The organism is Pedobacter sp. NEAU-ZC8, from assembly GCF_059278965.1.
In genome coordinates this window covers 57,672-115,342 of the sequence record NZ_JCAJXC010000012.1, presented here as the reverse complement: position 1 = coordinate 115,342, position 57,671 = coordinate 57,672, and the positions used below count along the sequence as shown (strand labels likewise).

Here is a 57,671-nt window from a genome sequence, read left to right as displayed (position 1 = left end):
CGATCAACAGGATCCTGAACCGTGTAAAATCCCCGTTCAAGCACCCGGAGTAAACCCTTAAGCCTTACAAGCCTGCTGCGCCTGCTGAAGCCACCTCATGGTCCTGCTCCACAGAACCGCCGGAGACGCCTATTGCACCGATGATCCTGCCTGAAGCATCCTTGAGCAGCACGCCACCTGGAAAGGTGATCAATCCACCGTTGGAATGCTCAATGCCGTACAAAGGACCGCCAGGCTGAGACAGCTTACCAATTTCGCCAGTGTTCATATCGAAGAACCTGGCGGTCTTGGCTTTTCTGATCGAAATATCAACGGAGCCTAACCAAGCATTGTCCATCCGGTGGAAGGCCACCAGGTTTGCACCCTCATCAACGATGGCAATGTTCATCGGCACCCCGATTTCTGTCGCCTTTGCTTTTGCTGCTATAGACAGTTGTTCCGCTTGTTCTAGTGTTATGCTCATAGTCTTGTACTTGTAAAGGTTAATACCTTCCCTAATTTACAATATCTGTCAAAAATAACAAGATTACCGTACTTGATTTTCAAGAAATTAACCTCGGACTACCAGGGACAGCTTGCCGGTTCCGGAAAATACTCCTCACTGATGTATTTTAAGGTAGGGCCGTCTTCGGCAATCAAGGCATACTTAGCGATACGCGCGCCGGCTTCCTGCACCGTGCTTGTACCCTGGTGTGCCGTAAAATCGGTCTGCGTATAACCGGGGCATACCATGTTCACCTTGAAAGCCGTATCGCGGAGTTCATAAGCCAGATTGATGGTGTACATGTTCAAAGCCGCTTTGCTGGATTGATAAATCACCAGCTTATTGTGGTAAGAGGCGCTCTCTGGATCTCCGGCAAGGCTCAATGATGCCATGGCCGTCGTCAAATTCACCATGCGCGGCGCCGGAGCATTGCGCAGCAGATCAATGAAAGCTTGTGTAACCCGGACCACGCCAAATACGTTCGTGTCGTAAACCGCCTTAAACTGCTCCACGCTCGTTTCCAGGGCCGACTGCTCAAAGCCTCCCGAGATCCCTGCATTGTTCACCAGGATATCCAGGGCCTTCAGTTTAGCACCAATGGTGGCCCGTGCGGCATCCACCGAAACCTGATCGGTAACATCCAGTTGGATGGCCTCCACATTGTTAATCCCTTCGGCCTGAAGCTGCGCGACTGCAGTAGCACCCTTCGCGATATCCCGGCAGGCCAGATAAACATAAATCCCTTGTTGGGCGAGAATCTTTGAAACTTCCAGGCCTATACCTTTGTTGGCGCCTGTAACTAATGCTGACTTCATATTGTATAAATTTGATGTCCCGAAATTAGCGTTCAGCGCGAGGGGAGAATAGGACGGATCTCCCTATTTAGGGGACAAATCCTGTGTCTCCTTCAAATAGGAGCGGACCGTCTTGCCACTGTGCTTCCGGAACAACCTGGAGAAATAGCCCGGATCACTGAAGCCAAGGGAATAGGCCAGTTCCTTCACTGACATATCTGCATACTGGAGTCTACGCTGCGCTTCCAGCATGATCCTGCTGGTGATCCATTCCTTGGGCGAAAGACCCGAGAATTCCTTCACCACGCTGTATAAATTCCCAGGCGTCATATTCAGCTGTGCTGCAATTTCATGTACCTCATGCTGTTCTACCAGCTGCTGTTCCACGGCCATTTTAAAAGCGGTAAATTTAGATAACTTGGGATTTACAGGCCGGAAGCTGTCGCTTTGCTCAAAATAAGCGCTGTTGAACTCTGTCAACAAGGTATTCAGATGCGCCAGGATAATGTCCACATCCTGAGGACGTCCTGTGCTGTGCAACAGCTGAAACAGACTGGAAAACAGCGATTTTACCCGGGCTTTAGCAGCGGCATTAAAGCGGATGATGTTTGTGTTCAGGGGGTTCAACAGGAAGGGAAAACGGTTTGGAAGCAGGGCTAAGGTATCCTCATCAAAGCCGAGCTTGTAATTCTCATGCTGGCCTTTTGCAATGGGGTTGCAGAAAACCTGGTTGGGTATGCCAAAGACCATCTCGCTGGCGGCAAGGGTAACATCTTCCAGATCGATCGTGTACGTTTCCCTGCCCTGATCAACAAACACAAAATAGTAGAACGACAGGCGATGCGGCTGCAGCAATTGTTGTAAAGCAGTTGCGGGCAGTGCGACCTTGCAGTTTTCATTGAGCGTGATCGGCAGCCTGTGGTGATGTTTGATCTTATTCAATAATCCTTTGGTGTCTTGCAGGTGATTCATGGCCATGTTTATTGATCAAACAAAACTAGACATTTGGAAGTTGTTTACGCAGATTTGATTTGAACAGGAATAGATCAGGCTGCCATTGCTTTGCAGCTTTAAAAGGCATAGTTTTGCATAGCTCACTTATACACACATCTTAATGGCAGAACCGACGCCGCCGCACACTTACATTCATGGAAAAGGAGAAATGAGCTGCCGCATCCGGTCGTTCAAATGGGAAACCACCGTATTGGGCCCCATTAATACCTGGCCGGACCCTTTGCTGATCGCGGTTAACCTACTGCTGGATTCCAGTTTTCCAATGCTCATCTGGTGGGGACCTGATCTCATTCAATTTTATAATGATGCCTATCTTAAGATTCTAGGAACAGACGCATCTAGCAGACATCTGAATGTAATTGGAAAAAAAGGCGAAGACTGCTGGCCGGAAACCTGGCAAAAAGTTAAGGGCTTAATTGAGCGTGTGTTAAGTTCTGGGGAGTCTGAGTTCGTGGAAGATGAGCTGGTGCCGATCTACAGAAACGGGAAGATGGACAATGTTTACTGGACCTATGCCTATAATCCCCTGCGGAACAGGCTTGGTATTCCGGAAGGTATTATGGTGGTCTGCACCGAAACAACACTTACCCAGGAGCGGCTGCAGCAGAACGAACAGCAGCTGCAGCGGGTGCTCGACCACATGGCCGAAGGCGTGGGGATCGTTGACCTTAGCGGCCGCATCATCTATTCCAATCCGATGGCACACCAGATCCTCGATACAGACGGGGCGCGCTTTCCCGAGCGGAGCAGCAATTCTCCGGAATGGTACAATACCCACCTGGATGGCACGAAAATGGCGGATGCTGAGCACCCGACCATGATCGCCATATCGACCGGCAACCCGGTGTTCAACTACGAGTTCGCCATAGAACGTCCCGGGCTGGAACGCATGTACCTGACTATGAATGCCGCGCCGATCACGGATGCGGAAGGCCGGATCACCGGTGCCGTAGGCATGTTCAGCGACATCACCCAGCGCAAGCACACCGAAACGGAACTGCTGGCCTCGGAAAGGCGCTATCGTACGCTCTTCAATTCCATCGACGAGTCCTTTATGCTGATCGAGATGATCTTTGATGATTCCGGCAAGGCGCAGGACTACTGGATCCGTCAGATCAATCCGGCATTCAGCAGGCAAACCGGACTTAGCGCGGATGCCTGTAACCAAACAGCCCGGACGCTCATGCCCGAGCTGGAGGATCAGTGGATCGAAACCTACGGCCAGGTCGTGTTAACCGGAAAATCCATCCGCTTTGAAGACTATAACGATACCACTAAACACTGGTACCGGGTATTTGCCTCTCCGGTGGGCGATGGTTCACCCTACGTCGTTGTTGTTTTTGATGATATTACCGGGAAGAAAGCTTTGGAGCAGCGCAAGGATGATTTCATCAGCATCGCCAGTCATGAGCTGAAAACACCCGTTACGTCCCTTAAGGCATCCTTGCAACTGCTGGACCGTATGAAACACCAGCCCCATGCCACAAACCTCCCGCGCATGATCGAACAGGCCAACCGGAGCGTGAATAAAGTCACGATGCTCATTGATACCCTGCTGAATGCGACCAGGATGAGTGAAGGACAGCTTGGTCTGCAGCTGAAGCACTTCAATGCCCTGGAACTGTTGAAAGCCTCCTGCAATCATATTCAGGCCAGCAGTCACGAGTTTGTGTTTGAAGCCGAGCCGGAACTGCAGCTCTTTGCCGACGAACACCGCTTGGAGCAGGTACTCGTTAATCTTGTCAACAATGCGGTAAAGTATGCCCCGGGCTCCACGGAGATCGTCCTAAAAGCGGAGCAGCAGGGCTCAAGGGTCATCCTTTCTGTTCGGGACCTTGGCCCCGGCATTGTCTCGGAAAAGCTGCCGCACCTTTTTGACCGGCATTACCGTGCAGATTTCTCTGGTATGCAATATTCCGGTTTAGGTTTAGGGCTCTACATCAGTGCGGAGATCGTAAAGCGGCATGGTGGTGAGATCGGGGTGGAGAGCAGCCCCGGTCTGGGCAGCACCTTCTGGTTCAGCTTACCTGTGCTTGATGCTTAAGGCTTAGCAACTTTAATTTTTATTTCTTTTCCAGCTTCCAGTCCACTTACGCCGCCGCCAACATACTTGATGGTGTATCCTCCTTCCGCAAGCGTAAAGTTTGTCGCCAGGTTAAATTCCGTACGCACGCTGTCATGTGCAGGCACTTCGATGTAGGCCTCTGCGGGTGGCGGCATTACGCGACGCGCCATGGCGCCTTTAAATTCCGCTTCAGTACCCTTTTCATCCATAACTTCCAGGTATTTGCCCAAACGGGGTTCAAAAGGCGTTTCCCATCTTACAAAACGTTGTACACTGTCGGCATGATTCACAACAGTGAAGCTCAAGGTTACCGAATCTGCAGGGAAAGTGCCTGCGCTTGCAGCGAGACGGGCCTCTAGTTTTCCTGAAGGAACAGCTTCAGTTGCGGTATCAGCAGTGTTTAAACCAGCTTTGCGGTTCTGGCAACCGGTAGCGGCAGCAAGGCAGAGTAAAAGAATAGCGGAATTGCGAATCATATTTTTTTCCGGTAAATGTAAGCTTTAGTCTGATGATTTCAGCGCCTTCTAAAAACCTACTCGTAAGGTATGCGGATGTAAAAGGTCGTCCCCACCTGCTCCTTGCTTTCAAACCAGATTTCCCCATGGTGCCATTCGACAATGGTTTTCACGATCGACATGCCCAGTCCATGCGAGGGCTCCCCATGCAGGCCCGGCCGTCTTGCAGCAGAGTATTTCTCGAACAGGGTAGATTGATAAACTTCCGGGATGCCGATGCCATTGTCGGACAGCTTAAACAAAACGGAGTCTTGCTCTTCTTCTATAGAAATCTCCATTCGTCCACTTTCCTCCGTAAATTTAATGGCGTTTGCGACCAGATTATTGATGGCCTGCAGCAATTTAGATTCATCTACCTGAATCAAAATGGTATCGCTGGAGGACGAGAAAATGAAGGTCCGGCTGGTTATTTCATCCGAGGCCTGGTACTGCTCCACCATAGCTTTCAAGGCAGCCACAATGTCGGTACGGCGCTTCACCAGTTCGGCCTCTGCCGTTTCCAGGAACTCCTGTGTGAGCAGATTACGAACCATGGCGATACTGCTTTTGCTGATCTTTTCAATCGAATTGATAAAGCGGCTCATTTCCTGGTTCTCCTGGTTAATGAACTTCCGGTTGATGATGGCAGAGAGATTCTGTATGGTGCCCAGGGGTCCGAGTATATCGTGCGACAGGATATTCAACAGCGAGTTCTTTTTATTCGAAAACTTATTCAGCGTATCATTATGGGCTTTGTAGGCGGTAAAGTCCTCCATAATTCCGGTAATGACCTGACGCTTGTCTGCCGTTTTAGTATTAAAAGCCTCCACGCGGACACTTCTGATACTTTGGTCAGCCAGGATCAGGCGAAATTCAAGGGTTTTCTTTTTATTGCTTTTCAGCAGATTACGATAGTTCTGCCTGACAAAGGCTTCATCATCCGGATGGATCAAGAGGCTGATCACAGGTTCCGCGATAGCATTATCTTCAACCTGGACATACTGCCTGAAGGAAGGATTACAGTAGTCAAATTTCTTAGATTCGACATCAAAAGAAAAGATACCATGCTTAGATAGCTCCGCTAAAGCAAGGCAGGAATTTGCGGCTTTATCCATCATGGTCGTTGATAAACGTTTTTATCCCTCAGGCCGCTTAGATAGCCAAGTTATAGATATTAAACAAGAATCCACAGGTAATTCTACTTTATTGGCTCTGCCGGTTCGGGTATTTGCAGCAAGCTAAACAGGCACATGTCCGCTTGTCTAAGCTGTTGAAGCTGACTAATTTAGCAGTGTAATCCCAAGTGTGATGACAGATCTTGAATTTACCGTTTTATCCCAGAATGAAAAGATCAGGGTGCTCTCCACTGCTTCTTTTATTGCCACAAATGATCAGATTCCAACCTTGCTTTTTCTGGTGGAGGATTTCTTTGTGGAAGCTTTTTACGATGTGCGGGGCAATGTCCTCAGCACCATAACCTACTCCTCCAGTGCTATTTTACCGGAAGTCTTTCTGGATCTGATCGCACTGAATGATCTCCGGGATCTCTGATTGAAGTAGTACAAATGCAAGCGCCTGGCTTCTGCAGAAAGAGGAAAGCCTGCGCAAGGGTTCTTTAAATTACAGGTAAAATCATGATCTTTGGCTAAATAGTCATCATCCTGATTCTATGAGAGAAATATACCTGGCCTTTAAGAACTTCCTGGATTACCGCTTTAACCTGCATGAAGATGCGGAAGATAACGAGCTTACCATTGAAGCGATCAAGAAAAATGTGGAGTTCCGTGGTGCCAACCTCTGGACACTGATCTTCGCCATCTTCATCGCTTCCATCGGACTGAACGTCAATTCCACTGCGGTAATTATCGGAGCCATGCTGGTTTCACCATTGATGGGTCCGATCATGGGTGTAGGCTTGGGGATTGGTATCAACGATTTCGACCTGGTAAAAAAGGGCCTGCGGAACCTTGGTATTGCAACCATCATCAGTATCGCCACTTCTTTCTTGTATTTCTGGATCACGCCCTTACATCAGGCATCTTCAGAACTGCTGGCGCGGACATCACCTTCCATCTGGGATGTATTTATTGCGGGGCTGGGTGGACTGGCCGGTATTGTAGCCGCAACCCGTAAAGAGAAAAGCAATGCCATTCCAGGTGTGGCCATTGCGACGGCATTGATGCCGCCCTTGTGTACAGCCGGCTTCGGCATCGCCTCCGGGAACATCTATTTCTTTCTTGGCGCCCTGTACCTCTATTTCATCAACAGCATATTCATCTGTGTGGCAACCTTCGTGATCGTGCGCTTCCTGCATTTTCCCAAAAAAGCATTTCAGGACAAAGCCTATGAGCGGAAAGTAAGACGATACATCTGGCTGATCGTGCTGGTGACCACGGCACCGAGTGTGTACCTGGCTTACCGCATTGTAGACAAAAGTATTTTCGAGAACAACGCTGAAGCCTTTGTGCAGCGGGAGCTAAACTTTAAGCGCACACAGGTGATTTCCAAAACCTACAAGTACAGCAATAGTCAGGGGCACGAGATCGACCTGCTGCTGCTCGGTACCGAACTTAGCAAAACACAGTTGGATTCGCTAAAAGCCAAACTGCCTGAATATAAGCTGGGCCGCACGGAACTTAACATCCGGCAAGGCTTGAACGCCAAGAATGAGATCGATCTCTCGCAGATCAAAGCAAGCATCCTGGAAACGGTGTACCAGAACAACCCGGCAGAACGTAAGAACGCTTCCACGTACACCAGGATCGACCAGCCCATTCCAGATCTGAAACGGGAGCTCAGATCCTTGTATCCACAGCTTAGCGAGTACAGCATCTCCCATGTTGAAGTGCACAAGGTAGACACCACGAAAGTGGACACGATAACGATGCTCATCGCCAGTTTCAGCAAACCTTTGTCTGCAGCAGAACAGCGCCGCATGAATACCTGGCTAAAGAACCGGCTTCAGGTGGATTCCCTAAGGGTGATTGCGCAGGCTGACTAAAGCAATGCGGCTTCAATTAACCGATTGCCTGCTTGCCTCTACTGCTAAAACTCAGGACCATGTAACCCAGAAACCCGGAAAGTACCGAGCCCACAAGGATCGAGAACTTGGCTTCCTGAACGAGCATTGGATCGGAAAAGGATAGGATGGAAATGAAAATGGACATGGTAAAACCAATACCGCCCAATAGTCCAAGTCCGAGCATATGGATCCATCTGGATTGTTCGGGAAGTTCACTGATCTTCAGTTTCACACCCAGCCAGGCAATCAACATGATGCCTATAGGCTTTCCGACAACCAGTCCGAGTACAATACCCATTCCCAGGCCTGTAAACAGCCCTTCTACCATACCTTCTTCAAAACGGATATTGGTATTTGCCAGGGCAAAGATGGGGATGATGAGGAAGTTTACCGGTACGGTCAGGGCGTGTTCCAGCTTTTCCAATGGAGATTCGGTATCATCGGCGGTAGTGGGTAAAGTAAGCGCCGTTAATACGCCTGCAATGGTGGCATGGATACCCGAATGATGTACGAAATACCAGATGAATACCCCTGGGATGAGGTAAAAAGCAAGGTTTTTGATGCCGAAGCGGTTAAACAGAAACAATAAACCGAGTATTGCAGCAGCATAAACCAGGTTCATGTAATGCAGCTCGGAGGAGTAAAATATCGCGATCACCAGGATGGCGAGCAAATCATCAACGATGGCCAATGCCGCCAGGAAAATTTTTAATGATACGGGAACTTTGTCGCTCAGCAGTGCAAGAATAGCCAATGCAAAGGCGATGTCTGTTGCCATTGGGATACCCCAGCCGTGCATGGTAGGCTTTCCGCCGTTAAAAAAAGTATAGATCAGGGCTGGCACGATGGCACCGCCAATGGCGCAGATGATCGGGAGAATAGCTTTTTTAGGAGAGGAGAGTTCCCCTTCCACCACCTCACGTTTAATTTCGAGCCCCACCAGCAGAAAAAAGATGGCCATTAAACCATCGTTGATCCACAAGGCCAGGGAGTAACGCAGGTGTATCGACTCGGTTTCGAAGCCAATTGGCGTTTCAAGTAAGTTGTCGAATCCCGGACCAAAAGAGGTGTTTGCGATGATAAGAGACAAAAGCAAACAGGCAAAAAGAATAATTCCGCTCGTAGAAGTTGAACTGAAAAAATTTTTGAAGGAATTTAAATTAAAGGAAGTACTCATACTTTCAAAGTTAATAATTCATTTTGTTTTGCCTATAAATGCCTTCAGAAAGGGTTGCGGGCCTTGTTCAAAGGATGGCGGAAATCTTTTTTAGCTGTTCCCTGCCTTGGGTTATGGCAACCGCATAGGTGCTGAAATCTATGGAGGCAATCTGATCGCTGGGTATCGCGATCATTTCTCCTTCTTCGGCATCAGCCATCTCGATAACCAGATAGGGAAGGGTCCAGTCTGCGGTGTCGACTAGAAAATCGGCAGTTTCACCCAGAAAACCCTCAGCGTTATAAACCTTGTAGTCGCGCACGTGGCGGTAACTTCTCAGGTGTTTGTCGGCACCGGTATCTTCTTCCACCTCCGTTTTGATGGTTCTTGTTACCTTTACCATGCCTGTGGTCGGATAACCCATGCCGGCACTGCCGTAGTTCGGCCAGGCATAATAGTCATTTAACTTTTTCTCCATTTGCTTGGACACGGGGAGATTGGTGTCGATGCTTGGACTGCTCCGAACCTGATCTTTGGTCATCTTTACCTTGAGCAGACGGTTCTCCCAGGCTACACCCTGTATGGCATGCGGGGAGATCAGCACTTTGCGGCCGAAAAACCAGTTGCCAGTCTCCACCACCAGGTAGCGGATGTTCCAGTGTTGATCGTCGAAGTAGAAGTCTTTGACGCTTCCGATTTCCCCGTCTTCGGTCGCGAGCGAAAAGCCCGTCAGTAAGTGTGTACTTTCCAGCATAAAATTGATCTTTTTAATAGAACACCCAAATAGATTTTTGGTTTAGCGTCAAAGAGTTCCAGCAATGGCCTGGCTAAGCACTTCGATAAATCCAGGCTCCCGCAAGATCCGGTAATGCCCGGCAGCATTGAATGCCCGGGTCTCCAGCTCCGGATGCTGCTGCAGGAATAGCTTCAGCTGTGCATAGGGCAGCATCTCGTCCTGTTCATCATAAAACACCAGGTGTTTCGTCGCGGGCAGTTCCGCGTAGAGCGACTTCATGTCGAAATAACTTACCGGGAGTTTGTAGTAGTCATGGAAATCCTGGAACCAGCGCAGCTGGTCCGCCGGATTGACCCCTGCATGGTTCATCATGCCGGTAAAGTTATCCCCAAGTTCAATCACTGGTGTGATGCTGATCAGCAGTTTAGGTTGTGCTTCATAGCTTTTCAGCGCAACCACATTCGCCATGGCACCGAGGGAATGCCCGATCAGGACCTCCGGCAACCCATACTTCTCTATGATGGCCTCCAGGGGTTTCGCATACAACATCAGATTGCTGAGTTCCCCTTCGGAATTCCCGTTCCCTAAGGCATCAAAGGCAATGATCTGTACATCTTCGAGCTGCAGCAGCGCGGTAATGATCTCCGTAAAGTCGGCCGCTTTTGAGCTCCAGCCATGTGTCAGGTAGATCTTCCTGCTGCCCTCACCCCAGCTGTACCCCTGAAAGCTAAGGGCCTTCATGGCGAAGTAAGGGTCCTCCACTGGCATGGAGAATCGGCTGGCCTTTGCCATCAGTTCCTCCTGGTGTGGACGGTTCGGTAGGCGGATCGGAAAAGAAATGTAGTTCCACAAAGCTGTCATAAGCGCCTGTGGATCCTCCGTTTTTCTAACGTCCTGCAATCGTTGTTTATAGGTCTTCATTCAATATCCTTAAGCTTGGTAGTATTTTCCTTTATTCGGGGACTTAAATCCCCTGGACGATACCTTTGCTGTCAAAAGTACAACAAATCTTAAATCTGCTACCGAAAGCGATATTCAGTATCTTGCAGGCACAGTTACAGCACATGAATCAGCAATCGATACATCAGCAAATCGAAAAAACCTTTCCGCAGTTCGAACCCGCATTGATGCAGGTACTTGCCGAACGATCCAGCATAAAGACCTTTGCAGCGGGAGCCTCGCTTATGGAAACCGGGCAGCACATGCGTTCTACCATGCTTGTGGTGGAGGGCTTGGTAAAACTCTACCGGGAAGCTGCCGAGGGTGGGGAGTTTTTCATGTACTACATTCAGCCCGGCAGTGCCTGTGCACTTTCCATGATCTGCTCCAGCAGGCAGCAGACTAGTGAGGTTAAGGCGAAAGCCGTGGAGCAGACCACGGTGCTGGCCGTTCCGACCAGTTTGATGGACGAGCTGATGAAGCAATATAAAACCTGGTACTACTTTGTACTGGATACCTACCGGTCGAGGTTTGAAGAATTGCTGGTGGTGATTGATCATATTGCTTTTAAGTCCATGGACGAAAGGCTTGCCGCCTACCTCGAGAAACTTCGGCAGGATTTGAACAGCCCTACGCTGACGGTTACGCATGCTGAAATTGCCAATGACCTGAACTCCTCGCGGGAGGTGATCTCCCGATTGCTCAAAAAAATGGAACAGCAAGGGAAGCTTGTTTTGCATCGCAATTACATAGAATACCTGCCATAATTCGCTGTGTGACTGAAGTCACCGTTCTTCATCCTAAAAGGTTCCATATTTGTAGCACAAACAAAATGGAAAACCTAACGATACAGATCTTATGCTGGAATTTTTAAAACAACCATGGCCCTGGTGGACCTCCGGTGCGGCGATTGCTTTCATCATGGTGCTGCTGCTTTACTTCGGAAAGTTCTTTGGCGTGTCTTCCAACCTCAGAACGATCTGCACGATTGCAGGTGCGGGTAAAAAGGTAAAATTCTTCGACTTTGACTGGAAAGCACAGCGCTGGAACCTGCTCTTTATTTTTGGTGCCCTGCTCGGCGGACTGATCTCCGCTACGCTATTGAAAAATGATGCGCCACTGGCGCTCTCTGCTGCAACGATCGAAGACCTGGAGGCGATCGGTATCGCGTTCGACGGCAAGCTCAATCCCTCGCAGCTATTTAGCCTGGAAGCGGTGCTTTCTGTTAAAGGACTGCTGCTTTTACTGACCGGCGGCATACTGGTCGGATTTGGTTCCCGCTATGCCGGGGGCTGTACTTCCGGACATGCGATCTCCGGCCTGACGAACATGCAATTACCTTCCCTGATCGCTGTCATCGGCTTTTTCATCGGTGGACTGTTGATGACCCACCTGATCCTGCCACAACTTTTCTAAAATTAACTTTCCAATGAAATCATTAAAATTCATACTTGCCGGCATCCTGTTCGGCATCATCATGAGCAAGTCGGAAGCGATTTCCTGGTACCGCATTCAGGAGATGTTCCGCTTCCAGTCCTTCCACATGTACGGCTTTATCGGTACCGCAGTGGCTTTAGGGTCATTAGCGGTTTACCTGATCAAGAAGTTCAACATCAAAGATTATACGGGGCAGCCCATCATCTTCAGGGATAAAGACAAAAGTTATCCAAGGTACCTCATTGGTGGAACAATCTTTGGGCTGGGTTGGGCACTGAGCGGTGCTTGTCCGGGGCCGATGTTTGTGAACGTCGGTTATGGTTACCTGGCGATGCTGCTGGTGATCTTTGGCGCGCTGCTAGGCACTTATCTGTACGGCCTGATTAAAAACAAACTCCCGCATTAATCCTTCAACATAAAACCAGAATTATGGAAATTAAACAGTTTGAAGACCAGAACCTTTCCCATTACAGCTACGCCATTATGAGTAAGGCAAGTGCTGAAATGGTGCTGATCGATCCTGCAAGGGATCCGGAACCTTATTATGCTTTTGCTGCGGCAAACCATGCCAAGATCATTGGCGTGATCGAAACGCACCCCCATGCAGATTTTGTAAGCAGTCACCTGCAGATCCAGCAGGAGACCGGCGCGAAGATCTTCGCCAGTAAAGTCATGAACCCGGACTTTAGCATCATCCCATTTGACGAGGATGCGGTGCTCGAATTCGGAGGCGTCAAGCTGAAGTCGCTGAATACACCGGGCCATTCGCCTGACAGCATTTCCATTGTACTGGAACATGAGGGTAAAGACCGGGCCGTATTTACCGGAGACACGCTGTTTATCGGGGATTGTGGAAGACCCGATCTGCGGGAGCAAGGGGAGGACCTGGAAAACAAAAGGGAGGCACTTGCAAAAAAGATGTATCACTCGCTGCGGGACAAGCTGATGACGCTGGGGGATGATGTAATACTCTACCCGGCGCATGGCGCAGGAACGCTATGCGGCAAGGCACTAAGCAAGGCCGGTAGCAGTACCATCGGGGCGGAAAAAGCCACAAACTGGTCCTTGCAGGCGATGTCTGAAACGGACTTTGTCTCGGCACTAACGGAAGATCAGCCTTTTATTCCGAGGTATTTCCCTTATGATGTGGACCTGAACAAAGCGGGAGCGCCGAATCTGCGGGAAAGTCTGCAGGCGATTCCAGTACTGGAAAAAATTGATGATGCAGAGAAGGCGGCAGGTTTAGATGCAAGCATCCTGGTCGTTGATGCCAGGCCGGGTGCCGCGTTTAAAGCGAAACATCTGGAACACTCGATCAACATCATGGATGGGGAGAAATTTGAAACCTGGCTGGGCGCTTTACTGGAACCAGGACAGCCTTTCTACCTTGCAGCGGCTGATGAACAAGCGTTACGCAGCTTAATTGCCAGAACGGCCAAGATCGGTTATGAAGCCTTCTTGAAGGCGGCCTTTGTATTGGATTTCGGCGCGGCACAATCCGGGTTGCTGGATCTGGGAGCTTTCAAAGGTCATCCCTCGGACTATACCATTGTAGATATCCGGAATGCCTCCGAATCCAAAGCGGAACCGGTGTTTGAAGGGGCGCTAAATATCCCATTGCCGGAGCTGCAATCCAGGTTTAAGGAGATCCCGGAAGACAAACCTGTGGTGGTACATTGTGCAGGGGGGTACCGGAGTGCTGCAGGCAGCAGCATACTGGAAGAAGCATTGGATACCCAGGTCTTTGACCTGGGTGATCATATCAAGTCATTCATGAAGTAGCTGCTATAATGCAGCTACTTTTTCTTCCCATTTGCTTTTGGCCAGGAAGGCTTTATAATCCTGGATATGCAGCATGTCGTAGATGGCTTGTTTTTTATCCTTGCTTTGCTCATAATAAGCTTTACAGATCTGGTAGCCGATCCAGTAACCCTGATCCGGCAGGTTATCTGGTGTGGAATTTTTGGAGTTGGCGATCCAGTTGTCGTAGCGGTCGTAGTACATATCAGGTTTGAACTTGTTCCAGATCTGTTTTTCCTTACCTTTTGTCCAATCGAAGAGCACTTTATTGGCAGTATTGCCGCTGATCAGCTCGCCGATGAAATCACCCATACCTTCCATGATCACGTAACTTAAGGTCGTGGTATCTTTTTTCATGCCGTCCTGCTGGTAATGAACCAGTTCATGTGCGAGCAGGTTTGGCAGCAGCTCGATGTTGTTCAGGCGGGTACGTTTCTGAAAACTCAGTTCATCGACCGGGACGCTAGGATCGCCAGCGACCTGGTTCACGCCAAGCAATAATCCAAGGTCGGTGACGGTTCCGCCGCTGGTGAAAGCACCGATGAGAAAGTACACGTCTGGAAATTTAGATGGGGCATACAGGGATTTCATTTTCAGGTAAGAAGCCAGAAATGCCGGTTTGTAGGTATCCGTTTTGTAGGTGTTGTTGCGGATGGCCGCATACAGCTTAGGCGCCGAGCGAATGTGATCAATGAAGAAGTCGATGCTGCTCACTTTGGCGCCCATGTAATCCTCCATGCCTTTACTGGCGCGGTCGAAGTAGAACTTCTTCATGATCTGCTTGAAATGTGCGGTATCCTTTACGGCCTGGTCATAGGCCTCCCAGAAATGATGGATGTCTGTGGTCAGGAAACCAGCTTTTCTCGGGTCATCATTCAAGACCTTCTTACGTGCTGGTACACGGCCGATGAGCGCGCTCCATTCCGGTTTGTTTTGCAGGGCTTTAAGATCTGTATCCGCAAGCATATTGGCTTTGTTGTTGTAACCGGCTTCAATCGCCTTGTTCAAAATAAGCATGGCGGAGTCGGTTTTACCCTGAAGACTGAGGCAGCAGGCCATGTTGTAGTACGCGGAAGCCTTTTTGGACTTGAAGTCGGCTTGTTCGGCAACAATGCCATAATAGGGGCTGGCCAGGGCAAATTCCTTAGCCCGGTAAAGGCTGTCGGATAGCTTTGCAGCACGTTCGAGTGCTGAGGACTGTTGGCTAAAGGCTGGGCTAAACAAAGCCATAGCGGCAAGCGCAAGCGGGAGCGTTTTAAGTAGTGTTTTATTCATAAATGTTAGAAAATTCCTCCTTAAGACGTTCAACTGAAAACATCGTTACAGGAGAATTTAACAAAATGAACGTGGCCATGCTGGTGTATAGCTGGAGCAGAAGAACAGCGAAACCTGTATAATGCAGGCAGGGATAACTTTCAGCATGTCCTGCAATATCCTGCGGCAAGCAGCTGTAGCAGCTTCGGAGCTAGCGCAGACCTGACCCACATCAAACGCACATCAAACGCACATCAAACGCACATCAAACGCACATCAAGCGTACACCGCTGTGTGTCTGATGTGTCTCAGCTCTTTGTCAGACCTGTCCTAGAACAGTATTTGCAGCGAATGCCCTAAATCTTTAGGTTTTCGCAGGTATAAAACAAACAAATCTGCCGGGTCGCCTTGTTTAAATAAAACAGCAAGTGCAAGCCAGCATGAGAAAGAAAACAATTGCTATGGAAAATAAAGACACAGAAAAGCCCAGGGTAGCGGATCACCTGGCAAACGAACGAACTTTTTTAGCCTGGGTCAGGACCAGCATCGGCGTCATGGGCTTTGGTTTTGTGGTGGTGAAGTTCTCTTTGTTCACCAGAGAGATCAGTGCAGCCCTGGGTGCGACGCGGAAGATGCCTGAGCCCGGCTATTCACACCTGATCGGGATCATGCTCGTGGCCTTAGGTGGCCTGATCATCGTATTCTCGTACTTCCGCTATTTGATGACGCAGAAACAGCTGGACCGGGGCGTGTACTACCATTCAGACTTCTTTGCCAAGCTGACAACACTATCAATCTTTATCGTCTGCATTGCTTTGCTGGTCTATCTTTTAGAAACACGATAAGGGGAAAAAAGAAAGGGGGAATGACCTTGATGATCATTACCCCTTAATCTAAATTAACGCTCTCAATAACTAAAGCGTTAGAAAAGCCTGAATATTGTATGGCGATTAAAAATTATTTTTCTACCCCTGGTACAGTCGGTGTATCTTTCTTTTTCCGGAAGATCGGGAAGGTCATCGGACTTCGAGCCGGACGCTGATCGCCAAGCAAGATCCCCCATTGTTTAAACTGTGAAGTGTGGTCAAAGATGATCTTCATTACGGCAATGATCGGCATGGACAGGAACATCCCGGAGATGCCCGCGATGCTGCCACCGATGATCACTCCGAGGATGGCCATGAGCGCATTGATCTTGATCTTGGAGCCCACGATGCGCGGCATCAGGATGTTGTTATCCAGGAACTGCACCCCAGCAATGACCAGCAATACGGTAATTACAGGTGTAAGCTCGGTAGAAGAAGTCAGCGTCAGGACCACACCAATGACGTTGCCCAGCAATGCACCTACATAAGGGATCAGGTTCAGGATGGCGAAGATCACACCGATGAGCAGGGCATGTTTAATACCGAAAAGCATGAGTAAACCGCCAAGCAGGATGGTCATATAGGTCACCTGGATCAGTAAGCCCACGAGGTAGTTTTTGATGATTGCCTCTGTTTCGTAGATGGTCTCTTTTACTTTTGGATGATCCTCCTGCTGGAACCACATGAAGATAAATCGCAAGAGGATACCTTTGTAGAACAGCATCAGGTAGATGTAGATCGGCAGTAAACCTACAAATACGAAGATTGAAGAAAGTGTTACCGCAGCACCACTGGCCATGCCACCGGCATAGGTCATCAGGTCATCGCTCTTTTTAGAGAGGAAGTCCATCTGTTCTTTGGTGGAGATGTGTGTAATACCGCCGATCCAGTCGCTAAGGGATTTGACGTGCAGGGCAACATTTTGTTTGATCTGCGGGAAGTCTTTGATCAGGATGCCCATTTGGTTGACGAAGAAGAAACCTATGGCACCAACAACGACCACCAGCACGAGCAGGCAGAGTACGATGGCTATGGTTTCTGGAATTTTAATTCTTCGGAAGAAGCGGAAGATGGGCAGCAGTACCAGGCTTATGAAGAAAGCCATAAGGATCGGCATGATGATGTCTTTTCCAACCACCAGGACGGCAATCACGAGTACTAAACCCAATAATTCAATGGAACGTTTTACCGTTAGGGGCAAATCCTTCATAAATGTTTTGCTTATTTCTTGGTTAACATAATCAGCTATGAAATGTTTCGGTAAATTTGGCGATTATAAACGAGAAGAAAGCTATATGACATCAGAACACACGATCGTTGCATTATCTACGCCCACAGGCATTGGCGCCATAGGGGTGATCCGTTTATCGGGCAAGGATGCGATCCAGATTGCGAACTCCGTATTTGCCGGTAAGGATCTGACCAAACAGGAGAGCCATACGCTGCATTTCGGTTTGATCAAGGATGGCGATAGTGTGATCGATGAAGTGGTGGTCAGTCTTTTTGTGGCGCCTAAATCTTATACGAAGGAGAATGTGGTGGAAATCTCCTGCCATGGTTCCAATTTCATTATTCAGCAGATCATTTCTTTGTTAATCCGGAAGGGTGCGCATGCAGCAAAACCTGGGGAATTTACCTTACGTGCTTTCTTGAATGGTTCATTGGATCTGTCCCAGGCAGAAGCCGTTGCTGATCTGATTGCTTCAGATTCCCAGGCCGCGCACCAGGTGGCGATGAATCAGCTGCGTGGTGGTTTCAGCAATGAGTTGAACGAACTGCGCGAGCAGCTAATCCATTTTGCTTCCATGATTGAACTGGAACTGGACTTTGCGGAGGAAGATGTAGAGTTTGCGAACCGTGATCAACTGCGGGCATTGATCAACCGGATCAAACTGGTGATCAGCAAGCTGATCCGCTCTTTTGAACTGGGGAACGTGATTAAGCAGGGAATTAATACGGTTATTGCAGGTCGTCCTAATGCGGGTAAATCAACTTTGCTGAATGCTTTGTTAAATGAGGAGCGTGCAATTGTAAGTTCTATTGCAGGTACGACCAGGGATACAATAGAGGAACTGCTAAACATCAATGGTATCAACTTCAGGTTGATAGATACCGCAGGTATTCGTGAGGCCCAGGATGCGATAGAAGTGATCGGGGTAGAGAAGACCATGGAGAAGATCAGCCAATCTGCTTTACTGGTTTACCTGTTCGATGCTGCGGAGCTATCTGTTTCAGAGATCTTGTCAGATATTTCGCGTTTGCAAAAGCCGGGTGTTCCTTTTGTAGCGGTAGCAAACAAGATGGATCTTGTTGACCAGGATTCTCTTTCTTTGGCTTTGCCTGATGGCGTGCAGTTCATTTCGATTTCAGCGAAGGAAAAAAGTCATATAGAAGATTTGAAGAATTTGTTGTACGAAGTAGCTGTAGGGGACCAGCTGTCGGAGAGCCATACCATGGTGACGAACATTCGCCACTTGGAGGCTTTGCAGCGGACCCAAAAAGCACTGGCTCAGGTAGAGCAAGGATTGGTAAATCCAGTGACCTCAGATTTTTTGGCGATGGATATCAAGCAGGCATTACATTATCTTGGCGAAATTACGGGTCAGGTCACCACGGATGATTTGTTGGAGAATATTTTTAGTAAGTTTTGTATTGGGAAGTAACCAGGTTTGATGATAATAATAGTTGGTCTAGTTTTTCTCTCAATAAGCGATTTAGCATGGGGTTTTACAAATTATGATGATAATTAGGATTTGAAAGCAGATCAGGTTAGATACAGGATACTGAAGCAACAACTACCGGAGTTAAATAGGCGCGGCAATTCTTTGAATTATGTAGATCCGGAAAGAGGTGAAGCAGTAGTTGTATATATCGGTGATTAAGGGCCAAGCGTATGGCTTGAAGATCTGCCAGTCGTATCGGTGATACTGGGCCGCCAATTACAGGATTGTTTCTTTACTTTTCTCAAGGATTCCCCTGATAAACCTATACGATGCGCACCGTGGACAAGCCTGTCTAATATTGCATCAGCAATAAGTCCCCCACCAATAACTTTGTACCATGTACTTACTGGCAGCTGGGAGGCAATGATTGTTGCCTTCTTGTTGTGCCGGTCTTCAATAATCTCCATCAGCAGGTCTCTTTTCGGCTTATCCAGGTTCTGCAACCCAAATTCATCAAGTATCAACAGGTCTTGTTTTCATTACGTGCAATTTCTCTACATAAAGAGTTATCAGCCCCTGCGCCATGCAATCCGGTAAAGAGTTTGGAAGTATTGTAATAGACTGATAAATGCACTTAACATTCTTGATTCAAATTTTCTATATTTAGCAATCTATCCTTATTACGCTTTCTCATGGGTGCAAGCTATTTTAATTTTGAGCCGATATCCTGCGTTTTCATTTTCACAAAGGAAAACATTGCAGTTGAAAAATATTCTAAAACGCCTGACCAATGAATTCTATTGCATTCATTGACACTGAGATTGACCCGCGATCTTTAAAGATTCTTGATATTGGCGGCCTTAGGGCAGATGGTTGTACTTTTCATAAAGCCTCGGTTCCTGACTTTATTCAGTTCCTTGATGGAACCCGGTACATTTGCGGCCATAATGTAATCCACCATGACATCAAATATATCGGTCGGGAACTTAATGAAGCTAAGATTTCCGTTCACAATGCCATCGATACTTTATTTCTCTCACCACTTCTATTCCCCTCGAAACCCTATCATGCGCTTCTGAAAGATGATAAACTTCAAACAGAGGATGCAAATAACCCCTTAAACGACGCAATTAAAGCGAAGGATTTATTCTATGACGAGTTAGCTGCTTTTCGGCATTTAGACAATGACCTCAAGCAAGTCTATTACGCATTACTAAATGACAAGAGAGAGTTCCGGTCGTTCTTTCTGTTTTTAGGCTATGTGACTGAGACAGACAATTTAGAGCAATTGATCACACAGCGATTCGGAAATGAAATTTGTTCTGACGTTGACCTGCGAAGCATTATTGTGGAACATCCAGTAGCATTAGCTTATTGTTTGTCCCTGCTCAATTCTTTTATTGTCCACAAAAAAACGTACTCTATTACACCTCCTTGGGTGCTAAAGAATTATCCTGAAGTGGAACGTATCATGTTTCGCCTGCGAAACAAACCATGCTTGAGGGGATGTATATATTGCGATCAAGCCTTGGATGTACATAAAGCACTCAAACGTTTCTTTGGTTTTGATGCGTATAGAACCTATGGTGCTGAACCATTACAAGAAAAAGCGGTAAAGGCTGCTGTAAACAATAAGTCTATCCTTGCCGTTTTTCCGACCGGGGGAGGGAAGTCCATTACTTTTCAGGTTCCTGCATTGATTGCTGGTGAAAATACCAGGGGATTAACAGTGGTTATTTCTCCGCTTCAATCATTGATGAAAGATCAGGTGGATAACCTGGAAAAAGCAGGTATAACAGAGGCGGTCACCATTAACGGTTTGCTCGACCCTATTGAACGATCTAAGTCTGTTGAGCGGGTTGAAGACGGCTCTGCAACCATTCTTTATATTTCACCCGAATCTCTTCGCTCAAGGACAATCGAACGATTACTGCTGGGAAGAAAAATTGTGCGTTTTGTGATAGATGAGGCACACTGTTTTTCTTCCTGGGGTCAGGATTTTAGGGTAGACTATCTCTATATTGGTGATTTTATCAAATCCCTTCAGGAAAAGAAAAATCTGGAGGATGGAATTCCGGTATCCTGCTTTACCGCCACAGCCAAGCAGAAAGTGATCGAAGATATTCGTGCTTATTTTAAAGAAAAGCTTTCCCTTGAACTGGAAATGTTTACTTCAAAGGCTTCGCGTACAAACCTCCATTATAACGTTTTCGAAAAGGACAATGAAGAAGAAAAGTATCAGGCGGTCAGAGACTTAATAGAAGAAAAAAACTGCCCCACCATCATCTATGTGTCCAGAACGAGAAAGGCTTTCTCCCTTGCGGAAAGACTAACTAAAGATGGCTTTAATGCCAGGCCCTACCATGGCAAAATGGAGGCGAAGGAAAAAACTGCTAACCAAAATGCCTTTATCGCAGGGGATGTACCTATCATCGTGGCGACCTCTGCTTTCGGAATGGGTGTCGACAAGAAGGACGTCGGAATGGTGATACATTTTGAGATTTCGGACTCCCTGGAGAACTATGTTCAGGAAGCGGGCAGAGCGGGACGGGATGAGAAAATGTTGGCGGATTGTTTTGTCTTGTTCAATGAGGAGGATCTAAGCAAGCACTTCATTCTATTGAATCAAAGTAAGCTCTCCATAAAAGAGATTCAGCAGGTATGGAAAGCAATAAAGGATATTACAAGGTTCCGGTCCAGCGTATCTAATTCTGCATTGGAGATTGCACGGAAAGCGGGCTGGGATGATGGTGTAGCGGAAATAGAGACCAGGGTAACTACGGCCATTGCTGCACTGGAGGATGCAGGCTATGTTAAACGGGGGCAAAATATGCCGAGGGTGTTTGCAAACAGTATTCTGTCCAACAATGCTCAGGAGGCAATCGATAAAATTCATGCATCGGCACGTTTCGACGATAGGCAAAAGGAAAAAGCTGTCCGAATTATAAAGAAACTCTTTTCGAGTAAAAGCAGAAAGCAAACAAACGAGGAGTCGGCAGAATCGCGCATTGATTACATCAGTGATCATCTTGGAATGCGAAGGGAAGATGTGATCAGAATCGTGACGCTTCTGCGTGATGAAAAGATCTTAGCAGACGCAAAGGACCTTACTGCCTTCATCAGGAGAAGCGAAAACAGAAATAGGTCACTCAGCATTCTTGAAGCCTTTAGTAAGGTTGAAAACTTTCTACTAAACTATCTTCAGGAAGAGGAAAAGATCCTGCATATCAAGGAGCTGAATCAGGATGCAGAGGCACAAGGTTTGGAAGAGGTTAGCACTAACCGGATAAAAACCGTCATTAACTTCTGGGCCATCAAGAACCTAGTTAAACGGCGGAACTTTGAACACCAGAAAAATCACCTTGCGATGCTTTCCCTGCACCCGGGTGAAATACTAAAGGAGAAACTAGAGAAGCGGCATCAGCTGGCTAAGTTCCTGGTAGAATATCTCTATGAGAAAAGCCGGCGCATTACTTCCGAAGATGATAAAGATAAGGAAGAAGTTCTGGTCGAGTTTTCCGTGTTAGAACTGAAAGCTGCATACGAAGGAGAACTGAGCCTCTTTGCATTAAAGATTTCCTTAGAGGATGTAGAAGATGCTCTTTTTTATCTTTCAAAAATTGAGGCAATCAAAATTGAAGGTGGTTTTTTGGTAGTTTATAACCGCCTGAGTATCGAGCGCCTGGAACAGGATAACAAGGTGCGTTACAAGGTAGAGGATTATAAAAAGCTGAATCAGTTTTACGAAAGCAAGATCCAGCAGATCCATATTGTTGGAGAGTATGCTAAGAAAATGATCACTGACTACAAAAACGCCTTGCAGTTTGTGGAAGATTATTTTCAGCTAAACTACCAGTCGTTCCTCAACAAATATTTCCAAGGCAGTCGCCAGAATGAAATACGGCGGAACGTTACACCCGCTAAATTCCGGCAGTTGTTTGGAGAGCTATCACCCACCCAGTTGAAGATTATCAATGATAACAATTCCAGGTACATCGTGGTAGCTGCAGGACCTGGCAGCGGCAAGACCAGAGTCCTGGTACACAAGCTAGCTTCATTGCTTTTGATGGAAGATGTGAAGCATGAGCAGTTATTGATGCTTACCTTTTCTCGGGCGGCGGTTACAGAATTTAAAAAGCGTTTACTGAAGCTTATTGGTAATGCTGCCAATTACATTGAGATAAAGACCTTTCATTCCTACTGCTTCGATTTACTGGGTAAGGTTGGCAGTCTGGAAAAGTCAGATTTGATATTGAAGAAGACGATCGAAAAGATCAGGAACCAGGATGTGGAAGCAAGTCGCATCACAAAAACAGTTTTAGTGATCGATGAAGCTCAGGATATGGATGAGGACGAGTTCCATCTGGTTAAGGCCTTGATGGAGCATAATGAGGAGATGAGGGTAATTGCTGTAGGAGATGATGATCAGAATATCTATGAATTCAGAGGTGCAAGTTCCCAGTTTTTTGAACGATTCCTCCGTAGCAACCACTCCGTTAAATACGAGTTGGTTGAAAATTACAGAAGCAAAAGCAACCTTATAGAATTTACAAATCAGTTTGTCTGCAGCATACAGCATCGCATGAAAGAGACGCCGGTAATTGCAAAACAAATGGATCCTGGGATGATAAAGGTGGTTCGTTACTATGGAGGCAATCTCATTACGCCTTTGATTCGCGACATAACAGGAGCTGATCTAAGAGGTACAACTTGTGTTCTAACCAAAACAAATGAGGAAGCGATGCAAATCACCGGATTGCTGCTGAAGTATAACATTCCTGCCAAATTGATCCAGTCGAACGACAGCTTCAGCCTTTACAATCTGCTGGAGGTTCGGTTCTTTCTACAGTCCTTAAATCTAGATGAGAATACCTACATTATTCCGGATCATGACTGGGAAAACGCAAAGCGGTTGCTAGTCAGGCGGTATCACAGCAGCACTAAACTGGAGATTTGCAAAAATATCATTCGAGATTTTGAAGCGACTAACCCGAAGCGAAAGTACAAAACAGACCTGGAGATTTTTATCCGCGAATCAAGATTGGAAGACTTTTACAATGAGAACGGTGAGGCAATCTTTGTCTCCACCATTCACAAAGCTAAGGGTAAAGAATTCGACGAGGTGTTCCTAATGCTCGAGAATTTCGATGATTCAACCGACGCAGCAAAACGGCAGCTTTATGTTGCAATGACCCGTGCCAAACAAAGCCTCCGAATTCATTCCACCGGCCGTTTCCTTGATAAACTTACTGCCAATAATCTCGAAAGAATGGATGACAGGGAGGGCTACTTGCCTCCCTCGCAGCTGACTATGCAGCTAAACTATAAAGATATCTGGTTGGACTTCTTTATAAACAGGCAAGATCTTGTTTCTCAGCTCATGAGTGGGGAGCGTTTGACCGTGCGTAGTGGTGAATGTTTGAACTCGAGCGGACAATGCGTTCTGAGATTCTCACAAAAGTTTTTGAAGCAAATAGAGGCTTTGAAAGAGAAGAATTACGTTCTCCAAAGTGCCAGGGTAAATTTTATCGTTTATTGGCTGAAGGAAGGAGCGGAGAATGAGGTCAAAATTGTTTTGCCTGAGTTGGAGTTCGGGAAAGTGAATTGAATAATCCACCAGAATATCTAACATTTCTTTTCTGTCGACAGCCATATTCTACGGAGTATTTTGGTTATAAAATCTGCTTGTTGGATTGGCCCGTTATAGACCGATATTATGCACTTTGCGCACCTTGTAACCGAAAATCTAGTTTTAATATCAAAATAGTTTCGGCACTTTATATCCGGCGTGAATATTGTATTTTTACATTTCATCAGCTGCTTACCAGTATGTCAATTTTAGAGTTTGAAACTAAGCGTGAAAAATATTTGATTACCATCAGGAACCTGAGGAAACGTAATTTCAGCAAAGGACTACCATTTCTTCTACTTTCAGAAACGCTGCCAGAAGGACAGGTCTATAAAGAGTTTGCTGATGGTCGGATTGAAATACAGGAAGTTGCATCTGCTGGGAAGGAGTTTCGTACGCGTGTAGTTAAAGTTTTTAAAGGAACGCAGGCAGACGGCATCCGTAAGCAATATGGATTACTCTAAACCAACGCTCTTAGTTATCTCAGGACCAAATGGTGCTGGCAAGTCAACTCATATCCAAACCATGTTACCTGATCCATTTCAAGGAATACTTTCGTTTGATAGGGATAAGACGCGAATATTTTTTGAACTGGAGTTACAGACGGCGGGCGTTCTTGAGATAGAAATAGTCCCGAGTGCTACTCGCATGATGGAAGAAAAGCTTTTTGAGGAAATGAAAGAGGCTATTACACATCAGGAAAACTTTGTATTGGAAACGCCATTGTCGCATCCAGATTACTGGAAATACATAGATATGTTTGAGTCTGCTGGATATCAGGTACAGCTCAATTATCTTTGTTTGGACAAGATAGGGGATTGTATTGGTAGGGTTGAACAAAGAGTTATTGAAGGTGGGCATTCTGTCAGGCCAGATACAATTAAAAGTGTTTATAACGACAATTTAATGCATATCAACAGCCAATACCAAACTTTTACAAGGATAGAACTCTATGATGGAATGGTAGTACCAACATTGCTTTGTAGTTTGGATAATAATATCATTGAATATGTGTCTTCTAAAGCATTAACGAAAACGTGGATCAAAAATGGACTGCCATCATTGTACATGCAGCTCAAAAGTTTCAAGACTAAATAGCTGATCCTTTGAATTCGATATTTAGGAAAAGAGCTAGCAAAACTGGTTTTGTGTTAGTGATGGTGCCAAGCTTTTTACAAGTCTAGAAAGTTCCCTTTCCTAATTTATTAATACATTTACCTATAACTTAGATTTTACTTCTCCTTCTATGGCCCGTTTTGTTCAAGGCGACGCTCTCAATGCTTCGCTCATTAATTTAATTAAGAATGCTGATGAGTTTTTATATTTGATTTCTCCATATATAAAGCTTCACTCAAGAATTGAAGATCAATTGAAACTCAAAAAGGGGATTCCACAATTGCAAATTGTCGTTGTGTTTGGAAAGGCAGAAGAGGGTCAAACCAGTAGAATTTCCGAGAGCGACTTGGCGCTTCTTAAGGATTTCCCTAATATCGAAATCAGGTACAAGAAAAATTTACACGCTAAATACTACGCGAGTGAAGATGGCGCTCTAATTACTTCTCTAAACTTGTACGACTTTTCCCAGAATAACAATATAGAAGCAGGCGTATGGATGGAAACGCGAAAAAGCATAATTGGGAAACTCACCAATTGGAACGAAGACTTGGCGCCTGACAAAGAAGCCTTTGAATTCTTTAAAGATGTGATTGCGACCAGTGATTTGCTTTTTAAAAATGAACCTAGCTTTGACGATGGCTTTGGAATGAGTCATAGCTACCTTAAATCGAAGACTACCGTTGATAATATTGATGGTTTTTTTAGACGGCCGCAGGTGAACGTTTCGGACGTCGCTGGATTTAAATCTTTCGATAGAAGACCTAAGTCTCAAGCGTACCTTCAGCCGAAGCCGCATACAGGATTTTGTATAAGGACCGGAAAAGAAATTAAATTCGACGTTGAGAAGCCATTTTCTCCCGAAGCCTACAAAAGCTGGTCACGATATGAAGACTCGCTGTACAAGGAAAAATATTGCCATTTTTCTGGCGAAGCTTCTAATGGACAAACATCGTTTGCACATCCTGTCTTGAAGAAAAACTGGCGTAAGGCTAAGGATTCATTCAAGTTCTAGCTAGGCTGGCAAGTTGAAGGACGCGAAAGAAGACCTTTCCGTACCTGGAGTTTTTTATCACGGTAAGGTATGATGAGAAGGAATGAGCTGAGCTTTTAAGCGTGATAAGGTGGAAAGCCTCTGTGCTTCCAAAATTGAATAAACTACATACAATACCATGAAGCTAAATGTCACTAGAGAAGCAATATTAGGAGCAATTGACTTAATAGATAAAAATTATAAGCTGTCGAAAGGGAGGTATTCTAGCACGTATGATCTCTTTTATAACGGAAAAACGTATCCGCCTATACTTGTTTTATCAGAGGCAAATAAACTGGTAGGCGGTAAGGAATTGAAACATAATGATTTTAAAAATGTGCAGGAAGCATTTAAGGTGCTTAACAGCCTAGGATTTGAAGTGAGAGCTAAAGAAAGTATGGCCTTGAGGGATATGCTTATCCGATTTTCAAAAATCTATGAGGAAGATCGGAAACAAAAATATAGCAAAAGCTTAGAAAGCTATCAAATTATTTGCGAAGAAATTCCAGCAATACTAAGACGAAAGCTTCAGAAGTTCGAGCTACGTATACAAGGCTCTATTGGGAAAGGTAACTTTGCGAATTATCCTTGGATAGCGATTTTTAATCCTCAAGCCAGCACTGGTGCGACGAATGGCTACTACGTTGTGTTGCTTATCTCTGATGATTTAGAGCGTGTATATCTAACGCTGAATCAAGGTTCGACCCTACAAAGCAAAGAGGATCAACTAAGAAATACAAATCATGTTTTCGACGTTTTAAAGGAGCTTCCTGGTTTTACCAAAGGGAGGCTTCCGGAGAATGGCCTGGTAAGAAGGTTTGCGAATGAGGCCGGCAATAAAACAGGTAAGAAGTACGAAAATACAAACTTGTTTTATCGAGAATATTCAATTAATAATTTTCATGAAAATGACTTTTATGAACACCTAATTATATTGTTGAATGCGTATGAAAAATGTGTTCTTAGATTCGACAAAGAAGAAAGCATGAATAAACAAGGAATAAAACTTTCTACCGACGTACTTACGCAGGATTTCCTTGCAGCCAAGTTAAATTATTCACGGAAGTTTACCCAGCGCTTTGTCGCCTCACTTTTGACCAAACCATTTCTCTTGCTTAGCGGCTTATCGGGTTCTGGTAAAACAAAGATTGCACAAGGCTTTGTACAATGGATTTCAGAAGGGTCTAATCAATACAAAGTTGTTCCTGTGGGAGCCGACTGGACGAACAGAGAACCGCTATTAGGGTATCCAAATGGTCTAGATCCAGACCTATATACAACACCAGACAATGGTGTTCTGCAGTTGATTATAGAAGCAAATCAGAATTCAGCTTTGCCTTACTTCCTGATCTTAGACGAAATGAACTTGAGTCATGTGGAGCGCTATTTTGCAGATTTCTTAAGTGTTATGGAAAGCAAGGATACCATCAAACTCTATACTGGTAAAGAAAGAAAAAGTGCTGATAATCAAATTGTCCCATTTGAACTTAGCTGGCCCAGTAATCTGTTTATAATTGGTACCGTGAATATAGATGAAACAACTTATATGTTTAGTCCTAAGGTTTTGGACCGGGCGAACGTCATAGAATTTCGGTTGACTAGTGAAGACCTTAATACTTATTTGGCAAGCCCTTCTAAGCCAAAGCTTGAGACGTTAGTTGGCAAGGGTTCGTTGATGGCGGCGAACTTTCTTGAAATGGCTAGTAGTACCGACTTGATTATCCTTGGGGAAACTTCTAATGTGCTATCTGCCTTTTTCATCGAATTGAGGGCGGTCGGTGCTGAATTCGGTTACCGTACAGCTAATGAGATTGTCACCCTAATTACTAGGTTGGATAAACTAGATCCAAACTTAAGTAAAGACGAGAAAATCGATATCTCCGTGATGCAAAAACTCCTTCCAAAACTACATGGGTCTAGAACCAAAATTGTTAAGGTGCTTGAATCCATACTAAAGCTCTGTTTGGTCAATGGCAATTCCTTCAAAATCGAAGATCTGTACGCGAGAAAATTTGAAGATACTGAGATACGCTACCCTATCTCTTTTGAAAAACTCTCCAGGATGTACGCAAATGTGATTGCAAACGGCTTTACGAGTTACGCAGAAGCTTAGACAATGGTAACTGAATCATTAATCATTTCATTAGAACATTTAGAAGTAGGATTAACACTCGAGATAATTCCCGACAAAGGTTCCCATTGTAGAATTGTTAGTGCTTTAGAAGCCATTGAACACGGAGAATGCATTTACCAGATTTTCGAAGGCCATTCATATGAATATGAGTTTGTTGGTAGTGAAAAATACATGCTCTCTGCCATTGTAGACGGGATAGTAGTACCATCGAGGCGAAATACCGCCCGTGGCAGGATCTTTCCGAATATCTACGTCGGCACGTTAAAGCTGCTGGTAACTGATACGCTTAATCATCTTGAAGTTGATGAACTGAGCCTGGAAGTCATCGCAACTAAATTTGATCAGTCTGTAGATAATAGCTACCGGTCTAATTATCGCAGAATGCTAGAAGACATAACGGATAAGTGCTCGGAGTTGCTGATGCAAACCAATGCTCCAGTTTACCAAAACTTTGAAATAGATTACGGCAAGGAAAGTAAGACAATATATCAACGGTTTGCTTTCGTAAAGTCAATTTTGTATACCGACGAATTTGAAGGTGCCATTCTTAAAATATTTAGCAATCCTTCAACAATATGGGAGCAAGAGCACATACAAACAGATATTGGTAGATTAAAGCGGCTTGATAATCAAAGCATAAAGCAGCTAGCAAGTGGCCGTGTTCGAGTACCTGTCCCAAGATCTACTACCATTCATAAATTAGGTATCACGTCGGTTAGTGAGAAAATACAAACATCCCGCAAAATTGAATCTGTTGATAACGCTGAAAATAGGTTTATAAAGCACACTTTAAGTACATTTCTACAATTCACGGAGTCGTGTTTGAATATTTTTGAGAAAACTAAAATGGATCGGCCTACAATTGAGGCTGGGCAAATGGTTGCTAAATTAACAAGGTTTTTGGGACATCCATTTTTCAAGACCATTCAGCCTCCTAGGACCTTGAAATTGAATAGTCCAGTATTACAAAAAAGGGCTGGTTACCGCGAAGTTTTAAGTAGATGGCTTCAATTCGATCTTGCATCTAAACTGGTTTGGAAAGGAGGGGACGACGTATATGAGGCGGGTAAAAAAGACATTGCAACACTCTATGAATATTGGCTGTTCTTCGTCTTATACGATCTCGTTTATGACAAGTTTGCTGTTCAAGCTATGGGATCCAGAGCAAATCCTTACGGTGATCTTATTGAGTTGACTGCCGATGGCCTGAATTTGAAATTAAAGTCCGGAAACTATCAAGTTATTCAGGGTTCCTGCGAACGTTACCATAGAAGTCTATCTTTTAAGTTTACCTATAATCGATCGTTTAAGGGAAATACCAGCTATGCTGGTCAAAAAGCCGGCAGTTGGACCACAACGTTACGTCCAGATTATACCCTATCGTTCTGGCCAGCGGTTTTCTCAGAATCAGAAGCTGAAATGGAAGACGCAATAGTTCACATTCATTTCGACGCAAAATACAAGATCCAGGATTTTAATAGAGAAATCCTTCGTCCGGAAGATAGCAATGAGGAAGCCTTGAACATCATTGCTCAGGAGGAACGGAAGGGTACCTTTAAGAATGTTGATTTATTGAAAATGCATGCTTACAAAGATGCTATCCGTAGGACTGGTGGCGCATACATTCTGTACCCTGGGGATAGATCAACCCAATTTAGAGGCTTCCATGAAATCATTCCCGGATTAGGTGCCTTTACAATAAATCCATCTTTAACAAATACCGGAGTAGGTGAACTTTCGTCATTCCTGGATAAAGTGATTGAGAATTTACTCGACCGTACGAGTCAGAGGGAACGCATCGTAAACAAAAACCATCAAATACTGAAAGATAGAGGTTCAGCTTATGAATCTTCACATATTAGATTGCCACAGCAATTTGATAAACATAAGCTGGACCTTGACGAGACTTACGTGCTCGTTGGATATCTAAAATCTGAACGTCATACAAACTGGTGTATTAGTAACGGGCTCTATAATTTCCGGATGAATGATGCGAATGGATCACTGGTCTTAAGCAAAGAGATGGTAAGCGCAAGCTACCTGCTACTTAGAGAATATGGTCAGACATACGCCGACAAGCTGTTTCGAATAGTGGGCAATGGACCAAAGGTATATTCAAAAAGCAAGTTGATTGAGCTTGGGTATACATCTCCTTCAAAAGAGGAATACCTCGTATTTGAGATTGAACCTGTTGTTGAACCGGAGCTTCTAAGCATAAAATGGAACTATAAGGAACTGGAGGAGTTTAAAGCATTGATGGATGGTAAAGGTTCTATTTATGAGAAAACAGGGAAGCCCTTAATTACATCTTTTAAGAGGTTAGTTCGGGTAGGGGTGGAAAGCGGCTAGACAAGGCTCTGTCCATCGTGGCGATGACATTAGTCCTACAACCTACTTACTACAAATGATGCTAATTTTATGCTATCTGTTCCATTCGGAAACGTTCCTCATTAGTATATTAGCACTTCAGATACTTCAGAAACAATATGATTAATTTAGAAATTAACTGCTTCTCGTCAGAGACAATCGATCAAAGCATTGATGATATCGCTGATAAATTGTTCAAAGATTTTAAACTCCAGGTGAATGAAAGCTTCTATCGGCTAATAGATCTGGAATTTTATTACTATGCAGAAGGGCTTCACGAGGACGTCTATGCACATCAGCACCAGGCACAGCTTGAAAGTGCTAAGTGGTATTTCCATGGATCTGGCATAGATATTACCTTCGGCAATGGAAAGCATTTCGGAGGCATCCTCATTCGTGCAATAGCCAAGGTTTCCCCCGAAGGAGAGAAAAGCAAATATTTCATTGAAAAGGAAATTCACGGCCCTTTAAACGTGAAGACTGAAATTTGCAAAAATTTAAAGGGGGTTTTTGAAGATGCGGATAATGTCTTCCGCTTAGTTGATATTAGTAGAGATAAACACGGTGCTTTAATGATAGAACCCGAATACATTATCAATACTCGTCGCATCGGCTTAAATCCGGATAAAGAAATCACAGATAAGTTCTTTTCCAAAAAGCACCGGTTCGTTATTTTTCCAAACCTTAAGCTAAAAAACAAGACTCAAATTGCGTTTGATATGAAAGCGAAGTATCCGGACTTAGACGATGCTGCAATCAATAAGGCAATGGGTTCAAAATTCCTTTAGTGATTACAGACGCACAGACCAATACTCTTTTTCTTGCTGATGTTCTTCCTCAAAAATTTCCTGGCTTCTACTCGGAATTGGAAGTTCTATTGAAAAGACTTCAGGTCAATTTTAAATTTCTACCACATTCAAAGGATATTTGGGCTGTAGACTATATGCCGGTACAAATTGATCAGGATGAATTCGTGCAGTTCATATATAATCCGGATTATCTTCAACCCAGGAAGTGGCATAAAACGATATCAGATGCTGCACAGATTGCTGAAAGCTTGAGCATTCAAACTAGGAACTCCAGAATTATACTCGACGGGGGAAATGTTGTGAATGCAAACAACAAGGTGATCTTGTGCGATAAGATCTTAAAGGAGAATAGGTCATTTTCGAGCCTCGAATTGATTTCTGAATTGAAGAGCACTTTTCGTGTGGACGAGGTATTTTTGATACCCCAACAACCTGGTGACTTTATCGGGCATGCTGATGGGATGATTCGGTTTGTTGATGACAATACGGTTTTGATCAATAACTACTCCCGAGAGAAACCAACTTATCAAAATGCTGTAAAGACTGCGTTGAAAGCTACCGGCCTAAATTGTATTACCCTACCGTACAATCCATACCAAAACAGGACGACCACGCAGGCAAGCGGCATTTACATCAACTATCTACAAATGGAAAAGGTTATTGTGATGCCAATCTACGGAATAAAGGAAGATCATGAAGCATTTAGGGTGATGGAGGCTATGTTTCCGTATTCTATTATTGCAACAATTGACTGCAATGATATTGCAGATCATGGTGGCGTGCTGAATTGTATTAGTTGGAACATATATGTGCCAGGGGATGAGGTACTTTTAGGCACAGCAGATTGATGCAGTGCCATTAATAATTTCGACACGACTTAAAGCGTCTAAGCCTTTCCGTCCCCATTTAATTCTTTTTCCGTAGAAATACGGTGAGAAAATGTCAAGTTGATTCTCATCAATGTAAAATATTATTTCTAGATTTGAGAACGTACAACCCTAAATGTATGACGCTTTCACATTCTCCTGCATCAAATGCAGAATTCTATAATATGGCTAATTGCGAGATTCCCCTTGGGTCATTCTCTGCCATTTTCAATTCTTTTCGTTTTGACAGTTCTCAGCATTTGCTTTTAAAAGAACCTTATTCTATGAAGCTGTTAATAACCGAAAGAACTGTGTTGAAAATTGATGCTTCATTCCATTTTTAGGTTTTAGCTTTTTACCAAATCACAACAGAAACAAAGAATTAACTGGCACTTAGCAGGTGTAATGGTGACATGTTGATTAAAGAATTATTTAAAGCACTTTAGAACATACTAATATCAATCCCATGGCAGAGCAAGAGGAAATCGATCAGCAAGTATTGCACAATAACAAAGAAATTTTCGCACGGTTTGAAGCGGAACTTAAGTCGGCAAAAATCGAGATTCTAGCCGCTGTCGCTTGGTTTACAGATGAGGAACTATTTAATATTCTTCTGGGAAAGTTGAAGGAGGGGGTTCTTGTTGAAGTTATCATTGCTGATAATTCTGAAAACGAAAAGCTTGATTTTTCAATCTTGACGGATCGTGGGGCAAGCGTCCTTAAAATAAAAAATGTAGGCTATGGGATAATGCACCAAAAGTTCTGCGTCATTGACAAACGACGGGCATTACACGGATCCTATAACTGGTCAGTAAATGCGAAAAATAACAACCATGAAAGCATCATTGTCACTGATCACAAAGATACTGTACAAAGTTTAATCAGCAATTTTGAAAATATGAAGGAAAGGGCTGCGACAATAGCAGCTGGGGGTGACCCTAATGCCGTCGAACAACCCTTTACTGCTTCAAGTCGGGACAAAAGAGAAGACAGCCAGGTGGTTAAATCTGACTATGAGAAGGTGCTCGACTCTATGATCGCTGCGGAGGTTAGTTCATTCAATAGGGAGGGATTGCGAAAGCAAGGCTATGATCGGGCTCAGGCCAATAATGGGGATCATCAAGTATTATACAAAGCTTTAGACACCCTGTATAATGGGTTTATAAATGATATCGATGTCATTGAAGATAAAAAGAGACGGCTACTTGCTAAGATTGACGAACAAAGGGCAAAGGCAGAAGCCCAACTTAAAGAGAAAAGCGACCTGCAGCTAGAATCAATTACGCAGGAGTGCGAAATCACTCAAAATAATTTAAATAACAAGATTGTTGGTTTAAGATCAGAAATCTTGATTACGCAATCTGCTATTTCTGATTTGAAAGAAAATCGGGTACCTGCGTTGAAAAGTAAAATTGAGGTAATCGAAAATGTCATTAAGGAATCACTGCTGGAGTTTGTAAAGCCTGGAATCAAATGGTTCGAGGTTGTTTTTACATCTACTTTCGGAATTGCTTTATTCCTGTATGTCTTAATGTTCTACTCCTCAGCAGCCTATATCCTGCTTTATAGTGAGGAGGACGCCATTATCACTCAAAAAACTTCTGCAGATCCGATAGCGCCGCAAGTATTCGACCCGAATGCGATAAGTAAAGCATACGACCATGGCGGCATGGCAGTGCTCTTTGTCTTATTATTTGTGTTTGTGCCGCTTGCATTTGCCATTATGAAAAGGCTTCTTCCAACAGATTATAAGCCCTGGTTGAAAAGAACGTTGAGTTACGTAGGAATAGCATCAGTAGATACTTTTATAGCAATAAAGGTAGCCCGTTCCATTCAGGAAATAAAAAACTTGACTGAACTTGATCCTGTTCAGTGGCGTCTAACAGATGTTTTTACAGATATTAATTTTTATCTGGTGTTTGTTATGGGGGCGGCGGGCCTGATACTTTTTGACCTATGCTTTGAGAAAATCCATCTCTTTTTTGAGGAGCGCAATCCTGATGTTGCAAGACAGAGAAACAAACTTTTTATCTCACAGAAAAAGGAAGAGATCGCCGCCATTGTGCAGGAACTTACTGAGGTGAATTCAGAAGTACGACAAAGAGAGCAGGAAATCATTAACAAAACAGGTCAAATTACAACTGCGGAAAACGAGCTTGGAAAGCTCCCGTTAAAGAAAGCTTCACAACTTGAGAATCGTAAAACGGACTTGAGAAATAAACTTCAAGTAATACAAACAACAACAGATATCTATAAAAGCCACATTGAAAATGATAATGTACCAGTTTCAATAGATGCTTTGAAAGACAGGATCAATGTTTTCCTGGAAGGATGGAATGATTTCCTCCATATGGAATATTCGATTAATAAAGCGACTGAAAAATCAGCAGTTGCGACGGAAGTAGCAGTAGCTTGGGAACAAAGGAAGTTAAATAACAGCAGTATTGACGCTAGAGTTAAAGTAAAATAATGAATAAATCACTACCAATTGTTCTCCTATTTGTATTTAGTTTATTGGGTTGCTCAAGTGACGGACAAAGAGATAAAGAAGCGGCCGAGAAAGAGAAAGTTGCCGATTATACAACAAACCATTTTAATGTAACCATTGCTTCAGATTTATCAAACAGGATCAATACAAAGCTTTACCCTAAAGCAATTGCTGATTCTGTAATTGTAAACTTAGTTGTTGATAACGTCTACCCACGGATACTGAAACATAAGCGATCAATGAATCAACTTGATCAATTTAGAGTCGATTTTATCAATAAGCAACAAATTACTGCTTATAATATCAATACTGATAAACTTCAATTAGACTTCGCTCGCTTTGGGAATAAACAACAAGAACGGATCGGATATCTAAAGAAGGGCTTTGGAGTTGACAAAGATGGTTTTAAGAAGGAATTCGCAAGAACTTACGCCAGTGCTCTAACAAAAACCTATGGTTCTGACATATACACATATTTACAACAAGGCATTGATGAGGCTGTGGTAAACACACATACAAGCACGGGAAAAACTGGAAATAAGAGCTTCAAAAACCAATATAGGAATACCCTTATTTTAATTACGGATGGATACATAGAGGCAGGTATATTTGGCCAAGGCTATGATTTAAGTGGGAAGAAGATAGCAGCATTCAGGAAGTCTTTCTTGAACTCAGGAGAGAAAGATCTTTTAACGTTCTACAATAGAAATCCGCAGCATCATATTAAGGCGCTTAATAATCCGTTGTTAAAAGACCTGGAAGTGCTGGTACTTGAGCTTTACGACCGGTCAGAAGGTAAAAGCGGTGCTACTGTTCATCCAACAGATTTTGAAATCATAAGGATATTCTGGAATGATTGGCTTAAGAGATCTGGTGCAAAGCGTGTGGAACTTAGGCCCAAGTTTTCGAATAAGCAAGAGGCGGGTAAAGTTATAATGGAATTTTTAGGGGTTTGAAGTTGAGTTGCTTCTGACGGTGTCCTTATGAATTGGCTTGGAAAGAAAATATCCGATTTAATTAACTATGGGGTGGAATATGTTATACTTTGAACTTAAGGTATTACAACCGTGTGCCGTCTGTTTTAAAGCGGAAACCTTCTTTTTCACTAAGTAGTTATGAAGCCTCCATAAATCTTGTGCTTCCAACGATTAAAATTGTTATCTTTCGAAATTGATTAAAGCCCTGAAGCTGCAAAGCTTCTCGTGTTCTTATCAGACGATTATATTATTTACGCTCAATTCATGAACAACATCATTGATTAACTACGTCATCTTATTGGACTTAATGCAAAGATCATTAAATCCATTAACAATCGTTTCAGAGTCAAAAACAAGTCGACAATATTCGTGGGCTATCCATCAGGAGGTAATTAGTTTATGCCACAATACTTCAAAACGTAATCATGGATGCCGTTAACAGGTTTAGTTAGCTAAACGAGATAAAAGATACTGTAGAAGTGCCTTGACTAGGGAGGATTTAACCGGTGGCGTTTCGACTTAAAAGCCATTTTTATTTTGTAAATGAGGAGTCCATAAAGCTTTTATATAGTCAAATAAGATGGATAAAAATGTGCATATACATTCAATACAATTATTCATTAGTGCAGGGCTGAGAACATTAAATTAATTGTTTGCGAACAGTACTATATGGAAAACGGGGAAGCTGAAAACCGATAAGAGTAAGCTCAAATTTAATTTTCTAATTAACATGTCTAAATTTTATTGTCAGTGCTGTGGAACAGACCGCTCAAGTGTTTCTAGCCTTACAAGTTCTACTTGTAGTAAAAACCCAAATGGAAAGTACCATTTACTCTACGAAGGAGCAGAAAAATCAAAGTATACCTGTAAATATTGTGGAACAGACCGTTCAAGTTTATCCAGTTTGACCGGATCAACATGTAATAAAAATCCCAGCGGAAAGTACCATACACCCATGCTTTAGACTTATACATTTAAAAAAAAAAGTCCAATAATAATTTGCAGTCGAGATTTGTGTTGGGTTTGATTGATAAATGAGATTTTCGTTAATATTCGAGCAACATCAAGGACACTCAGCACATTTCAATGACCAATTGAGTAATACATAAATCTGAATTTTAATAAATAAATTAATGAAGTTTCGAGATAGCATTATAGATTTAGTTTCTAAAAGTAATCTACAGCATCAAAATGTTTACACCAACAAAGGGTCGGGTCTTGAGAGTATAGATAAGGCGCTATTATTTAAAATAAGAAAGTTGCATAACCTTCCTAAAGAGGCAGAAATATTTCGCGCTTATAGTGCCCAGCAATTTAAACCGGGTTCTTTTTTTGAAGCTGAAAGAACCTTTTATCATAGTGTTCTTGTATTAGAATCGGGTTTATCAATTATTAAGATAGAAGAAACTACCGGTTGGGCGAAGGCAGAAGATCTGATTATAGATTTGTTGTGGAGTGACTTCGATAGCTTGGAAGTGATCAAAGAAAACTTGAAAGATGATGAAGGTAAACCGATTACGGTGCGAAGCATTCGGTTTTATTTTTCAGAAGAAAGTAACTTTTTAGATGTTCCATTAGAGCTGTTCGGAAAGTTATCTACTAAGGCTGAAGCTGCGGATGTTTCAAACTTGATACTCGAAATACTTCAGGCCTATGCAGCGGACGTTTCTAAAAGTGATCAAAAATCTTCTGAAATTCTCGAAGATATATCTAATAAAATCAATGCTTCTGAGTACAAGCTGGCTTTAGATACCATAAACAAACACTTTGATTGGGAATTGCTACTAAAATCCAAAGAAAGAATATTCTTTGATTTAGCTGACTTCAAAGTTAATGCATTAGAAGGACTGCAGTTGTATGATGACGCGGTAAATGTTGTAAATGAAGCCATCAAACGTTGCGATTCCGCGCCGGATCCCGAAAGTTGTAAGTCTCACTTTTATGGGCTAAGAGGTAAATTAAACGAACAGCTAAACAAATACAATGTTGCTATTCAAGATTTTGAATATGCATTACTCAGCTCACCTGAGTTAAGTGAAAAGACTGCATTTAAGAAGAGTCAGCAATCCGCGTATAACATGCTAAAGACCAATTTTTCTCAGATAAGCTTTGATCATCGCAGAACTATCCTGATACATGATGAGGTTAAATCAACAGAGTTAAATGACTTCCTTGTATTAGATAGGAGCAACTTGCCTCATGAAATTGTCTTTCCAATCGGGCATCCAAAGGTAAACGAAGTTTATGTCGCACATCCATATATGCACAATGTTTATACGCCATATGCAACATATGATGCTTCTGTTTTTGATATTAAATTTGAGGAATTTTCTTATTTCCTCCAATGTTTAGGCGCTAAGTCGCTGAGGATAGAAGTCCTGAAAGGTAAAGACTTAAAGACAACGAATAGTCGTGATGTTAAACTAGAGGCATCGGCTGAATTTGGTAAAAAGGCAGTTAAGAATAACTTAGATGTAGCGTTGGAATTAAGCGGTAATCAGGAAGAAAATACAAGATCGGTGACATCAAGGACAAGAACTCAGGTTTATAGTCCTACTAAAAAACCATACGTCCCAAAGGATTTAGTATGGTATGCAAATGAACCATCATGGCAACGTTTGTATCAACAAAGGGTAAATGGTAATATTTTGCTACATGAAGATCTCATAAGTTCCAAGAACTCTCATTCTATTAGCAAGGCTGACGAGAGAAAGTTAAGAGTAGCATATAAAAACTTTTTTACTAACATAAACGTCAACGCTGAAGAGTTAGTTGAGAATACATTTGGCGAAACTGAGTCTATAGAGTGGAAAGTAACTGTCGAATTTGAATCGATCGAGAATCTGAACGATATTCATTCGGATCCTACTAATGACAGAATTGCACTGAGCAATAATACATTAGATGAATACCTAGATGAGGTCAAATTTATGTTAGAAGATGATGGTAAGATAGATGATAAGGAACGTTCAATTCTCGAGAGAATGAGGATGAAAATGGGAATTGATAAAGAGGTGGCTATCTCATTAGAGAACGATTTTTTGTCATCATCCGGCTTGAGTGACGATGAAAGGGAATATCTGGAAGAATATTGTGAACTGCTCCAGGAGGGACCTATCGAGGAAAAGGAGCGGAGGGTTTTGGTCCGCTTTGCTAGTAGATTAGGTTTATCCGATGAGCAAGTACTAAAACTAGAAAGCCTTAACTACTAGTAGTGGCTTAGTAAATTGTGTCCTGCGGGGTGTTTTTTAACACCCCATAGGGCTACAGTATAATTTCAATTTGATTGTGTTTCATTCCAAATCAATTGTGTATGAGTAAGAATTTACAACTCCTGATTTCCATTCTGTGCATTGTTATTTACCGAGAACATTATTCCGTTGAAGTTTATCTCGCTGTGATTGGTTGAAATATCATACCTGAGGCCTGCAAGTTTTGCGCCTTAGAAAGTGTAACATTAAAATACGGTTGGTGTCTTCCCTTTCTCATGAAATTGTTTAAGACTTCGGCTCCAAAGGTGATTCCCGAATTTGACTACGATATCCAAGCGCGCACAAGGTTCGGGGAGAAGGTGCTATAAACTGATTTAAAGCAGTGCCAATTTTAGCTCGCGTGTTGGAGGAACATTCGATTTGGTAAGCACGAATACTATCGGAAATATTGCCCGTGACGCTTTTATAAGTGAGATTTTATAATATAACTATGGTTCAAATCTCCTGTTCGAGCAGCCAGATAAAAAGAGATCTGCGCAGACCAGCATCTAAATCTTTACACAAGAAATGTAGAGGTGCATACACTCGTCGGTTTGTTAATATTAGACTACAAGAGTAGGGGAAAAAGCAGAGCATTAATTTTTGTATGCTGGCTGCCGAGCAGACATAGATTGTCTACCTAGAACCTTTATTTTGTACACAAGAAAACCAAATATGTCGAAAAGAGAAGCGCTTACCAGGTACAGTATCATTATTCAAACGCTCCGGAAGTCACCAGCTAGTTTCAAGGAAATTGCAGCAGTATTAGCTCGTGAATCAGAAATACAGGAGTATAACTTCAACATATCTAAGAGGACATTTGATCGAGATATTGAAGAGATCTTAAGCTTGTATAGGATAGAAATTTTGTACGACTATTCAAAAAGAGCATACAAAATTGTAGAACTGGAGGACAAAGGTTTCAACAACAGAATGCTGGAAGCTTTTGACACCTTTAATGCACTTAATCGAACATCTTCAGTTGCCAGGTACATTCATTTCGAAAAGAGAAGACCCCATGGAACAGAACATTTCTATGGTATTCTTCACGCTATTCAAAATACATTGATGATCAAGTACGGATATCATAAATTTTGGAGTGATGATTTCTCTACCAGGATGATCTCACCCTATGGACTAAAGGAATTTAGGGGTCGATGGTACGTGATCGGCAAAGATGAGCATGATGGATCCGTTAAGACCTTTGGCTTAGACCGAATTTCTAATCTCGAGACTACTAAGAAGCGGTTCACTTTTCCAGAAGATTTTGACCTTGATGCCGTATATCAACATTCCTTTGGAATCATCGCCCCATTTAATGGTGTTATGGAGACTGTAATACTTTCCTTTGAACCAAAGCAAGGCAAGTATTTGAAAAGTTTCCCCCTGCATAGTAGTCAGAAAATTATTATCGATAACGAGGAGGAACTTAGGCTAAGTGTCGAGGTGTATGCTACCCATGATCTGGTTATGGAAATACTGTCCCATGGAAACCGCATAAAGGTTTTAGCTCCTGCAGGATTAATCTTGGAGGTTCAGCAAAATGCACTGGCTGCTTCACCGCAAGCTTAATCTTTTACTGAGAATAATGATGAACTGGGGAAACCCAAATGAGTATCTAGGAAAGTTATGGCTTATAAAATGTTTTTGGATGATGTAAGATCCGTTGACTTGGTGTACCCTGGTGAAGATGGACGCTTTGTAGTTGTTCGCTCTTTCACCGCGTTTGTTGGCCATATTCAAAAGTATGGGTTGCCTGAATTCATCAGTTTTGATAATGATCTAGGAGAAGACGAACACGGGAACTTATTGCCAGACGGCTATGCTTGCGCCAAATGGATGGTCTATGAACAAGCCTATGATTTGAGAAAATTTGACTTTAGAGTACATTCGGCTAACCCAGTAGCAAAGGTGCAGATCGAGTCGCTCTTTAGTAACTACATACGCTTCTTAAATGAAGAATCTAAACCTTAACACATACTAATACTTGACGCGCTACTGAATAGTTGATGTCACCTCTATTACATACCACTATAAACAATAATTAACCATAATGACTATAAATGATAATGAACAGGGCATTGAAGTTCTTCCAAGCCGACAAGAATTAATGAACGTCACTAACCGACCAAAAGTTACAAAGGACGAAAAAAATGAGACTCCCTATGCCAAGCCAGCTTTTGACTACATCTTCTTAAACGCCCTCTTAATAAAATCGCTGACTATTCCAGAATATCAGAGGCCATATCGCTGGCAGCCAAAGCATGTTCTGCAGCTTTTGGAAGATATTCATCGTAATTCGCAGGAGAAGAAAGTTTATAGGATTGGCACAACGATTCTCCACCGAAACAAAGAGACGTTCGATATTGTGGATGGACAACAAAGGCTGGTTACCATCAGCCTAATCTTTCATTATTTGCGAGAATGCGGTCATGAAATGATCGAATCTCCTTTGCTTAAAAGTGAATTTAATCACAGAGATTCAAGAACTAACATCCTAAGTAACTACGCGACAATCAAGGCTTTTTTTTCCTCAAAGGGGGGGATTAATGCTAAGCAATTTGGCGACTACATGCTTCATAGTTGTCAGTTTGTAGAGATTGTATTGACGGACCTATCAGAAGCTTTTCAGCTATTCGACTCTCAAAATGCTAGAGGTCGGTCCTTGCAACCATATGACCTCTTAAAGGCTTTCCATCTAAGAGAAATGAAAGATGAAACAGAAGCTGAGCGTCGAACCTGTGTGAGCGCCTGGGAAGATGCTGTGTCCAGAGGTCAGCTAAATAACCTGGGGAAATATATCTTCAAAATCCGTAAATGGGTGCGCGGCGGAAAGCCTGGAGAATTTAACAAAGAAGACATCGGAGAGTTTAAAGGCGTGAATTTCGATGATGCTGTAAGTCTTCCGTATATGCAGGCCTTAATCATGAGTGATGCCTTGCTTGCTGATATGGCGCGAAGTCCGGTTTACAAGACTTTCGGAAATCCTTGTCATTTTCCATTTCAACTTACCCAACCGATCGTAAATGGAAGGCTTTTCTTCAAACTTGTTGAGCATTATAATAAACAATACAACATCCTTTTCGAGGAAAAAAGTAAGGTTAAGAGTTTCTTCGAGCGTCATTGTAAATATGATGGGCACCACCGGATTGGTGATCGTTATGTAGCGGAACTATTTAAAGCACTGATCATTCTCTACCATGATAGATTTGGGGCAAGCCGTCTGGATGAAGCACTTCCAGTGCTTTATAAATGGTCCTACCGCCTTCGTTTAAACAAAAAACGAGTTTTTTATAGCTCAATTGACGGCCATGTCAGTGCTGATAATATTTTTAAAGTGATGGCCTCAAGTTATTATCCGCAACGGATTATAAACCATTCTATTAATATTGGTGAAATAAATTACGATGTACAAGCCATTAAAAACGTCCTTAATCTAAAATAATATGTCTGAACAAAATACACAACCTTCGTCCCTAAACATCTCAGCTTTATTAAGCAACCAAAAATATATAGTGCCACTATATCAGCGAAACTATGCGTGGGAACGAGCAGAGATTATACAGTTATTGATCGATATCCAGCAATCTTCAAAGGACAGCAAAACACAATATTACATTGGTACGCTGATCGTGGACAACCGTAAAGATGGGACGATGGAAATCATAGATGGACAGCAACGGTTTAGTACACTTACAGTAATCAATGCGGTGTTAAAAGCTTTGAATAAAAGCAGTAAAATCATAGACAACCCAGTTATTGATTTCGATGCCAGGTTAGAAGTGAAAGAATACCTGCAGATGCTTTACAGTGATTACGACAAGGCTAAACATTATAACGATGCTAATCTTGAAGTGGCTAAGTTCAAAAAGGCCGTGGACTACGTAGAAGAATATATTATAAATATAAAGACTGATCAGGAGTGTACAGATTTCTCCAACTTCTTCTATGATAATGTAAGAATTATTAGAATTGATGTTCCAACGGGAACAGATATCAATCACTACTTCGAAATCATGAACAATCGGGGTGAACAGCTTGAAAAACATGAGATTCTAAAAGCGAAATTTATCTCTGAGCTTAACACTATCCAACCCGAATTGAAAAAGCGCTTTGCTGAAATATGGGATGCTTGTTCTCAGATGGACAGGCATGTCGTGTCGATTTTGAGTGCGGAGTTACGAAAAGCATACTTCAATGCGGATTATACTTTGGAGAAGAAAAATTTTTTGAATGATCAACTTACATCAACTCCAGAAACTACTGGCGCTACAAGTGAAATCTTTGTGTTGGAAGACCTACTAAAGTTAGGAGACCCAAACTCTGATAGATCAAAAAGTTCGCATGAAGTGCAAGGGAAATATCCTGCAATCATCGATTTCCCAAACTTCCTGCTCCAGGTACTTAGTCTTCAGCCGGATAAGGATCATTCTGTTACAGTTTCCCTGGACGATAAGAAACTGCTAGACGCATTTGGATATACCAATAAAGGGGCAGCGTTTCCTGACCCTGTAACATTCATAAATTCGTTGCTTTATTACAGGCTTTTATTCGACCGTTACATCATAAAAAGGGAAGAAAGCAATGATGATTGGTCATGGGACCTCTCCCGACCAAAGAACTCCAATGATAAAGATCTCACATTTGTTAATACGTTTTCTAAAACTGATTCGGAAAATGAAGATGATGCGACGAATAATGACCTTATTATGCTTCAATCCATGTTTCATGTTACATATCCGGGTAATGGGTCAAAAACATGGATGCAACATATACTGCGGTTCGTGTCTGAAAACAACGGTCTAGTATCCGCAACTGATTTAAAGCAAGAGATGCTTGAGCTTGCGAGAAAGAGGCTGTTAGAGGGGAAAGACTGGACGCATTCTGGAGTTCGTACGCCTCGGTTAGTTTTCAACTATTTGGATTATTTGCTTTGGTCAAAGCAGGAGAGCCTGCAACTTTCGCAGAATGGGAAGAATAAGTTTAAGAAATTTAGGTTTATTCAAAATAACTCTGTGGAACACCTGCTTCCACGCAAACACTTTGAAGGCTCTATAGACGTAAACGATCCCGTATATCAGTTCCGGCAGGAAGTATTGGATTACTTCGGAAATTTGTGTCTGATAAGTCAAAGCAGTAACTCTCGATATAACAATTTTAACTATGCAGCTAAGAGGGAGCTTTTCAATGAAGGCAAATCTATTGAAAGCCTCAAACAAGTACTAATGTTTGAAAATGAGGATTGGAACTACGAGGTAATCAAAAAGCACGGTGAGCAAATGATTTTATTGGTCGAAAATGCAATAGAACAGCCCACGGTCACCACTTTCTAATTTCACATATTTATCGCGGTGTGCCACGTACACCAGCATGCCATGGCTTCAACCAACCTGCGTCATGAAATGTGATCGGTTTACAATGCTTGACGTAGGTCTGCCAATCCGTAATAAAGTTTAAATTTAGCTTGAGAATTGATCAATGCTTATTTCTTAGAGAACTCACGCTCGACTTCAAAGTGCAAGAGCTAAAATAAACAGTTCTTCGTACATCCCCATTTCAATGCGGTTTACTTCCCAATCTTTGTATTGTAGCAGAAACTACAGAAAATCGAAAACATCAATATGGTAGAGGACATACACGATTACTACGAAGAACGCTTAGACAAGATTTTTGGTCAGGGAAGCACTTGGCCACACCGCACATTCAGAACGATCTTAGATCCATATTCTAATGAATGGGAGGGCACCTCAATGGACCGTAAAATAGAAATTCTGGATAAAGTCGTCGAAGCAGGGGAGAGCCTGGAAATGCTGATATTTAATTACAAATGCCGGTACATCGAAAAGAACCGAAAAGATATTGCAGGTTGTGTAGATACTGCCCTCGCCAGAATACTGGAATATCAATTAAGAAAATCACACTAGTAACATCGTTTATTTTTTTCTGTGATAGGTATATTATGAAAATTATCGCAATCGGAGATATTCACGGCAGAAACTTTTGGCAAAATTATATTCTAGAACCTACAGACCAGCTCATATTCGTTGGTGATTACTTTGATCCCTATGATATCTGGATTAGACCCGAGGATGAAATTGCCAACTTCAAGGACATTGTAAGCATAAAGCGAGACAATCCAGACCTGGTTACGCTTTTAATCGGAAATCATGACTATCACTACTTCAGTGGTGTGCAGCAACAGTACAGCAGGTATAATGAGTCTTCAGCGGCGGCCATCAGGGAAGCACTGGAGGAGGCAATTGATCTTTTGCAGATCTGCTGCGTTTACAAGGACATCGTATTCAATCATGCAGGTTTAACCAAAACCTGGTGCACTAACAATCAGATTGACTTTGCAAACTTGGAACATAGCCTTAACCAGAAGTTTGTTGAAGATAGACTTGCCTCTGGTTTCTTAGACGGTATTGGCGACGAGAATGGAAGTGATGTGCGGCAGTCACCATTATGGGTGCGGCCTGATCAACTGCTTGCCGATAAAATTGAGGGCTATAAACAAGTGGTAGGACATACCAGACAATCCACTCAGGTCTTTAAGAATAATGTCGCCTTTATTGATGTGGCTGGCGCTGCACTCATCATTGAAGAATTAGAGACCGTCGATTGGAGTTGAAATACTAACCTCATGTCGATAAACGCCGGAACTGAACACCGCATGTTCAATCATGTGGCTCCCAGATGACTGTTCGTCAGTATCGGTTTGCAGTAAATACTTTTGATGTAAAAACTTAAAGCAAGATTAAATATGCCTGTAGGAAAAAAAAGAAAAAAGGAAAGGGAGCTCATTCGACTAAGAACTGGTTTATTAGGCCAGGCCCGGGATCTGGAGCACTCTAAGAAACAAGAGAAATACCTCGAGTTCATTCAAGGACTGCGCATTGAATTTGATTTCAAGAACTATCCGAATTTCATTTTCTTCTTCCGCGGCATACATTGCCCGATCCAATATAATCTGAAAACCCAGCATGTTTATCTTAGCAAGGAGATGTGGACCAACTTCAACGATGAAGTAAGCCTTGAAGAAAAGGAATGGGAGACAAGGTTGTTCATTAAAAACCTTCTTCGAAGTTACTTTGGTTTAAGCGTCTTTGTCGAGTATTCTCCTTATGTAAAATTCGAAAACTTCAAATTCAACATATCATAAATCTATTTAAATGAACCAATATGGGAGACATTCTTAAAGACAAAAATGGCCGCAGGCTTGGTGAGATTAAGGACCAGGGCATTAACTGGCAAGTCGCCGTAAATGCAAACGGAAATAAGCTGGGTGAATACAATTGCCGCACAAACGAGACACGCGACAAATATGGCCGCAGGCTTGGAACAGGCAATCTGCTTGCAGGTCTGATCTATAATGAACGCTAAGGTAGCTGATACAAAGAAACAAATACGCTCCGGAAACTGCGTTCAATATTAACGCAGTTTTAAATCTTGAACTTTACCTTAAATTTATGACTAACGAAGAAAGAAATATCCGGGAAGCTGCATTCTTGCGGGTTCATATTTTTTATGGCCTGCATGACAGAAACGACGGCTTTGATTCCATGAACATTGCCTACTTCAAGGAAGCGGAGTTCCGGATCGTACTGGAACGATGTAAAGCCATGGGCATAGGCCTCTATGGCATCGAACCATGGAAGAACGGTCAGTTTTTCGATGTTAGGACACCCGAAGATGATGCGGATTGCGACAATCCCGAATGGTATTTTACCGCTTTTGAGGAGTTTGCTGCGTTAGAACAGGATCTGGACTATGCCGCATCTTACCATGTTGCGGATCATATACTGGACTTGGATTACTTCCCCGCCAACCCGCATTACAACTTCCTCAAAAACTTTCTGGAGAAAAAGAGAAACCCCTGATCAATGCTTGCCAATACCAGCCTGTTAAAAGCAATCAACAATGCATTAGAACATAATTTAATTGAATGAGTTTAGTAATCCTCCATATTCCACACGCTTCCACACACATCCCTTCCCGCGCGGCCTACCTGCTCTCTGATGAGGCCCTTGAGGCTGAAATGCTTAAACTTACAGACTGGTACACCGATGATCTTTTTAATGATGGGCAGGACCTGCAGATCCTGGGCAAGGTATCCAGATTGTACTGCGACGTGGAACGTTTTCCCTATGACGACATGGAAGTCATGGCTCCATTGGGTATGGGTGTTCTATACGATCGTACCGATGAGGGACTATTGATGCGGGTCCTAACGCCGGGCGACCGGATGAGGATCCTGAATCAGTATTACTGGGGGCATCATGGAGTACTGACACATGCGGTAAAGAAGTCCCTGGCTGCCTATAAAAGGGCCTTGATCTTAGACTGCCATTCTTTCTCCGATAGCCCCTTTAACAGAGACCTGGATCAGCGGCCAAATCGCCCGGACTTCAATATTGGTACAGATCCTTTTCATACGCCAATGCATTATATCGTTGCCTCTCAGATCTATTTCAAGGATGCGGGTTTTACCCTGGGAATTAACCGACCCTACTCCGGTGCTATGGTACCGCTCAACTACTACCATCAGGATGACCACGTAGAATCAATCATGCTGGAGGTCAATCGAAAACTCTACCTCAATCCAGGTACCAATGAGAAGTCTGCCGCCTACGAGGACATCAAAGCTGTAATACACGGTTATATTACCATGCTGCGGGATATGCATAAGGGCAGGTGCCGCAAGAAGGGACGCCAGTAATTTAGCTTCCATTTTCTTCATGGTTGCTAAATTAATTGATTCAGAAATAACATATATTGTGGCTTAATTAGCGCTCAAATGCATACACTTAACGACGTTCATCATCAGTTCGCCTCCTTTTTCGCGGATCCCAGACTCCAACCTTACGCATATCTGGCTTCCAGGAAGCTAAGTGAAGGGCACATCTGCCTGCAGTTGGATGATCTGGAAACGAAAAAAGCTGAACTGCCCCTGGCTTATCAAAACCTGTTGCAGGATCCTTCCGTATTGTCTGATCTGCCTTTTGTAACTAGTAATCTGCTGGATAAACAGCCATTCGTACTGCACAACAAGAAGCTTTACTTGCAACGGTACTTCAACTACGAAACGCTAATCCTGGACCGAATCGCTGAATTCATCGCAACAGAACAGCAGTTGGAAGGAGAAAGGGCCAGGGCATTGAAGGGGCAGGCGGATTTCATCGGCGCGCTTTTCCCCAAGCCAGCGGAGGGTAGCGAAGCAGCTACCGATTGGCAGCAGGCTGCCGCAATATCTGCTGTGCTGAACAATTTTACCATCATTACCGGTGGTCCTGGTACCGGCAAAACCACTACGGTAGCGAAGATCCTATCCATCTTATTTAAGATCAATCCGAACCTTAAGGTTGCACTTGCTGCACCTACCGGTAAAGCCGCGGCACGAATGGCAGAATCGCTTAAAACAGCTTCCCTAAGTATCGATGCCAGCATTGCGGAGCAGATGCATTCGCTGGAACCAAGCACCATTCACCGCCTGCTGAAAACACTGGTCGGTACGCCTTACTTTAAACACAATAAACAAAATCCCTTGCAACATGACGTGGTGATCATTGATGAGTCTTCCATGATCGGGGTGGCCCTTTTTGCCAAACTCCTGGATGCCATCGGCCCACAAACCAGGCTCATCATGCTCGGGGATAAAGATCAACTTGCCTCCGTAGAAGCTGGAAGTTTGTTTGGCGATCTATGCCAGGCACAGGAACAACCCAATCGCTTCAGTCAAGAACGTACGGCCCTGATCAATGGGCTTAACGGAAGTTTGATTGCTCAGTCTCCCATTCCAGAGCAGGCAACTGAACATCCCTTGTTCCAGCATATCGTAGAGCTTAGGTTCAGTCACCGCTTTACCAGTGCCGGCGGTATAGGCAAGCTGAGCAAAGCGATCATTAATAATGACTTGCCGAGCATAACGGCCTTTCTGCAAGCTGATGCAGACCCGCAGGTGCTTATTGATGAGCAGCATTCTCAAAGGCTTTTTGATTCCTTTGTAGCCGGTTATGCGGAATACATTAAGGAACCGGATATAAAAACGGCCTTACAGAAGTTGAATAAGCTGCGCGTACTATGTGCCATCCGGGAAGGTGACCAGGGCTTGTATGCGCTGAACCGAAAGGTGGAGCAGTATCTCGCCAGCAAGGACTTGATACACCTGAGCGGAGATTTCTATGAGAACCGTCCAATCATCATCACCAGCAACAACTATGCGCTTGGTCTGTTCAATGGTGACGTCGGCATTGTCCGCCCGGATGATAAAGGGGTACTGAAAGCCTGGTTCGAAGACAGCGCCGGTACGCTGCGGGGAATCTTCCCGGGTTTGATCTCGCAGGTGGAAACGGTTTTCGCAATGACCATTCACAAGAGTCAGGGGTCGGAGTTCGATCAGGTTATGGTCGTATTGCCATTGAAGGAGCAAATTGCACTGCTTACCAGCGAGTTGCTGTACACAGGCGTTACCCGTGCAAAGCACAAGATCTTCATTCAGGGTACAAAGACGGTGATCATGCAGACTGCTGAAGGCAAAGTAGAAAGGGCTTCCGGCATTGCGGAAAGGTTTATTAACGATTAGTTCTCACCCAATAAGAATATATGGCGCTCCATTTAAAGGTTTCTAATTCCCTCCTTGACTTAACAAAGCAGTTGTGTGCGGATCTTAAAGATCAGCCTGCATCTGTATTTCAACCAAATTACCTCATTACGCAAACCGAGGGCATGAACAGCTGGCTGAAACTGCAGCTTGCAAGCCAGCTGGGTATTGCCGCGAATTTCCGATTTCTTAAGCCTAATGAACTTATCCAGCAGGTTTATCGCGTGCTGGAAGGTAAATTTCAGCAGTCTTTATCACCACAAAATCAATGCTGGCTGCTGTATACCATACTTGCAGATGAAGCTTTCATAGAACGTTACAAAACAGTTGCTTCCTATTACAGCCTGGATGCTGCCGACAAAGACCTGAAACGGCTTGCGCTCGCGGAGAAATTGTCCGACCTCTTTGACCAGTACCAGATGTACCGCCCGGAAATGATCCGCAGTTGGAACGCGGGTACGAAGGTCGGCATGGAGCATGAAGACTGGCAGCAATACCTTTGGCTGGAGGCCCGTAAGCGTGCTGATGGCAGCCTTCCGGATAAAACCGCAATAGCAGATTATATCAGCACTGCTCTAAGCGATCCCCGGAAAAGGGGCTTGCTGCAGGAACAAATGCCTTTAGTACAGCTTGCAGGTATGTCTGTTTTAACAGCCTTTCACCTGGATATTTTTCATAAGATTGCCGAACATATTGATCTGGCTTTTTACATGTTGAACCCGGCACCAGAGGTTTACTGGTTCGAGGATAAACATGAAAAACAAGTCGCCATATTGAAGAAAAAAGGACTCTTTGAGCCAAATGAGCAAAGCTTAGGCAACGCCCTGTTAACCAGCTGGGGAAAGGTCATTCAGAATACCTTTGGACTCCTGTTTGAAAATGACGCGCTGGTGAATGCCTATGAACCGATCGCCCTTATGGAACCCCTGGAAGATTCGCTGCTTCACAAAATACAGGCAGATTTATTTAACAACCGCCCCGATGCGGAGCGTGAAGCCTTATGCCTCGAAGATGTAGAAGACGGATCACTGGTGATCAGCTCATGTTTTACCCCGGTGCGGGAAGTGGAAGCGCTTTACAATTATCTTGTTCATCTGATCGACAGTCGGCAGGAAAATTTGTCTGCACGTGACATTGTCGTCATGGTTACCGATATGGATACCTATGCGCCTTACATCAAAGCGATATTTAACAATGCACCGCATCGTTTTCCATATAGTCTGGCAGATGAAAATTACAGTGCCAGCGACAGTATAGCAGCCGCATTACTGGCGGTACTGTCCATCAACGCAGAGAACTTCAAGGCAGAACAAGTGATGCAACTGCTCGATTCGGGTTACCTAAGGAAGCGGTTCAGGCTCAGTAACCTGCCGCTGATCCGGAAAGTGGTGGCGGCTGCGAATTTCCGATTTGGTATCGAAGGTGCAGCTGCGGATGACACCATCTTTGTAAGTTGGAGATATGCCATGAATCGCATCATGTACGGAATATGCATGAGCGGCGATGAGGAGTACTTCTTGGAGAACGACGTTCTTTTCCCCTTAGACATGCTGGAAGGGGATGATGCCCTGGAGATCATCAGGTTCTGTCACTTCATGGAGGTACTGATTGACACCGTCGAGGAAAGAAACCGGCCAAGAACGATTACCGGCTGGGTAGGTCATGTGGAAAATGTACTGCTGAACCTCGTGTTTGATGCTACGGAGGAAGAAGATGAGGATTACGCGGTATTGATGAAGCAGCTGGAAGAATACAATATCCTTAATACTATAATATCGGAGCCTGTCAGCTATGCGCTTTTTAATTATAGCATTCAGCAGTCCATTAGCGGCATGGTAAAATCCGGCGCTTTTGGAGGATACGGAATAACCTTCTGTTCGCTGATCCCGATGCGCAGCATACCCTTCCGTGTAGTTGCGTTATTGGGCATGAACTTCGACAAATTTCCAAGGAAAGCCTCCCAGTTGATGTTTAACCTGATCGACAAAGAGAAGCGTAAAGGCGACAGAAATATTAAAGAAAATGATAAGCATCTGTTCTTGGAAACGTTGCTTTCTACTGGCGACTATTTGTACATCAGCTACCTGGGCCAAAGTGTCAAAGACAATACTGCGATTCCCCCCTCAGCACTTGTGGATGAACTGATCGATTACATACAGACAGCGCTGCCGGGGACTAGAGCAGGGGATAAATTGATTACGAAACATCCCCTTCATGGCTTTAGCAGGAAGTACCAGGCTGAAGATTCTAAGTTATACACCTATCTGATAGAAAGCGATCGACTGCTGGAGCGAGCAGTTGTCAGGAAGACAGATCAGTTTGACTTCAGCGAAGTACAGTTGGATAGTTTGCTGAACTTCTTAAAGAACCCGATAAAAGGCTATTACAACAAAGCGCTCAGTATATATTACAATGAGGAAGAAGTGCTGCTTAGCGATACGGAGCTGTTTGATCTGGATCATTTGCAAACCTGGGGATTGAAGAATCAGCTGTTGGAATGCTATCCTGAAGACATCCCGCAGCTCAGGAACAAACTCGTTAAAACAGGCGGACTGCCCTTGAAGAACATGGCGAATGTTGTGCTGGAAGACGCGAATGAAACAGTAGACCCGGTGCGGGCACGTTTTAGGGCGCTGATAGGAGATGTTGAAGAGCGCTTTATTCCTGTAAACCTGCAAATAGCTGTTCCGATTGGAGGGGAGTTGCAGAAGGAGCCTGTGGAAGTCACCTTGGTTGGCACGCTGAACCGCGTATATAAAGAAAAAATGGTTGTGCTCTCCTGGTCGTCAAAAGAAACCAAGTACTTGCTGGAGGCATACATCAAGTACCTTGCTGCCCGGGCTTCCGGATACGAGTTGGATCTGTACTTCATTAGTGCCGCTAACGATAAATTGTACCGATCCGGGACGATTGATCCTTTGAAGGCAAAAAAGAAATTGGTAGAACTCCTTACGCTTTACATGGCTGGTCATCGTATGGCACTGACCTTTCACACAGACTTCGACATCAAACCAGCGGAAATTGACACGCTGACCTTTGACGACTTTAGATCAAAAGTTGGTAAGGTTGCGAACCCCCATGGTTATGATTGTTCGGACCGGTACCTTTTGATCAAGTACAATGAAGGGCACTTCGATCTGGAAATGACTTTAGATCGCTATAAAGAATGCGCCAGGTTATTGTTGCTGCCACTTGAAGAACTATTTGCTGACTATTACCCTAACCCTGAATAACGCTCTTATGCCAGACTTTAAAGAATTTAATGCAAGTATTGTCCCGCTCGCGGGAAGCAACCTGATCGAAGCAAGTGCCGGAACCGGTAAGACGTATTCTATTGCCGTGCTTAGTTTACGGCTGATTTTGGAGAATGAGATCCCGATAAAAGAAATCCTCATGGTCACCTTTACCAAGGCTGCAGTGGCGGAGCTGGAGGAACGTATTCGATTGTTTATACGGCAAGCGTATAAGGTAAGTCGCGGGGAAGACATTACTGACACGACCATCACCGGCTTGGTGCAAACTGCGATCAATAGGGCAGGCTTAGAAAAAGCACAAGCTTTGCTTCAGGAGGCTGTTTTATTCCTGGATGAAACTTCTGTGCTGACTATCCATAGCTTTTGTCAGCAAACCTTGAATGAGTTCGCATTTGAGACCGGCCAGCTTTTTGGTGCCGAACTTATTCAGGACACAAGTGCTATGTTACAGGATGAAATGAACAAATTCTGGCGCAGGCACGTCACCGTGATTCCCGTTGATCTGCTTCGTCATCTGCAGCTTTCGGGCCTGACTAGAGAAAGCATCGGTATGGTAGTTAAGGAACACCTGACTGGAAAACGCTATTATAACTATAATGCATCAACCGATTATACTTGCTGTGAGGAAGAACATTTAATGCTGCTTGAAGAGTTGAAAGTCATTGAAGCGGAGGAGTCCGGTTTGCGCGAGGCTTTGCTGGATCATGTAGTTGTCGAAATGGAAGACATCACGAAGAGTGGGAATTCAAATGCTTACTGCAGAAAGAACTTGGTGCAACAACTCGAAAATCCGGTGAAGTTCCTTGATCTGTTATGGTCTAAAAGAGATAAGGTGAACGTGATTAAGGTCTATCCGGCATTGCTCGAGCGATTGGAAATTTGTCATGAAGCGGTAGAGCGACGTCGTGATAAGATCAAGGAACTCATTCGTAAGCTGAACTGTCTGGCGATTAATGAAGTTTCAAAAGGAATTGATTTTCATAAATCTGCAAACAATCAGATGTCCTATGATGATTTGATTCAGAATCTACACAAAGCACTGGTTACTCGAGAAAATGTGGAACTTGTTGCTTGTCTTCGGACCAAGTATAAGGCTGTATTTATCGATGAGTTTCAGGATACAGATCGTATGCAGTATGAGATATTTCAAAAAGCATACGGTCAAAGCACAATCCTCTTTTACATAGGCGACCCGAAACAGTCCATCTACGCCTGGAGAAAAGCAGATATTTTCACCTACTTCAAGGCACAGGAGCAAGTGGAGCATTTGTATAGCATGAACAACAATTACAGATCATCCGAATCCTACATAGAAGCGATGAACCTGTTTTTCAAACCTCATGAGGACTTTGATACTTTCCATTTTCAACAGGCGGAATCTGCCATCGAGTACATCCATGTGGATTCTCCAGTACCCAATGGCAAGGGTGAACTATGTTATGAAAATCAGGCAGACGTACCCATGTCCATTATCACCGCTGCCAAAAAGGACGACCTCTGTGAGGCGGTTACCGCACAGGTAGTTGAGCTACTATCTTCAAACGCGTATACCATCAAAAAAGATCATGGCCAAAGATCCGTTAGACCTGCAGATATTGGTATCCTCGTGAGGGGAAACAAAGAAGGGCAGCTGATTAAACGTCAGCTCTCAAAATACGGGATTCCCGCGGTGACGATTGGAGAGGCAAAGGTCTTGCAGTCTGATGAAAGCAGCTATTTATTGTATGTTTTGCAGGCCATGAACGACATCTCCATGGCTTCAATTAACAAGGCATTGTTATCGCCTTTTACGGGTTTTACAGACTCCGAAATCCGTGATATGGATGAGGAGCATGCTATCAAGCTTTTCAAAAAATATAAGGCCCTTTGGGAAAAAGACGGGATTTATCCGGCATTACAGGCCTTCGTTGCCGACTACCAGGTAAAGAAAGTCTTGCTATATAGAAATACGCCATCCGGTGAGCGGATCTTAACCAACTTATTTCAATTGTTTGAACTGCTGCACAAGGTTCAGAGTACAAAAAAGCTTGTACCGCTGGAGGTCTTAAGTTGGCTGAAGCGCGGTATGGAAGGCATGGAAAACACGGGCGATGAATTTGAGCAGCGCATCGAAAGTGATGAAGAATCAATTAAAATCGTAACCATACATAAAAGCAAGGGATTGGAGTATAATATCGTTTTAGCGCCTTTCCTGGACCTGATGGTAACGAATAAACATTCACATTGCAGTTACCGCGATGCCCTTACCGGTGAGTACGTTTCCCTTGAAAAAGCGTCTTTGACTGCTGAGCAAAAAGAAGCTTATGAAACGCAGCTTGAACAAGAGAACAGGAGGCTGGTCTATGTTGCAGTGACCCGAGCGGTTTATAAATGCTTTCTGTTTAAGAACAATACGGGTAGATTCAACAACTCATCCCTTTCCGTTTTTCTGAGAGCGCTTTACCAGGCACCCACACAGTTTATTAAATTCATAAACGAAAAGCTTGAAGTTTCATCGGAATACTCCTATGCAAGCACGGAAATTCCACTTTCCCGGATAAGCGCTAAGCCGGTAAGGTTTGAACTTGCTCAGCAAAACTGGCGGAAGATGAGCTATTCCATGTTGAAGCGAAGACATGATATTAGCCTGAGAAGTCCTGCCGCGGTGCAGGAGGACAAGTACGATCACTTCATGTATTCGCAACTTCTTAAAGGTGCAACGACAGGAAACATGTTGCACAACATCTTTGAGAATATAGCCTTCAACCATAGTGGAAAATGGGATTATGCAATCAGGAATGCGGTACAACGATTTGCACCACTGCAATCAGAACGTTATACCGAAATGCTGAAAATGATGCTGGATCAGGTATTGAATGCTTCAATCGACCTTGGTGAAGATCGGTTCCGGTTAGCTGATGTAAATACATCCAAAAGCATTCATGAGCTTGAATTTGATTTCAGGGTTTCTCCTTTTCAGGTAAACGATTTAAATCGTCTTGGAACGGAAGACATGAACATAGCGGTGAACGAATATAGGGAGCTTGAAGGGGTGATGAATGGTAAAATAGATTTGTTTTTTGAACACCAGGGTAAATACTTCGTGCTCGACTGGAAATCCAACCATCTGGGGAACACACTGTCGGATTATTCCAGTGAACGTCTACAGATCGCTATGAATGAAAATAATTATCACCTGCAATACTTGCTTTATACGTTGGCGATAAAGAAATATCTGAAAAGTCGCCTGCCTGCGTTTGATTACGACACACAGTTTGGTGGTGTAATTTATTTGTTTGTACGGGGACTTCGAAAGGATCTTCCCCATGGTGTGTTTGCAACAAAGCCTCAAAAGCAAGTGATAGAAAAGTTAGAATGGCTGTTTTCACAACCTGAAATGGTGGAAACCATTTAGGGAAAACTCAAGATATCTTTTAGAGAATTAAAATATTAATTGTATGACACAAACTGACCGCCTGCTTAAGTGGGACGAGTTGATCCGGCAAAAGCGCTACCCGGGCATTCAGAATTATAATGAACTTGTCCAATCGGGTTCGCCAATTGCGGAGAGAACCCTTGAAAACGATATTAGTAAGCTTAAAGCTATTGTCAGAAATAAATACCCTGATGAAAAGCAACCAGTTCGTTTTAGCAGGCAAAAAGGTGGTTATTACTATGCAGCTGAATATGCTGCTTTCAACGATTTCGATCGAAAGGATATGCGCAGCTTGCTGGATATTTGCCGGTCATTAAAAGGCTATGAACATTTGTTCAGTGGAAATGAAGGACAGAATATACTCTATAAATTGAAAGCTTTAGCCAAAGAAAAGAATCTTGAAAATGATATGAATTCCATTCACTGGCGACCCGTTGTACTAAGCAAAGAGGGCAGGATGGAAGGCCAGGAGCATTTTGATGATCTTGTAAGTTGTATTGAGCAACTTCAGTCGATTGATCTGCATTACCTGCCATTTGAGCGTAAATCGTATACAACATATCGGGTGTTGCCGGTATTGCTCAAAGAATGGCAGAATTGCTGGTATATGCTCGCTTATCCCTTGAAAGACTGGGATGGTAAAAGTAAAATCTATCTGCGGGTGAATGATTTGAAAGTTTTCGGACTGAACAGAGTGGTCAGGGTACTTCAACAGGGTCAGCACTTCAGGGACCACATTGCGAATCTTAAAAATTTCAATCCGCACAAGTATTTTGAACATGCTTTCGGAATCTTCCGCACAAACCTTGATGCCGCACCGACAGTCTATCAGTTAAAGCTGGAAACAGCTGACTTGTGGATGTATGGATATCTAAAGAAAACGCCGATTCATCCTACATTCAATATCGTTGAAGATGAACCGGGTCGGAATTACATTCGTTTTACCGTTGACTTGGAATGGAGTCCGGAATTAACTGGTTTCCTGCTGCAATTTTCGCCCAGATTGAAGTT

General features: G+C 43.7%; 44 protein-coding genes and 1 pseudogene (1 of these 45 only partly in view). 34 read left to right on the top strand and 11 right to left on the bottom strand.

What is annotated here, in order from left to right; all coding sequences use genetic code 11:
- Positions 1–64: 64 nt before the first annotated feature.
- From AC5WJX_RS11285 to AC5WJX_RS11275, 3 genes are all read right to left on the bottom strand, one after another.
- A complete protein-coding gene (locus AC5WJX_RS11285; RefSeq protein ID WP_494484598.1) occupies positions 65–463 on the bottom strand; it encodes a GlcG/HbpS family heme-binding protein in 399 nt (132 codons plus the stop codon).
- A 98-nt stretch (positions 464–561) separates the two neighbouring features.
- Entirely contained in the window at positions 562–1,299 is a 738-nt protein-coding gene (locus AC5WJX_RS11280; protein WP_494484597.1) for an SDR family NAD(P)-dependent oxidoreductase, read from the bottom strand.
- 63 nt (positions 1,300–1,362) lie between these two features.
- A complete protein-coding gene (locus AC5WJX_RS11275; protein WP_494484596.1) occupies positions 1,363–2,256 on the bottom strand; it encodes a helix-turn-helix domain-containing protein in 894 nt (297 codons plus the stop codon).
- Positions 2,257–2,392: 136 nt separating this feature from the next.
- Here AC5WJX_RS11275 and AC5WJX_RS11270 point away from each other — a divergent pair, with 136 nt between their 5' ends.
- Positions 2,393–4,336, top strand: coding sequence for an ATP-binding protein (locus tag AC5WJX_RS11270; RefSeq protein ID WP_494484595.1), 1,944 nt, complete (start codon positions 2,393–2,395; stop codon positions 4,334–4,336).
- Here the strand turns inward: AC5WJX_RS11270 and AC5WJX_RS11265 are convergent.
- Both AC5WJX_RS11265 and AC5WJX_RS11260 read right to left on the bottom strand, forming a co-directional pair.
- A complete protein-coding gene (locus AC5WJX_RS11265) occupies positions 4,333–4,833 on the bottom strand; it encodes a protease (RefSeq protein ID WP_494484594.1) in 501 nt (166 codons plus the stop codon). The two genes, AC5WJX_RS11270 and AC5WJX_RS11265, sit on opposite strands and share 4 nt — an antisense overlap.
- A gap of 56 nt (positions 4,834–4,889) precedes the next feature.
- Complete coding sequence (locus AC5WJX_RS11260) at positions 4,890–5,969, bottom strand: PAS domain-containing sensor histidine kinase (RefSeq protein ID WP_494484593.1); 1,080 nt, start codon at positions 5,967–5,969, stop codon at positions 4,890–4,892.
- Between the two features lie 190 nt (positions 5,970–6,159).
- Here AC5WJX_RS11260 and AC5WJX_RS11255 point away from each other — a divergent pair, with 190 nt between their 5' ends.
- The gene (locus AC5WJX_RS11255) at positions 6,160–6,402 is read left to right on the top strand and encodes a hypothetical protein (protein ID WP_440429019.1); all 243 of its coding nucleotides are present in this window, start codon (positions 6,160–6,162) and stop codon (positions 6,400–6,402) included.
- Positions 6,403–6,520: 118 nt separating this feature from the next.
- The gene (locus AC5WJX_RS11250; protein ID WP_494484592.1) at positions 6,521–7,852 is read left to right on the top strand and encodes a TIGR00341 family protein; all 1,332 of its coding nucleotides are present in this window, start codon (positions 6,521–6,523) and stop codon (positions 7,850–7,852) included.
- A gap of 16 nt (positions 7,853–7,868) precedes the next feature.
- Here AC5WJX_RS11250 and nhaA read toward each other — a convergent pair whose 3' ends face one another.
- The 3 genes from nhaA to AC5WJX_RS11235 all read right to left on the bottom strand — a co-directional run bounded on the left by nhaA (position 7,869) and on the right by AC5WJX_RS11235 (position 10,686).
- Positions 7,869–9,050 (bottom strand): Na+/H+ antiporter NhaA, encoded by a 1,182-nt coding sequence (gene nhaA, locus AC5WJX_RS11245; protein WP_494484591.1) that lies wholly within the window; start codon positions 9,048–9,050, stop codon positions 7,869–7,871.
- 67 nt (positions 9,051–9,117) lie between these two features.
- The gene (locus AC5WJX_RS11240; protein ID WP_494484590.1) at positions 9,118–9,783 is read right to left on the bottom strand and encodes a PRC-barrel domain-containing protein; all 666 of its coding nucleotides are present in this window, start codon (positions 9,781–9,783) and stop codon (positions 9,118–9,120) included.
- Between the two features lie 48 nt (positions 9,784–9,831).
- Positions 9,832–10,686, bottom strand: coding sequence for an alpha/beta fold hydrolase (locus tag AC5WJX_RS11235; protein WP_494484589.1), 855 nt, complete (start codon positions 10,684–10,686; stop codon positions 9,832–9,834).
- Positions 10,687–10,829: 143 nt separating this feature from the next.
- Here AC5WJX_RS11235 and AC5WJX_RS11230 point away from each other — a divergent pair, with 143 nt between their 5' ends.
- The 4 genes and pseudogenes from AC5WJX_RS11230 to AC5WJX_RS11215 all read left to right on the top strand — a co-directional run bounded on the left by AC5WJX_RS11230 (position 10,830) and on the right by AC5WJX_RS11215 (position 13,923).
- Positions 10,830–11,471, top strand: coding sequence for a Crp/Fnr family transcriptional regulator (locus AC5WJX_RS11230; RefSeq protein ID WP_494484588.1), 642 nt, complete (start codon positions 10,830–10,832; stop codon positions 11,469–11,471).
- Positions 11,472–11,553: 82 nt separating this feature from the next.
- Positions 11,554–12,120: pseudogene (locus tag AC5WJX_RS11225) on the top strand (YeeE/YedE family protein); the annotation flags it as partial.
- A 13-nt stretch (positions 12,121–12,133) separates the two neighbouring features.
- A complete protein-coding gene (locus AC5WJX_RS11220; RefSeq protein ID WP_494484587.1) occupies positions 12,134–12,547 on the top strand; it encodes a DUF6691 family protein in 414 nt (137 codons plus the stop codon).
- A 23-nt stretch (positions 12,548–12,570) separates the two neighbouring features.
- Positions 12,571–13,923 (top strand): MBL fold metallo-hydrolase, encoded by a 1,353-nt coding sequence (locus AC5WJX_RS11215; protein ID WP_494484586.1) that lies wholly within the window; start codon positions 12,571–12,573, stop codon positions 13,921–13,923.
- 3 nt (positions 13,924–13,926) lie between these two features.
- Here the strand turns inward: AC5WJX_RS11215 and AC5WJX_RS11210 are convergent, their stop codons facing one another.
- Positions 13,927–15,216 (bottom strand): TPR end-of-group domain-containing protein, encoded by a 1,290-nt coding sequence (locus AC5WJX_RS11210; protein WP_494484585.1) that lies wholly within the window; start codon positions 15,214–15,216, stop codon positions 13,927–13,929.
- A gap of 440 nt (positions 15,217–15,656) precedes the next feature.
- Between AC5WJX_RS11210 and AC5WJX_RS11205 the strand changes: the two genes are divergently transcribed.
- Positions 15,657–16,040, top strand: a complete 384-nt coding sequence (locus AC5WJX_RS11205; protein ID WP_494484584.1) for a YidH family protein — start codon at positions 15,657–15,659, stop codon at positions 16,038–16,040.
- Positions 16,041–16,152: 112 nt separating this feature from the next.
- Here the strand turns inward: AC5WJX_RS11205 and AC5WJX_RS11200 are convergent, their stop codons facing one another.
- Positions 16,153–17,271 (bottom strand): AI-2E family transporter, encoded by a 1,119-nt coding sequence (locus AC5WJX_RS11200; RefSeq protein ID WP_440429028.1) that lies wholly within the window; start codon positions 17,269–17,271, stop codon positions 16,153–16,155.
- Positions 17,272–17,356: 85 nt separating this feature from the next.
- Between AC5WJX_RS11200 and mnmE the strand changes: the two genes are divergently transcribed.
- Positions 17,357–18,724 carry a tRNA uridine-5-carboxymethylaminomethyl(34) synthesis GTPase MnmE gene (gene mnmE, locus AC5WJX_RS11195; protein WP_494484583.1) on the top strand — a complete coding sequence of 456 codons (1,368 nt, stop codon included), beginning with the start codon at positions 17,357–17,359 and terminating at the stop codon, positions 18,722–18,724.
- 215 nt (positions 18,725–18,939) lie between these two features.
- On the opposite strand, the gene AC5WJX_RS11190 is transcribed toward mnmE, so the two are convergent.
- Positions 18,940–19,248 carry an ATP-binding protein gene (locus tag AC5WJX_RS11190; RefSeq protein ID WP_494484582.1) on the bottom strand — a complete coding sequence of 103 codons (309 nt, stop codon included), beginning with the start codon at positions 19,246–19,248 and terminating at the stop codon, positions 18,940–18,942.
- 266 nt (positions 19,249–19,514) lie between these two features.
- Here AC5WJX_RS11190 and AC5WJX_RS11185 point away from each other — a divergent pair, with 266 nt between their 5' ends.
- The 25 genes from AC5WJX_RS11185 to AC5WJX_RS11065 all read left to right on the top strand — a co-directional run.
- The gene (locus AC5WJX_RS11185; RefSeq protein ID WP_494484581.1) at positions 19,515–24,332 is read left to right on the top strand and encodes a RecQ family ATP-dependent DNA helicase; all 4,818 of its coding nucleotides are present in this window, start codon (positions 19,515–19,517) and stop codon (positions 24,330–24,332) included.
- A gap of 221 nt (positions 24,333–24,553) precedes the next feature.
- Entirely contained in the window at positions 24,554–24,817 is a 264-nt protein-coding gene (locus tag AC5WJX_RS11180; protein WP_494484580.1) for a hypothetical protein, read from the top strand.
- On the top strand, positions 24,804–25,451 hold the full coding sequence (locus tag AC5WJX_RS11175; RefSeq protein ID WP_494484579.1) for a zeta toxin family protein: 648 nt from the start codon (positions 24,804–24,806) through the stop codon (positions 25,449–25,451). The genes AC5WJX_RS11180 and AC5WJX_RS11175 overlap by 14 nt, the downstream gene beginning before the upstream one ends.
- A gap of 148 nt (positions 25,452–25,599) precedes the next feature.
- Positions 25,600–26,481: a phospholipase D family protein gene (locus AC5WJX_RS11170; RefSeq protein WP_494484578.1), complete on the top strand. Its 882-nt coding sequence runs from the start codon at positions 25,600–25,602 to the stop codon at positions 26,479–26,481.
- Between the two features lie 157 nt (positions 26,482–26,638).
- Positions 26,639–28,612 (top strand): McrB family protein, encoded by a 1,974-nt coding sequence (locus AC5WJX_RS11165; protein ID WP_494484577.1) that lies wholly within the window; start codon positions 26,639–26,641, stop codon positions 28,610–28,612.
- A gap of 192 nt (positions 28,613–28,804) precedes the next feature.
- Positions 28,805–30,982, top strand: coding sequence for a DUF2357 domain-containing protein (locus AC5WJX_RS11160; RefSeq protein WP_494484576.1), 2,178 nt, complete (start codon positions 28,805–28,807; stop codon positions 30,980–30,982).
- Between the two features lie 137 nt (positions 30,983–31,119).
- Positions 31,120–31,788 (top strand): hypothetical protein, encoded by a 669-nt coding sequence (locus tag AC5WJX_RS11155; RefSeq protein WP_494484575.1) that lies wholly within the window; start codon positions 31,120–31,122, stop codon positions 31,786–31,788.
- On the top strand, positions 31,788–32,657 hold the full coding sequence (locus AC5WJX_RS11150; RefSeq protein ID WP_494484574.1) for an agmatine deiminase family protein: 870 nt from the start codon (positions 31,788–31,790) through the stop codon (positions 32,655–32,657). The genes AC5WJX_RS11155 and AC5WJX_RS11150 overlap by 1 nt, the downstream gene beginning before the upstream one ends.
- Positions 32,658–33,141: 484 nt before the next feature.
- Positions 33,142–35,145 (top strand): phospholipase D-like domain-containing protein, encoded by a 2,004-nt coding sequence (locus AC5WJX_RS11145; RefSeq protein WP_494484573.1) that lies wholly within the window; start codon positions 33,142–33,144, stop codon positions 35,143–35,145.
- Positions 35,145–36,119 carry a hypothetical protein gene (locus AC5WJX_RS11140; protein WP_494484572.1) on the top strand — a complete coding sequence of 325 codons (975 nt, stop codon included), beginning with the start codon at positions 35,145–35,147 and terminating at the stop codon, positions 36,117–36,119. Before AC5WJX_RS11145 ends, AC5WJX_RS11140 begins: the two co-directional genes overlap by 1 nt.
- 1,154 nt (positions 36,120–37,273) lie before the next feature.
- Complete coding sequence (locus AC5WJX_RS11135) at positions 37,274–39,352, top strand: hypothetical protein (protein WP_494484571.1); 2,079 nt, start codon at positions 37,274–37,276, stop codon at positions 39,350–39,352.
- A 714-nt stretch (positions 39,353–40,066) separates the two neighbouring features.
- The gene (locus tag AC5WJX_RS11130) at positions 40,067–40,963 is read left to right on the top strand and encodes a helix-turn-helix transcriptional regulator (protein WP_494484570.1); all 897 of its coding nucleotides are present in this window, start codon (positions 40,067–40,069) and stop codon (positions 40,961–40,963) included.
- A 57-nt stretch (positions 40,964–41,020) separates the two neighbouring features.
- Positions 41,021–41,365, top strand: a complete 345-nt coding sequence (locus tag AC5WJX_RS11125; protein WP_494484569.1) for a cyclic-phosphate processing receiver domain-containing protein — start codon at positions 41,021–41,023, stop codon at positions 41,363–41,365.
- A gap of 79 nt (positions 41,366–41,444) precedes the next feature.
- Positions 41,445–42,836, top strand: coding sequence for a DUF262 domain-containing protein (locus tag AC5WJX_RS11120; RefSeq protein ID WP_494484568.1), 1,392 nt, complete (start codon positions 41,445–41,447; stop codon positions 42,834–42,836).
- A 1-nt stretch (position 42,837) separates the two neighbouring features.
- Positions 42,838–44,724, top strand: a complete 1,887-nt coding sequence (locus AC5WJX_RS11115) for a DUF262 domain-containing protein (RefSeq protein ID WP_494484567.1) — start codon at positions 42,838–42,840, stop codon at positions 44,722–44,724.
- Between the two features lie 288 nt (positions 44,725–45,012).
- Positions 45,013–45,315 (top strand): hypothetical protein, encoded by a 303-nt coding sequence (locus tag AC5WJX_RS11110; RefSeq protein WP_494484566.1) that lies wholly within the window; start codon positions 45,013–45,015, stop codon positions 45,313–45,315.
- Between the two features lie 35 nt (positions 45,316–45,350).
- Positions 45,351–46,022 (top strand): metallophosphoesterase, encoded by a 672-nt coding sequence (locus AC5WJX_RS11105; protein WP_494484565.1) that lies wholly within the window; start codon positions 45,351–45,353, stop codon positions 46,020–46,022.
- Positions 46,023–46,154: 132 nt separating this feature from the next.
- Positions 46,155–46,553, top strand: coding sequence for a hypothetical protein (locus tag AC5WJX_RS11100; protein ID WP_494484564.1), 399 nt, complete (start codon positions 46,155–46,157; stop codon positions 46,551–46,553).
- A 20-nt stretch (positions 46,554–46,573) separates the two neighbouring features.
- A complete protein-coding gene (locus tag AC5WJX_RS11095) occupies positions 46,574–46,774 on the top strand; it encodes a hypothetical protein (protein WP_494484563.1) in 201 nt (66 codons plus the stop codon).
- Positions 46,775–46,860: 86 nt separating this feature from the next.
- Positions 46,861–47,271 carry a hypothetical protein gene (locus AC5WJX_RS11090; RefSeq protein WP_494484562.1) on the top strand — a complete coding sequence of 137 codons (411 nt, stop codon included), beginning with the start codon at positions 46,861–46,863 and terminating at the stop codon, positions 47,269–47,271.
- 65 nt (positions 47,272–47,336) lie between these two features.
- Positions 47,337–48,110 carry an N-formylglutamate amidohydrolase gene (locus tag AC5WJX_RS11085; RefSeq protein WP_494484561.1) on the top strand — a complete coding sequence of 258 codons (774 nt, stop codon included), beginning with the start codon at positions 47,337–47,339 and terminating at the stop codon, positions 48,108–48,110.
- A 78-nt stretch (positions 48,111–48,188) separates the two neighbouring features.
- Entirely contained in the window at positions 48,189–49,973 is a 1,785-nt protein-coding gene (recD, locus tag AC5WJX_RS11080) for an exodeoxyribonuclease V subunit alpha (RefSeq protein WP_494484560.1), read from the top strand.
- 20 nt (positions 49,974–49,993) lie between these two features.
- On the top strand, positions 49,994–53,224 hold the full coding sequence (gene recC / locus AC5WJX_RS11075; protein ID WP_494484559.1) for an exodeoxyribonuclease V subunit gamma: 3,231 nt from the start codon (positions 49,994–49,996) through the stop codon (positions 53,222–53,224).
- 7 nt (positions 53,225–53,231) lie between these two features.
- Complete coding sequence (recB, locus tag AC5WJX_RS11070; RefSeq protein ID WP_494484558.1) at positions 53,232–56,639, top strand: exodeoxyribonuclease V subunit beta; 3,408 nt, start codon at positions 53,232–53,234, stop codon at positions 56,637–56,639.
- A 43-nt stretch (positions 56,640–56,682) separates the two neighbouring features.
- Positions 56,683–57,671, top strand: partial view of a helix-turn-helix transcriptional regulator gene (locus AC5WJX_RS11065; RefSeq protein ID WP_494484557.1) — the 5' portion only. It continues 73 nt past the right edge of the window; the window shows 989 of its 1,062 coding nt (coding positions 1–989); the start codon lies at positions 56,683–56,685; its stop codon lies beyond the right edge, outside the window.

Bases quoted from the DNA above. Each gene is read 5' to 3' on its own strand.
- AC5WJX_RS11285 (WP_494484598.1), bottom strand. From the start codon at position 463: ATGAGCATAACACTAGAACAAGCGGAACAACTGTCTATAGCAGCAAAA.
- AC5WJX_RS11280 (WP_494484597.1), bottom strand. From the start codon at position 1,299: ATGAAGTCAGCATTAGTTACAGGCGCCAACAAAGGTATAGGCCTGGAA.
- AC5WJX_RS11275 (WP_494484596.1), bottom strand. From the start codon at position 2,256: ATGGCCATGAATCACCTGCAAGACACCAAAGGATTATTGAATAAGATC.
- AC5WJX_RS11270 (WP_494484595.1), top strand. From the start codon at position 2,393: ATGGCAGAACCGACGCCGCCGCACACTTACATTCATGGAAAAGGAGAA.
- AC5WJX_RS11265 (WP_494484594.1), bottom strand. From the start codon at position 4,833: ATGATTCGCAATTCCGCTATTCTTTTACTCTGCCTTGCTGCCGCTACC.
- AC5WJX_RS11260 (WP_494484593.1), bottom strand. From the start codon at position 5,969: ATGATGGATAAAGCCGCAAATTCCTGCCTTGCTTTAGCGGAGCTATCT.
- AC5WJX_RS11255 (WP_440429019.1), top strand. From the start codon at position 6,160: ATGACAGATCTTGAATTTACCGTTTTATCCCAGAATGAAAAGATCAGG.
- AC5WJX_RS11250 (WP_494484592.1), top strand. From the start codon at position 6,521: ATGAGAGAAATATACCTGGCCTTTAAGAACTTCCTGGATTACCGCTTT.
- nhaA (WP_494484591.1), bottom strand. From the start codon at position 9,050: ATGAGTACTTCCTTTAATTTAAATTCCTTCAAAAATTTTTTCAGTTCA.
- AC5WJX_RS11240 (WP_494484590.1), bottom strand. From the start codon at position 9,783: ATGCTGGAAAGTACACACTTACTGACGGGCTTTTCGCTCGCGACCGAA.
- AC5WJX_RS11235 (WP_494484589.1), bottom strand. From the start codon at position 10,686: ATGAAGACCTATAAACAACGATTGCAGGACGTTAGAAAAACGGAGGAT.
- AC5WJX_RS11230 (WP_494484588.1), top strand. From the start codon at position 10,830: ATGAATCAGCAATCGATACATCAGCAAATCGAAAAAACCTTTCCGCAG.
- AC5WJX_RS11220 (WP_494484587.1), top strand. From the start codon at position 12,134: ATGAAATCATTAAAATTCATACTTGCCGGCATCCTGTTCGGCATCATC.
- AC5WJX_RS11215 (WP_494484586.1), top strand. From the start codon at position 12,571: ATGGAAATTAAACAGTTTGAAGACCAGAACCTTTCCCATTACAGCTAC.
- AC5WJX_RS11210 (WP_494484585.1), bottom strand. From the start codon at position 15,216: ATGAATAAAACACTACTTAAAACGCTCCCGCTTGCGCTTGCCGCTATG.
- AC5WJX_RS11205 (WP_494484584.1), top strand. From the start codon at position 15,657: ATGGAAAATAAAGACACAGAAAAGCCCAGGGTAGCGGATCACCTGGCA.
- AC5WJX_RS11200 (WP_440429028.1), bottom strand. From the start codon at position 17,271: ATGAAGGATTTGCCCCTAACGGTAAAACGTTCCATTGAATTATTGGGT.
- mnmE (WP_494484583.1), top strand. From the start codon at position 17,357: ATGACATCAGAACACACGATCGTTGCATTATCTACGCCCACAGGCATT.
- AC5WJX_RS11185 (WP_494484581.1), top strand. From the start codon at position 19,515: ATGAATTCTATTGCATTCATTGACACTGAGATTGACCCGCGATCTTTA.
- AC5WJX_RS11180 (WP_494484580.1), top strand. From the start codon at position 24,554: ATGTCAATTTTAGAGTTTGAAACTAAGCGTGAAAAATATTTGATTACC.
- AC5WJX_RS11175 (WP_494484579.1), top strand. From the start codon at position 24,804: ATGGATTACTCTAAACCAACGCTCTTAGTTATCTCAGGACCAAATGGT.
- AC5WJX_RS11170 (WP_494484578.1), top strand. From the start codon at position 25,600: ATGGCCCGTTTTGTTCAAGGCGACGCTCTCAATGCTTCGCTCATTAAT.
- AC5WJX_RS11165 (WP_494484577.1), top strand. From the start codon at position 26,639: ATGAAGCTAAATGTCACTAGAGAAGCAATATTAGGAGCAATTGACTTA.
- AC5WJX_RS11160 (WP_494484576.1), top strand. From the start codon at position 28,805: ATGCTCTCTGCCATTGTAGACGGGATAGTAGTACCATCGAGGCGAAAT.
- AC5WJX_RS11155 (WP_494484575.1), top strand. From the start codon at position 31,120: ATGATTAATTTAGAAATTAACTGCTTCTCGTCAGAGACAATCGATCAA.
- AC5WJX_RS11145 (WP_494484573.1), top strand. From the start codon at position 33,142: ATGGCAGAGCAAGAGGAAATCGATCAGCAAGTATTGCACAATAACAAA.
- AC5WJX_RS11140 (WP_494484572.1), top strand. From the start codon at position 35,145: ATGAATAAATCACTACCAATTGTTCTCCTATTTGTATTTAGTTTATTG.
- AC5WJX_RS11135 (WP_494484571.1), top strand. From the start codon at position 37,274: ATGAAGTTTCGAGATAGCATTATAGATTTAGTTTCTAAAAGTAATCTA.
- AC5WJX_RS11130 (WP_494484570.1), top strand. From the start codon at position 40,067: ATGTCGAAAAGAGAAGCGCTTACCAGGTACAGTATCATTATTCAAACG.
- AC5WJX_RS11125 (WP_494484569.1), top strand. From the start codon at position 41,021: ATGGCTTATAAAATGTTTTTGGATGATGTAAGATCCGTTGACTTGGTG.
- AC5WJX_RS11120 (WP_494484568.1), top strand. From the start codon at position 41,445: ATGACTATAAATGATAATGAACAGGGCATTGAAGTTCTTCCAAGCCGA.
- AC5WJX_RS11115 (WP_494484567.1), top strand. From the start codon at position 42,838: ATGTCTGAACAAAATACACAACCTTCGTCCCTAAACATCTCAGCTTTA.
- AC5WJX_RS11110 (WP_494484566.1), top strand. From the start codon at position 45,013: ATGGTAGAGGACATACACGATTACTACGAAGAACGCTTAGACAAGATT.
- AC5WJX_RS11105 (WP_494484565.1), top strand. From the start codon at position 45,351: ATGAAAATTATCGCAATCGGAGATATTCACGGCAGAAACTTTTGGCAA.
- AC5WJX_RS11100 (WP_494484564.1), top strand. From the start codon at position 46,155: ATGCCTGTAGGAAAAAAAAGAAAAAAGGAAAGGGAGCTCATTCGACTA.
- AC5WJX_RS11095 (WP_494484563.1), top strand. From the start codon at position 46,574: ATGGGAGACATTCTTAAAGACAAAAATGGCCGCAGGCTTGGTGAGATT.
- AC5WJX_RS11090 (WP_494484562.1), top strand. From the start codon at position 46,861: ATGACTAACGAAGAAAGAAATATCCGGGAAGCTGCATTCTTGCGGGTT.
- AC5WJX_RS11085 (WP_494484561.1), top strand. From the start codon at position 47,337: ATGAGTTTAGTAATCCTCCATATTCCACACGCTTCCACACACATCCCT.
- recD (WP_494484560.1), top strand. From the start codon at position 48,189: ATGCATACACTTAACGACGTTCATCATCAGTTCGCCTCCTTTTTCGCG.
- recC (WP_494484559.1), top strand. From the start codon at position 49,994: ATGGCGCTCCATTTAAAGGTTTCTAATTCCCTCCTTGACTTAACAAAG.
- recB (WP_494484558.1), top strand. From the start codon at position 53,232: ATGCCAGACTTTAAAGAATTTAATGCAAGTATTGTCCCGCTCGCGGGA.